The organism is Roseateles saccharophilus (assembly GCF_004342485.1).
Classification (GTDB): Bacteria; Pseudomonadota; Gammaproteobacteria; order Burkholderiales; family Burkholderiaceae_C; genus Pelomonas; species Pelomonas saccharophila.
On the sequence record NZ_SMBU01000009.1, the window covers coordinates 147,779 to 188,779 of the forward strand.

General features: G+C 69.9%; 40 protein-coding genes and 1 pseudogene (1 of these 41 running past the window's edge). 18 read left to right on the top strand and 23 right to left on the bottom strand.

The annotated features are described in order from the left end of the window. The 4 genes from motA to EV671_RS10220 all read left to right on the top strand — a co-directional run. Window positions 1–125, top strand: partial view of a flagellar motor stator protein MotA gene (gene motA / locus EV671_RS10205; RefSeq protein ID WP_132571202.1) — the 3' end only. 733 nt of this gene lie to the left of the window's left edge; the window shows 125 of its 858 coding nt (coding positions 734–858); the start codon falls outside the window, past its left edge; it ends in the stop codon at window positions 123–125. Between the two features lie 138 nt (window positions 126–263). Next, window positions 264–1,265 carry a flagellar motor protein MotB gene (motB, locus tag EV671_RS10210; RefSeq protein ID WP_132571203.1) on the top strand — a complete coding sequence of 334 codons (1,002 nt, stop codon included), beginning with the start codon at window positions 264–266 and terminating at the stop codon, window positions 1,263–1,265. A 52-nt stretch (window positions 1,266–1,317) separates the two neighbouring features. Beyond that, the gene (cheY, locus tag EV671_RS10215; protein ID WP_132571204.1) at window positions 1,318–1,710 is read left to right on the top strand and encodes a chemotaxis response regulator CheY; all 393 of its coding nucleotides are present in this window, start codon (window positions 1,318–1,320) and stop codon (window positions 1,708–1,710) included. Window positions 1,711–1,734: 24 nt separating this feature from the next. Next, on the top strand, window positions 1,735–2,370 hold the full coding sequence (locus tag EV671_RS10220) for a protein phosphatase CheZ (RefSeq protein WP_415840481.1): 636 nt from the start codon (window positions 1,735–1,737) through the stop codon (window positions 2,368–2,370). 51 nt (window positions 2,371–2,421) lie between these two features. Here the strand turns inward: EV671_RS10220 and EV671_RS10225 are convergent, their stop codons facing one another. Then, window positions 2,422–3,189 carry a substrate-binding periplasmic protein gene (locus tag EV671_RS10225; protein ID WP_132571205.1) on the bottom strand — a complete coding sequence of 256 codons (768 nt, stop codon included), beginning with the start codon at window positions 3,187–3,189 and terminating at the stop codon, window positions 2,422–2,424. A gap of 176 nt (window positions 3,190–3,365) precedes the next feature. Between EV671_RS10225 and EV671_RS10230 the strand changes: the two genes are divergently transcribed. The 6 genes from EV671_RS10230 to EV671_RS10255 all read left to right on the top strand — a co-directional run bounded on the left by EV671_RS10230 (window position 3,366) and on the right by EV671_RS10255 (window position 11,264). After that, the gene (locus EV671_RS10230; protein ID WP_132571206.1) at window positions 3,366–4,541 is read left to right on the top strand and encodes an EscU/YscU/HrcU family type III secretion system export apparatus switch protein; all 1,176 of its coding nucleotides are present in this window, start codon (window positions 3,366–3,368) and stop codon (window positions 4,539–4,541) included. Continuing rightward, window positions 4,538–6,628, top strand: coding sequence for a flagellar biosynthesis protein FlhA (gene flhA / locus EV671_RS10235; protein ID WP_132571207.1), 2,091 nt, complete (start codon window positions 4,538–4,540; stop codon window positions 6,626–6,628). Before EV671_RS10230 ends, flhA begins: the two co-directional genes overlap by 4 nt. Further along, entirely contained in the window at window positions 6,625–8,262 is a 1,638-nt protein-coding gene (flhF, locus tag EV671_RS10240; protein WP_132571208.1) for a flagellar biosynthesis GTPase FlhF, read from the top strand. The genes flhA and flhF overlap by 4 nt, the downstream gene beginning before the upstream one ends. Window positions 8,263–8,271: 9 nt before the next feature. After that, window positions 8,272–9,051: a MinD/ParA family ATP-binding protein gene (locus tag EV671_RS10245; RefSeq protein ID WP_132571209.1), complete on the top strand. Its 780-nt coding sequence runs from the start codon at window positions 8,272–8,274 to the stop codon at window positions 9,049–9,051. Between the two features lie 96 nt (window positions 9,052–9,147). After that, entirely contained in the window at window positions 9,148–9,861 is a 714-nt protein-coding gene (locus tag EV671_RS10250) for an RNA polymerase sigma factor FliA (protein WP_132571210.1), read from the top strand. 53 nt (window positions 9,862–9,914) lie between these two features. Further along, entirely contained in the window at window positions 9,915–11,264 is a 1,350-nt protein-coding gene (locus tag EV671_RS10255) for a methyl-accepting chemotaxis protein (protein ID WP_132571211.1), read from the top strand. A gap of 16 nt (window positions 11,265–11,280) precedes the next feature. Here EV671_RS10255 and EV671_RS10260 read toward each other — a convergent pair whose 3' ends face one another. The 3 genes from EV671_RS10260 to EV671_RS26705 are packed head-to-tail and all read right to left on the bottom strand — an operon-like array spanning window position 11,281 to window position 15,730. Further along, the gene (locus EV671_RS10260) at window positions 11,281–13,113 is read right to left on the bottom strand and encodes a GGDEF domain-containing protein (RefSeq protein WP_132571212.1); all 1,833 of its coding nucleotides are present in this window, start codon (window positions 13,111–13,113) and stop codon (window positions 11,281–11,283) included. Continuing rightward, window positions 13,113–15,335 carry a putative bifunctional diguanylate cyclase/phosphodiesterase gene (locus EV671_RS10265; RefSeq protein WP_132571213.1) on the bottom strand — a complete coding sequence of 741 codons (2,223 nt, stop codon included), beginning with the start codon at window positions 15,333–15,335 and terminating at the stop codon, window positions 13,113–13,115. Before EV671_RS10265 ends, EV671_RS10260 begins: the two co-directional genes overlap by 1 nt. An 11-nt stretch (window positions 15,336–15,346) precedes the next feature. Beyond that, on the bottom strand, window positions 15,347–15,730 hold the full coding sequence (locus tag EV671_RS26705; protein WP_165917522.1) for an Hpt domain-containing protein: 384 nt from the start codon (window positions 15,728–15,730) through the stop codon (window positions 15,347–15,349). A gap of 126 nt (window positions 15,731–15,856) precedes the next feature. Between EV671_RS26705 and EV671_RS10270 the strand changes: the two genes are divergently transcribed. Continuing rightward, window positions 15,857–17,191, top strand: coding sequence for a sensor histidine kinase (locus tag EV671_RS10270; protein ID WP_165917523.1), 1,335 nt, complete (start codon window positions 15,857–15,859; stop codon window positions 17,189–17,191). A gap of 217 nt (window positions 17,192–17,408) precedes the next feature. Here the strand turns inward: EV671_RS10270 and EV671_RS10275 are convergent, their stop codons facing one another. From EV671_RS10275 to EV671_RS10305, 7 genes are all read right to left on the bottom strand, one after another. Continuing rightward, window positions 17,409–17,996 carry a response regulator gene (locus tag EV671_RS10275; protein WP_132571215.1) on the bottom strand — a complete coding sequence of 196 codons (588 nt, stop codon included), beginning with the start codon at window positions 17,994–17,996 and terminating at the stop codon, window positions 17,409–17,411. 12 nt (window positions 17,997–18,008) lie between these two features. Continuing rightward, complete coding sequence (locus EV671_RS10280) at window positions 18,009–20,462, bottom strand: PAS domain-containing sensor histidine kinase (RefSeq protein ID WP_132571216.1); 2,454 nt, start codon at window positions 20,460–20,462, stop codon at window positions 18,009–18,011. Between the two features lie 64 nt (window positions 20,463–20,526). Then, window positions 20,527–21,711, bottom strand: a complete 1,185-nt coding sequence (locus tag EV671_RS10285; RefSeq protein WP_132571217.1) for an EAL and HDOD domain-containing protein — start codon at window positions 21,709–21,711, stop codon at window positions 20,527–20,529. A 109-nt stretch (window positions 21,712–21,820) separates the two neighbouring features. Further along, entirely contained in the window at window positions 21,821–23,044 is a 1,224-nt protein-coding gene (gene flgL, locus EV671_RS10290) for a flagellar hook-associated protein FlgL (protein WP_132571218.1), read from the bottom strand. A 19-nt stretch (window positions 23,045–23,063) separates the two neighbouring features. Continuing rightward, window positions 23,064–25,049 (bottom strand): flagellar hook-associated protein FlgK, encoded by a 1,986-nt coding sequence (gene flgK, locus EV671_RS10295; protein WP_132571219.1) that lies wholly within the window; start codon window positions 25,047–25,049, stop codon window positions 23,064–23,066. A 17-nt stretch (window positions 25,050–25,066) separates the two neighbouring features. Beyond that, on the bottom strand, window positions 25,067–25,939 hold the full coding sequence (flgJ, locus tag EV671_RS10300) for a flagellar assembly peptidoglycan hydrolase FlgJ (RefSeq protein WP_207911130.1): 873 nt from the start codon (window positions 25,937–25,939) through the stop codon (window positions 25,067–25,069). Beyond that, a complete protein-coding gene (locus EV671_RS10305) occupies window positions 25,939–27,039 on the bottom strand; it encodes a flagellar basal body P-ring protein FlgI (RefSeq protein ID WP_243655673.1) in 1,101 nt (366 codons plus the stop codon). Before EV671_RS10305 ends, flgJ begins: the two co-directional genes overlap by 1 nt. 217 nt (window positions 27,040–27,256) lie before the next feature. Between EV671_RS10305 and EV671_RS10310 the strand changes: the two genes are divergently transcribed. The 3 genes from EV671_RS10310 to EV671_RS10320 all read left to right on the top strand — a co-directional run bounded on the left by EV671_RS10310 (window position 27,257) and on the right by EV671_RS10320 (window position 29,958). Continuing rightward, window positions 27,257–27,658: a hypothetical protein gene (locus EV671_RS10310; protein WP_132571221.1), complete on the top strand. Its 402-nt coding sequence runs from the start codon at window positions 27,257–27,259 to the stop codon at window positions 27,656–27,658. A gap of 294 nt (window positions 27,659–27,952) precedes the next feature. Continuing rightward, on the top strand, window positions 27,953–29,032 hold the full coding sequence (locus tag EV671_RS10315; protein ID WP_165917524.1) for a glycosyltransferase: 1,080 nt from the start codon (window positions 27,953–27,955) through the stop codon (window positions 29,030–29,032). Between the two features lie 5 nt (window positions 29,033–29,037). Next, window positions 29,038–29,958, top strand: a complete 921-nt coding sequence (locus EV671_RS10320; protein ID WP_132571223.1) for a glucosamine inositolphosphorylceramide transferase family protein — start codon at window positions 29,038–29,040, stop codon at window positions 29,956–29,958. 6 nt (window positions 29,959–29,964) lie between these two features. On the opposite strand, the gene EV671_RS10325 is transcribed toward EV671_RS10320, so the two are convergent. Beyond that, window positions 29,965–30,339 (bottom strand): carboxymuconolactone decarboxylase family protein, encoded by a 375-nt coding sequence (locus tag EV671_RS10325; protein WP_207911131.1) that lies wholly within the window; start codon window positions 30,337–30,339, stop codon window positions 29,965–29,967. A gap of 152 nt (window positions 30,340–30,491) precedes the next feature. On the opposite strand from EV671_RS10325, the gene EV671_RS10330 reads away from it, so the two are divergent. After that, the gene (locus tag EV671_RS10330) at window positions 30,492–31,760 is read left to right on the top strand and encodes an amidohydrolase (RefSeq protein WP_132571224.1); all 1,269 of its coding nucleotides are present in this window, start codon (window positions 30,492–30,494) and stop codon (window positions 31,758–31,760) included. Here the strand turns inward: EV671_RS10330 and EV671_RS10335 are convergent. From EV671_RS10335 to flgB, 9 genes and pseudogenes are all read right to left on the bottom strand, one after another. Next, on the bottom strand, window positions 31,736–32,485 hold the full coding sequence (locus tag EV671_RS10335) for a type 2 periplasmic-binding domain-containing protein (protein ID WP_132571225.1): 750 nt from the start codon (window positions 32,483–32,485) through the stop codon (window positions 31,736–31,738). The genes EV671_RS10330 and EV671_RS10335 overlap by 25 nt on opposite strands. A gap of 54 nt (window positions 32,486–32,539) precedes the next feature. Next, window positions 32,540–33,208: a flagellar basal body L-ring protein FlgH gene (locus EV671_RS10340; RefSeq protein ID WP_132571226.1), complete on the bottom strand. Its 669-nt coding sequence runs from the start codon at window positions 33,206–33,208 to the stop codon at window positions 32,540–32,542. A 120-nt stretch (window positions 33,209–33,328) separates the two neighbouring features. After that, complete coding sequence (gene flgG / locus EV671_RS10345) at window positions 33,329–34,111, bottom strand: flagellar basal-body rod protein FlgG (protein ID WP_132571227.1); 783 nt, start codon at window positions 34,109–34,111, stop codon at window positions 33,329–33,331. A gap of 12 nt (window positions 34,112–34,123) precedes the next feature. Beyond that, on the bottom strand, window positions 34,124–34,855 hold the full coding sequence (flgF, locus tag EV671_RS10350; RefSeq protein ID WP_132571228.1) for a flagellar basal-body rod protein FlgF: 732 nt from the start codon (window positions 34,853–34,855) through the stop codon (window positions 34,124–34,126). A 22-nt stretch (window positions 34,856–34,877) separates the two neighbouring features. After that, window positions 34,878–36,194: a flagellar hook protein FlgE gene (gene flgE / locus EV671_RS10355; RefSeq protein ID WP_132571229.1), complete on the bottom strand. Its 1,317-nt coding sequence runs from the start codon at window positions 36,192–36,194 to the stop codon at window positions 34,878–34,880. A gap of 21 nt (window positions 36,195–36,215) precedes the next feature. Continuing rightward, window positions 36,216–36,620, bottom strand: coding sequence for a flagellar hook assembly protein FlgD (locus EV671_RS27350; RefSeq protein WP_243655675.1), 405 nt, complete (start codon window positions 36,618–36,620; stop codon window positions 36,216–36,218). 36 nt (window positions 36,621–36,656) lie between these two features. Beyond that, window positions 36,657–36,890, bottom strand: a pseudogene (locus EV671_RS27355) (flagellar hook capping FlgD N-terminal domain-containing protein); the annotation flags it as partial. Between the two features lie 23 nt (window positions 36,891–36,913). Continuing rightward, window positions 36,914–37,327: a flagellar basal body rod protein FlgC gene (gene flgC, locus EV671_RS10365; RefSeq protein WP_132571230.1), complete on the bottom strand. Its 414-nt coding sequence runs from the start codon at window positions 37,325–37,327 to the stop codon at window positions 36,914–36,916. A gap of 3 nt (window positions 37,328–37,330) precedes the next feature. Then, window positions 37,331–37,744 (bottom strand): flagellar basal body rod protein FlgB, encoded by a 414-nt coding sequence (gene flgB / locus EV671_RS10370; RefSeq protein WP_132571231.1) that lies wholly within the window; start codon window positions 37,742–37,744, stop codon window positions 37,331–37,333. Window positions 37,745–37,888: 144 nt separating this feature from the next. Between flgB and flgA the strand changes: the two genes are divergently transcribed. From flgA to EV671_RS10385, 3 genes are all read left to right on the top strand, one after another. Next, on the top strand, window positions 37,889–38,599 hold the full coding sequence (flgA, locus tag EV671_RS10375) for a flagellar basal body P-ring formation chaperone FlgA (RefSeq protein ID WP_132571232.1): 711 nt from the start codon (window positions 37,889–37,891) through the stop codon (window positions 38,597–38,599). 139 nt (window positions 38,600–38,738) lie between these two features. Continuing rightward, window positions 38,739–39,077: a flagellar biosynthesis anti-sigma factor FlgM gene (gene flgM, locus EV671_RS10380; RefSeq protein WP_132571233.1), complete on the top strand. Its 339-nt coding sequence runs from the start codon at window positions 38,739–38,741 to the stop codon at window positions 39,075–39,077. A gap of 5 nt (window positions 39,078–39,082) precedes the next feature. Next, the gene (locus EV671_RS10385) at window positions 39,083–39,475 is read left to right on the top strand and encodes a hypothetical protein (protein WP_132571234.1); all 393 of its coding nucleotides are present in this window, start codon (window positions 39,083–39,085) and stop codon (window positions 39,473–39,475) included. Between the two features lie 285 nt (window positions 39,476–39,760). Here the strand turns inward: EV671_RS10385 and EV671_RS10390 are convergent, their stop codons facing one another. Next, window positions 39,761–40,192: a DUF1841 family protein gene (locus tag EV671_RS10390; RefSeq protein WP_132571235.1), complete on the bottom strand. Its 432-nt coding sequence runs from the start codon at window positions 40,190–40,192 to the stop codon at window positions 39,761–39,763. A 426-nt stretch (window positions 40,193–40,618) separates the two neighbouring features. Continuing rightward, window positions 40,619–40,888: a VOC family protein gene (locus EV671_RS10395; protein WP_132571236.1), complete on the bottom strand. Its 270-nt coding sequence runs from the start codon at window positions 40,886–40,888 to the stop codon at window positions 40,619–40,621. Window positions 40,889–41,001: the final 113 nt, after the last annotated feature.

Here is a 41,001-nt window from a genome sequence, read left to right on the forward strand (position 1 = left end):
CCACGCTGTTGGCCAGCATGCAGGGCTATGCGCCGCAAGTGGCCATCGAGTTCGGCCGCAAGGTGCTGTTTTCCGGTGACCGGCCGTCGTTCACCGAGCTCGAAGGTCATGTGAAGAAGAAATGATGCTGCGCGTCTTGACCAGCCAGCCGACGTCGGTCGGCGGCGCCCTTCAAGCGGCCGCCGTCGAACTGGCTTTGCCAGGCGACTGGCGGCGCCCCCCTGGGGGGGGAGGCGCCACAGGCGCATCGGGGGGGGGGCTAAATGGCCGGTGACGCAAAAAAGCTCCAGCCCATCATCATCAAGAAGGTGAAGAAGGGCGGCCACGCGGCGCATGGCGGCGCGTGGAAGATCGCCTATGCCGACTTCGTCACGGCGATGATGGCTTTCTTCCTGCTGATGTGGCTGCTGGGCTCCACGACCGAGGGCGACAAGAAGGGCATTGCCGACTTCTTCCAGTCGCCGCTGAAGGTGTCGATGCTGGGCGGCTCGGGTTCGGGCGACTCGTCCAGCGTCGTCAAGGGGGGCGGCAAGGACCTCACGCGGGAGACCGGCCAGGTCAAGGAGGGCGACAGCAATGCCAAGAAAGCCAGCTACACGCTGCGGGCGCTGAAGGAAGAGCAGCGCAAGGCCGAGAAGTCGCGGCTGGAGCAGCTCAAGGCCAAGGTCGAGAAGGTGTTGGCCGAGAACCCCAAGCTCGCCGCCCTGGGCGGGCAGATCCGCCTGGACATGACCAAGGAGGGCCTGCGCATCCAGATCGTCGACGAAGGCAACCGGCCGATGTTCGACAGCGGCAGCGCCGTCGTGAAGCCCTATATGCGCGAGTTGCTGCGCGAGCTCGGCAGCGTGCTGACCGAGGTGCCCAACCGCCTGACGGTGGAGGGCCACACCGACGCCCAGCCCTTCTCGGGCGGCGACAAGGGCTACAGCAACTGGGAGCTGTCGGCCGACCGGGCCAATGCCTCGCGGCGCGAGCTGGTGGCGGGCGGCCTGTCCGAAGCCCGCATGCTGCGCGTGCAGGGCCTGGCCGCCAGCAAGCTGCTCGACGCCAAGGACCCCAACAGCCCCCTGAACCGGCGCATCAGCATCATCGTGATGAACCGCGATGCCGAGGACGCCGTGCTGAAGAACCTGCCGGACGATGACGACGCTGCCGCATCGCCGCCGGGAGAGGGCGCGAGCACGCAAGTGCCGAGCACCGGGGGCACGCAAGTGCCGCTCAGCGGGAAAATGCCGCAAACTGAATCGCCCGCCTCAGCCCGCTAGAACTAGACTGCGGGCTGACCCCTGTGAAATCCCGCCCCGAGAGAGGATAGCCATGAGCGCTGAGATGAAATTCCTGGTTGTCGACGACTTCTCCACCATGCGCCGCATCGTCCGCGGCCTGCTGAAGGAGATCGGCTACAACAACTGCGAAGAGGCCGAGGACGGTGTCGAGGCGCTGAACATGCTCAAGGGCTCCAAGTTCGATTTCGTCGTCAGCGACATCAACATGCCCAACATGACGGGTTTCGAGTTGCTGAAGGCCATCAAGGAAGACCCCAATCTCAAGCACCTGCCGGTGCTGATGGTCACGGCCGAGGCCCGCAAGGAAGACATCGTGCTGGCGGCGCAGTCGGGGGCGGCAGGCTATATCGTCAAGCCCTTCACGAAGGCGACTTTGGAAGAGAAGGTCCAGAAGATCATGCAGAAGCTGGCCGCCGCGGCCTGACAACAAACAAAAGAGGGGACTGCCATGTCGATGGAACAGTTGGAGCAACTGGGCAAGGCCCAGGAGCCTTTGCTCGTCTCACCCGAGGTCTTCCAGCAGCTTGGCACCATCACCCGCACCCTGCACGACACGATGCAGCGCCTGGGTGTCATGCCCAAGCTGCAGGTGGCCACCGACGGCCTGCCCGACGCGCGCAGCCGCCTGAACTACATTGCCACCAAGACGGCCGCCGCCGCCGAGAAGGTGCTGAACTCCGTCGACCAGGCCAAGGCCGAGCACGCCGGCATCAGCAAGGCCACGCAGGATCTGGCCGCCGCCATCGTGGCCGACCCGGTGCGCGCCGTGGCCAGCGGTGCGGTGATGAATTTCGTCAAGGATGTCGAGGCCCGCACCCAGAGCATCGACGCCCACCTGACCGACATCATGCTGGCCCAGGACTTCCACGACCTGACCGGACAGGTGGTCGCCAAGGTCGTCACGCTGGCCAATGACCTGGAAGACAGCCTCGTCAAGCTGCTGGTGCAGGTCGTGCCGCCCGACCAGCGCGAGAAGGTCGACCCCAACATCCTGCAGGGGCCGGTCGTGAACCCCGAGGGCCGCACCGACGTGGTGGCCGACCAGGGCGAGGTCGACGACCTGCTCGCCAGCCTGGGCTTCTGAACCCAGCCCCGCCTCCCGAGCGGCCGGCCCTTGTGCCGGCCGTTTACGTTTTCAGTCGGTCAGGGCCTCGAGCTGCGACTCCCGGATGGCTCGGTTGATCCGGTCCATGGTCTGCGGGCCGACCTGCTGCGAGCAGCCCAGATAGCGCAGTTCGCCGCGGGGCGCGTCGGCGAAGGCGATGCGCACCAGCGGCAGCGGCGTGAACTCCGGGTCGCGGCGCAGCCAGCCCAGGTCTTCCTCGTCGATCAGCATGTAGTCCATGCGGTGGGCGCCCACCATGCGCGCCAGCTGCATCACCGTCAGCTGGGCGCGGATCGGCGGCCGGGCCGCCGTCGCGAGGTATTGGTCCAGCTGCAGGCCGTAGGACGCACCCTCCAGCAGGCCCGGTTGCAGCGAGGTGTCGGCGAACAGCTGGGCGACGCGCGGGATCGCGCGGATCTGCGCGACCGCATCCGCATGGGCCAGCACGACATGGGGCCGGTCGCGGTGGATGGGCAGCGAGAAGCGCGCATAGGCCTCGCGCTCCGGGTTCTTGTACAGGCCGGGCGAGCACAGGGCGCTCTGGTTGGCCTGCAGGTTCATCAGCGTGCGCCGTATCGGCACTTCGGCGTAGCGCGCCTGGATGCCGGCGCGCTTGAGCAGCTTGATCGTGCGCTCCAGCAGGAAACCGGCCGGTCTGCCGCCCTCGGTGTAGGTGTAGGGCGGTTTGTCGCGGTATTCGATGGTCAGCGTGACCGGCTGCTGGGCACCGGCCCCGCTGGCTAACAGAGCGGTCAGCAGACCCAGGCGGCGGGCGAGGGTGGGCAGCTTGCGGAGCATGCGCCAAGATTAACGGCGGCGGTAGCCGGGCCCGGCGCAGTTGCGGCCCGCAAGCGTGCATAGCTCGCGGTCCGGCCGGATTTGCGAGCCCGGATAAGCCGGGATTCCCGCCCGCTTTTCTCGCTCAAGTTCGGCAGACGGCCTCGAACAATTCGGGCCAGAGCTGCAGAACCGCCATGGCCGACCAAGACGCACAAGACCGCAACCTGCCAGCCTCGGCCAAGAAGATCGCCCGATCTCGTGCCGAGGGCCAGGTGCCGCGCTCGCGCGACCTGCCGCACTTCGCGATGATGGTCGCCGGGGGCGCGGTGCTGGCCGTGGGTGGGCCGCAGATCGTCGAGCGGCTGCGCCTGATGATCGCCACCGGCCTGCATTTCGACGCCAGCCTGCTCGCCCGGCCCGGCTTCCTCGGCGAGCGCCTCGTCGACATGACGCTGGCCTTTGCCGCCGTGATGGGCCCGGTCGCCGCGCTGCTGATGCTCACGGCCATCGCCAGCAACCTGGCCAGCGGTGGCTGGAACTGGACGATGAAGCCGCTGGCACCCAAGTTCTCGCACATGAACCCGATCCAGGGCCTGGGCCGGCTGTTCACCGGCCAGGGCTTCGGCAGCGCCCTCAAGGCCGTGCTGCTGGCCCTGGTGCTGGGGGCCGTCGGCGCGCTGGTGCTGAAGGACCGCCTGGCGGCCTATGTCGGCATCATGTCCGTGCCCCTGCCTTCGGCCCTGGCCTATGCCGGCCAGCAGCTGATGGGCGGCTTGGTGCTGCTGGCCGTGGCGCTGGCCGTGTTCGCCGCCATCGACCTGCCGCTGCAGCGCCAGCTGTGGAAGCGCCGCCTGCGCATGAGCCGCGAGGAGGCCAAGCAGGAACTGAAGGAGGTCGAAGGCAACCTCGAGATCAAGGCCAAGGTGCGCGCCAAGATGCGCGAGATGGCCAAGCGCCGCATGCTGGCCGCCGTGCCCCAGGCCGACCTGGTCGTCATGAACCCGACTCACTACGCGGTCGCGCTGAGGTATGCGGAGGGCAGGATGGCGGCGCCCAAGGTCGTCGCCAAGGGCGCCGACCTGCTGGCCCTGAAGATCCGTGACCTGGCCAAGGAGAGCAAGGTGCCGGTGCTGCAGCAGCCCGTGCTGGCGCGTGCCCTCTATGCCCACGCCAAGGTCGACCAGGAGATCCCCGCTGCGCTGTTCGGCGCCGTGGCCCAGGTGCTGGCCTATGTCTACCAGCTGCGCGCCGCGATGAAGTCGCGCAACCTGAACAAGCCGGACATGCCCAAGCCGCATGTGCCGCCCGAGCTCGATCCGCACAACAAGCCGGGCTGGCAGCCCGAGCCTGACGAGGACTTTGCCGAATGACCCCGCTGATCCAGCGACTGCAAGGCCTACTCGGCCCGCGCGCCGCCATCATCGCCGCCCTGGGCGCGCCCATCGCGGTGCTGCTGGTGCTGTCGATGATGGTGCTGCCGCTGCCGCCCTTCGTGCTGGACCTGCTGTTCACCTTCAACATCGCGATGGCCGTGATGGTGATGATGGTGGCGGCCCACATGATCCGGCCGCTGGATTTCGCGGCCTTCCCGACCGTGCTGCTGCTCACCACGCTGATGCGGCTGTCGCTGAACGTCGCGTCCACCCGCGTGGTGCTGCTGCAGGGCCACACCGGCACCGGCGCGGCCGGCAAGGTCATCGAGAGCTTCGGCCACTTCCTGATCGGCGGCAATTTCGCGGTCGGCCTGATCGTGTTCGCCATCCTGGTGGTCATCAACTTCATCGTCGTCACCAAGGGCGCCGAACGCATCGCCGAGGTCGGCGCGCGCTTCACGCTGGATGCGATGCCCGGCAAGCAGATGGCGGTGGACGCCGACCTGAACGCCGGCCTCATCAACGAGGCCGAGGCCAAGCGCCGCCGCGCCGAGCTGAGCGACGAGGCCGACTTCTTCGGCTCCATGGACGGTGCCAGCAAATTCGTGCGCGGCGACGCCGTGGCCGGCATGCTGATCCTGGCCATCAACATCGTCGGCGGCTTCATCATCGGCGTGGCCCAGCACGGCCTGACGGCCGGCCAGGCGGCCGACAGCTACATCCTGCTGGCCGTCGGCGACGCGCTGGTGGCCCAGGTGCCGGCGCTGCTGATCTCGGTGGCCGCGGCCATGGTGGTGTCGCGCGTGGGCACGGACAAGGACATCGGCAGCCAGATCGGCAAGCAGGTGTTCGGCTCGGCCAAGAGCATCGCGATCACGGCCGCCGTCATCGGCGCGCTGGGCCTGATCCCGGGCATGCCCCATGTCGTCTTCCTGCTGATCGCCGGCGGCATGGGCTATCTGGCCTACTGGCTGCGCAGCAAGGAGCAGGCCCAGGAGGCCGCCAAGGCCGTCAAGCCCATCATGCCGCCCGCCGAGGGCGCTGGCGAGGCGAGCTGGGAGGACCTGGTGCCGGTGGACACGCTGGGCCTGGAGGTCGGCTACCGCCTGATCACGCTGGTGGACAAGACCCGCGAGGGCGACCTGCTCAGCCGCATCAAGGGCGTGCGCCGCAAGTTCGCGCAGGAGGTCGGCTTCCTGCCGCCGCCGGTGCACATCCGCGACAACCTGGAGCTGCGCCCCAGCCAGTACCGCATCTCGCTGCGCGGCGCGGTCGTCGGCGAGGCCGAGGCCTTCCCCGGCATGTGGCTGGCCATCAACCCGGGCCATGCGACGCAGAAGCTCATCGGCACCGCGACGACCGACCCCGCCTTCGGCCTGCCGGCCGTGTGGATCGAGGAGCGCCAGCGGGAGATGGCCCAAATGAGCGGGTTTACGGTCGTTGATTGCTCGACCGTCGTGGCCACCCACCTTTCACACTTGATGCAAGTGCATGCGGCCAAGCTGCTCGGCCGCGTGGAGACGCAGTCGCTGGTGGAACACCTCACCAGGCAGGCGCCGCAACTGATTGAAGACGTGATTCCCAAGATGATCAGCATCGCCACCCTGCAACGCGTGCTCCAGCTGCTGCTGGAGGAGGGCGTGCACATCCGCGACATGCGCTCCATCGTCGAATCCATCGCCGAGAACGCCGCCACCGTCACCGACCCGGCCGAACTGGCGCGCCGCATCCGCACCCATATCGCGCCGGCCATCGTGCAGCAGATCTACGGTTCCACGAAGGAGCTGGACGTCATCGCGCTCGAGCCCGAACTGGAGCGCCTCGTCACCCAGGCCCTCAATTCGCCGCACGGCGCGGCCCTGGACCCCGGCGTGGCCGACACGCTGGCCCGCAGCGCCGCCGAGACCGCCCAGAAGCAGGAAGACCGCGGCGTGCCGGCCGCACTGCTGGTGCCCGACCTGATCCGCGCGCCCATGGCCCGCCTGCTCAAGCGCGCCGCGCCCCGTCTCAAGGTGCTCGGCCACAGCGAGATTCCCGAGACCCACACCATCCGCATCGGCTCCATCATCGGAGGCACAGCATGAATGTCCGAAAGTTCAACGCGCCCACGTCCCGCGAGGCGCTCGCCCTGGTCAAGCAGGCCTTCGGCGCGGACGCGGTCGTGCTGTCCAACAAGTCGGTGCCCGGTGGCGTCGAGGTGCTGGCCATGGCGCCGGAGGGCATGGGTCAGATCGAGCAGATGGCCGCCAGTGCGCCGCGCACCGTGGCCCGTCCGCCGCTGCCGGCCCAGCAGCCGCCGCAGCGCGCCAGCTTCGCCGAGCGCTCGCAGCGCCAGGAGCCCAGCTTCGGCGCGCCCGACGTGCAGGGCGACGTGCAGCAGCTGGCGATGAGCACGCTGAACTTCCAGGACTATGTGCGCGAGCGCGTGCTGCGCCGCCGCGAGGCCGAGATCGCCGGCCGGCCCGACCCCGTGGCGCGGTCCGCTGCCCGGCCGGCGCCCGTGCCGCAGCAGCCGCCCGCGGTGTCGCTGGATGCCGTGCGCGTCCAGCGCGAACGCCGGGCCAGCGAGGCCATGGCCGCGCTGGCGCCCAAGCGCGCGCCGGCCCCACCCCGCCCCGCGCCGCCGGTGCTGCGCGACGAGATCCGCCTGCCGTCCGCCATGCCCGGCCAGCAGCGCGCCGTGCCCCAGTTGGGCGACATCGCCACCAGCGAACCCCTGCCGCTGCCCGGCCAGCCCAATGCCACTCAGCGCAGCCAGATGGACATGGCCGCCGAGCTGCGCCAGATGCGCGGCCTGATCGAGGAGCGCTTCTCCTCGCTGGCCTTCATGGAGAAGCTGCAGCGCCAGCCCGTGCAGGCGCGGCTGACGCAGAAGCTGCTCGAACTCGGCTTCAGCCCGGCCCTGGTGCGCAAGCTGGCCGAGAGCTGCCCGTCCGACTTCAAGACCGGCGCCGCTACCGACCCGGCCGACGAGACCGCCTGGGCCGCCCATGTGCTGTCGCGCAACCTGCAGACCGACGAGGCCGCGCCGGCCATCGAGGACCGCGGTGGCGTTTTCGCGCTGATCGGCTCCACCGGCGTCGGCAAGACCACGACGACCGCCAAGCTGGCCGCGCATTTCGCCACCAAGTACGGCGCCAGCCAGCTCGGCCTGATCACGCTGGACGCCTACCGCGTCGGCGCCCACGAGCAGCTGCGCGCCTACGGCCGCATCCTCGGCGTGCCGGTTCACACGGCGCACGACCGTGCCTCGCTGGACGACCTGCTGGAGCTGCTGTCCAGCAAGAAGCTGGTGCTGATCGACACCGCCGGCATGGCCCAGCGCGACAGCCGCACCCAGGAATTGCTGGAGATGCTGGCCCACCCTAGCATCAAGAAGCTGCTGGTCATCAACGCGGCCCAGCAGGGCGAGACCATCGAGGACGTCGTCGGTGCCTGGAAGGGCGCGGCCTGCGAGGGCGTCGTGCTCAGCAAGATCGACGAGGCCGTCAAGCTCGCGCCGGCCCTGGACACGCTGATCCGCCACAAGCTCAAGGTGCTGGGCGTGGCCAACGGCCAGCGCGTGCCGGAAGACTGGCACCGCCTGCCCAGCGTGGCCCTGGTGCAGCGCGCGCTGAAGGGCGCGGCCTCGGGCGCCTGGCGCATGGACAACACCGACGTCAACCTGATCTTCGCCGGCGGCCCGCTGAGCGACGCCGGCATGAGGGCGATCCACTAGATGGCCGCCATGCCCCAGGATCAAGCCCATGGCCTGCGCCGCCTCTTCGCGGCCTCCAAGACCCGCTTCGTGCCGGTCGTCAGCAACCCGCGCGTGATGGGTGCCGGCGTGTTGCTCGAGGGCCTGTGCGCGGCCTTCGCCGAACTGGGCCTGCACACGCTGGTCGTCGATGCCGGCGAGCACTCGCCCCAGCCCTCGGAGCTGGCGCAGGTGGACCTGTCCAACTGCATCGAGCGCCTGTCGCCCCGGCTCTCCTACCTGGCCGCTCGCGGCCTGCCGCTGCGCCACATCAATGCCAACGGCTCGGCGGCCTCCTTCCTGGAGGCCGTGTCCGACGCTGCCCCGGATTCCGACGTCATCCTGCTGCATGCGCCGGCGGCCGAACTGGCCCGCGTCGTCGCGCTGCGCGAGGTGCGCCCGCTGCTGCTGGCGGACGCCGAGCCGGCGAGCGTCACCGAAGCCTATGCCGGCATGAAATGGCTCACACAACGCGCCGGGCTGATGGTCTACAGTCTGCTGATGGCCTGCCACCCCCAACTGCGCGTGGCCACCCGCATCGCGCAACAGCTCCATTCCTGCGCCGACGGCTTCCTCGGCGCGGTGCTGCGCGACTGGGCCTGCCTGGACCCCAGGGCCTCGCAGCACGCACCGCTCACGCCCGAGCTGCGCCACCTGGCCCGCGAGCTGCTGCTTGCGGCGCCCCCCGGAGCGGCCATCGATGCCGCTTCGAACGCGGCCCCGCTGCGCCCGGCGCGCGCGGTGTCATCCCCTCTTATCGCAGCGCATTGACCTCCGCCGGGAGTCCACACATGCCCCCACGCTCACTTCGTTCACTGCCCCCGCGGGGGTGCTTCAGCCCCTTCGGGCGGCCGTGCTGAGCTGACCATGTACACGCCCAAAGGCCGCCTCGACAACAGTACGCTGATCAAGCAGTACAGCCCGCTGGTGCGACGCCTGGCGCACCAGATGATCGCCAAGCTGCCGGCCAACGTGGAGGTGGACGACCTGATCCAGGTCGGCCTGATCGGCCTGACCGACGCGCTGTCGCGCTTCGACGCCGAGCAGGGCGTGCAGTTCGAGACCTTCGCCACCCAGCGCATCCGCGGCGCCATGCTCGACGAGCTGCGTGGCGGCGACTGGATGAGCCGCGGCACGCGCCGCCAGCAGCGCGAGATCGAGGTGGCGGTGCACAAGGTCGAGCAGCGCCTGGGCCGTGCGCCCAACGAGACCGAGATCGCCACCGAGATGGGCCTGCCGCTGGCCGAGTACCAGGAGCTGCTGGGCAAGGTGCGCGGCACCCAGCTCGTCTACCTGGAGGACATGAGCGGCGACGACGGCGACGAGAACTACCTCGACCGTCACGTGGCGGACGAGGGCGCCAACCCGGTGGAGCTGCTGCAGGACCACCGCATGCGTGAGGCGCTGGTGGCCGCCATCAAGAACCTGCCCGAGCGCGAACAGTTCGTGATGAGCATGTATTACGAGCACGACATGAACCTCAAGGAGATCGCAGCCGTGCTCAAGGTCACGGAGTCGCGGGTCTGCCAGCTGCACAGTCAGTCCATCGCAAGGTTGAGGGTGAAACTGCGGGACTGGTGAATACCGAGGCCGCTGCCTGACATGGCCCCGGCCGGCAAGCAGGGGAACAACGCATGTTCAGGTGGTCCAGGAGTGGGGCTTCGGCCTCCACGGTCGTTCGTGATGAGGAAGCCGCGTGCCGCGATGACGGCGCGGGGCTGAAGGTCGTCAGGCGGCTGGCCCAGTCCATCTCCCATGTGGGCAAGGACGCCGCCGAAGTGCGGGGTGCGCTGGAAGACACGCAGCGCATCGTCCAGGTTCAGGGCCAGGCCATGCAGGCGCTCGGCCGGCAGCTCCAGCAGATCGGCCAGGCCCAGGCCGCCATCGCCGCCGCCACGGCCCAGAGCGCCGCCGCCGTGCAGCGCGCACGCGGCGCGCTCGGCGTCGTCGGTGGCGAGGTCGTCGGCATGTCGACGACGCTGGCCCAGGTGTCGGGTGCGGCCGCCGAGATCACGAAGATCTCGCTGCAGACGCGGCTGGTGGCCTTCAACGCTGCCGTCGAGGCCAAGCATGCGGGCGATGCCGGGCGCGGCTTCGCGGTCGTCGCCGAGGCGGTGAAGGCGCTGGCCGGCCAGGTCGAGGCCTCGTCCAAGGCCATCGTCAGCGCCATCGCCAGCCTGCAGGAACGCATCGACCGCTTCAGCGCCGAGCTGACCGAGAACCCCGCCCGGCCCAGCCAGATCCACGCCGCCTTCCACGAGGTCGAGCAGGACGTGCAGCGCATCGCGGCCTCCGCTGCAGAGAGCGGCCAGCAGATGAACCTGCTCAACGCGCGGGCGCAGGAGTTGGAGCGCGAGGTGCTGGAAGCCACCCACGGCCTCAAGGTGGCCTTCGACGGCAGCGACCGCTTCCTGCGCATGTCGGAGGACCTTGTCGAGCAGATCGCCGAGAGCGGCGTCGAGGTCGACGACATGCCCTTCATCCGCGCCGCCCAGGACGCAGCCGCCGAGATCGCGGTGCTGCTGGAGGGGGCGCTGCGCGACGGCCAGATCAGCGAGGCCGAACTCTTCGACGAGAACTACCGCCCCATCGAAGGCACGTCGCCGCCGCAGCAGACCACGCGCTTCTGCGCGCTGACGGACCGCCTCTTCCCCGGCGTGCAGGAGAAGGCGCTGACCCTCAGCGACAAGATCGTCTTCTGCATCGCGGCCGACCGCAACGGCTACATCGCCACGCACAATCGCAAGTACTGCCAGCCGCAGCGCCGGGGCGACACCGTCTGGAACACGGCCAACAGCCGCTACCGCCGCATCTTCAACGATCGCACCGGCCTGGCCTCGGCGCGCAACACCCGGCCTTTCCTGCTGCAGACCTACCGCCGCGACATGGGCGGCGGCCGCTTCGTCGTGCTGAAGGAGGCCACCGCGCCCATCGAGGTCGCCGGCAGGCATTGGGGCGGCGTGCGCCTGGCCTTCAACTTCTAGCCAAGTGTCTTCGCGCCTATTCGGCGATGCAGGCCCGGTTCTTGCCGGTGTGCTTGGCCTCGTAGAGGGCCACATCGGCGCGGTCCAGCGCCGCTTCCAGCGTCTCGCCGGGGCGGTACAGCGTGACGCCGGCCGAGAAGGTCACGAAGACGTCCTTGCCCTCGTGGCTGAAGAGGGCGGCCGACAGCGAGCGCTGCAGGCGCACCAGCACGGCCTGGGCCTCGTCCAGCGGCGTGTCGGGCAGCATCAGCACGAACTCCTCGCCGCCATAGCGCGCCACCATGTCGCCCGGGCGCAGCGAGGCCTGGGTGCGCTCGGCCAGCGACTTCAGCGCGATGTCGCCGGCGTGGTGGCCCAGGCTGTCGTTGAGCTTCTTGAAGTTGTCGATGTCCAGCAGCGCCAATGCGACGCGGGTCGACTCGCGCTCGGCCTTGGCCTGCTCGATGCCGAAGGCCTGGATCAGGCCGCGGCGGTTGGCGACCTGGGTCAGCTGGTCGGTGTGGACCTCGTTGGACAGGCGGCGCAGTTCGCCCTCCAGCTCGTCGACGCGTTGCGTCAGCGCGGCGGCGCGGTCGTGCTCCAGCGTGAGGCGGGCCTGGGTCTGGGCGACCAGGCCCTGCACGCTGCGGCTCTCCTCGACCATCTCGCGCACGGTGCCGGCCAGGCTTTCCAGCGAGTCGGCCTGCTCGATGGCGTCGGCGTAGCGGCCGACATTGTTCTGGAAGCGGTCGGTGTGCTGGCCCAGCTCGCCCAGCTCGGCCAGCATGCGCTGGATCAGGCCCTTGAGCGCGTCGCGCGCCCGGGAGCGTTCCTCGCGCAGTGAGCGCTGGCGCTCGCGTGTGCCGGCCAGCAGCTCGGAGACGGTGCGCACGCCTCGGCCCGACAGGCCCTGGGCCAATGTCTGGTTCATGGCCTCGGCCTGGCCCTGGGCCCAGGAGTCGTCCTCGGCCAGGTCGACGAGGCTGGAGCTCAGCTCGCGGCACAGGCCGCCGAGCTCGTCGAAGAGGTGGCGGCGATGGTCCAGCAGGTGGCGGGCGCGCAGGCACAGCGTGGCCATCTGGGCGGCGCGCTCGGGCGTGGCGCCGCCCGCCTTCAGCTCGGCCTGGGCGGCCTCGAGCTCGCGCATCAGCGCGTCGGCCGGCGTGGCCTCGGTCTGCGGCGAGCGCAGCGCGTGGCGCACGGTGGCGTTCAGTTCGCCGCCGATCTCGGGCCAGTGCGTCGGCGCCATGGCCGGCACCGGGGCGGGCTCGCGCAGGCCGGTGCGGCTGCTGTCGGCGAAGTTGGAATCGGCGAAGCCGGTGTCGCTGAAGAACTGGCTGGGCGTGCCGCCGTCCTCGCCGGCCTCGACCTCGCTGCCCTCGCTGTCCTTGTCCCAGCTCTGGATCAGCTGGCCCAGGCGCTTGACGAGCTTGTGGCCGTCGGTGCGGGTCAGCTCCAGCACGCGGGCGATGCCGTCCTTCTTGCGCGCCAGCGTCCATTGCCGGCCACCGCGCTCCAGGCCGCGCACCAGGCGCTCGATGGCCTGGGCCAGGGCCTCGGCCTGGGCACCGGGGCCGGCGACGTCGAGCAGCTTCTCGACCTCGCGCAGCAGTTCGTCGTAGCGCTGCTCGCGCAGCGCGGTCTGCAGCTCCTGGCGCGTCGTTCCCGAGGGCAGGGCCAGGCTGATCAGCCGGGACAGCAGCTGCTGCACACGCTCCGGCACGCCGGCATGGGCGGCGGGCTGGCTCTCGGTGCCGGCCTCGATCGCATAGGCGCGGGCGTAGTTCTCGGGTGTGGGCTCCAGCCGGGCCTGGGCCAGGCGCTGCAGTGCAGCCTTGGCGAGTTGGGCCGGCGGGAGCTGGGAGCGCATCAGCGGTGTCCTAGCGAGGCCAGGTCGTTGCTGCCGTCGGCCTGCGTGATCCACGGTGCCTTGCGCGGCAGCACGGTCTGGGCGATCCAGCGCTCCAGTTCGTCGGCCGGCAGCGGCTTGCTGAACAGGAAGCCCTGCATCAGCGAGCAGCCCAGGCGGTGCAGCACCTCCATCTGGCGCAGCGTCTCGACGCCCTCGGCGATGACGCGCAGGCCCAGGGCCCGCGCCAGCGCGATGATGGCGGTGACGACGGCTGAGCTCTGCGGCGTGATGCCGAGGTCGCGCACGAAGGTGCGGTCCACCTTGACCTCGGAGATCGGCAGCGTGGTCAGGTAGGCCAGCGACGAATAGCCGGTGCCGAAGTCGTCGATGGAGATCTCGACGCCGACCTCGTTCAGACGGTGCAGGGACGGGATGACGTTCTGCAGGTCCTTCATCAGGTTGTTCTCGGTGATCTCGAGCTGGATGGAGCGGTGCGGCACGCCGTAGGCGCTGACGCACTGGTGGATGTGCTCGACGAGATCGGTGCGCTCGAACAGCCGGCTGGGCAGGTTGACCGCGATGGAATCGGAGAAGCCGAACTGCAGCGACCACAGCTTGGCCTGGCGGGCAGCCTCCTTCAGCGCCCACTCGGAGAGCGGCACGATGAGGCCGGTTTCTTCCGCCAGCGGGATGAAGTCGGCCGGCGGCACCAGCACATTGCCGCGCTGCCAGCGCATCAGCGCCTCGGCGCCCACCATGCGGGCGGCGCGCACATCGATCTTGGGCTGGTAGTGCAGCACGATCTCGTTGCGCTCCAGTGCCTTGTGCAGTGCGCTCTCCAGCTCCAGCTTCTGCTTGCCGTGGCCGGCCAGCTGCGGCGAGTAGACGGCCGAGGCGTTGCGGCCCTGGCTCTTGACCGCGTACATGGCCACGTCGGAATTGCGCAGCAGGTCGGCCATGGTCTGGCCGTCGCGCGGATAGAGCGCGATGCCGACGCTGGCGGTTACGAAGCATTCCTGGCCGCCGACGAAGATCGGCTCGCGCAGCGAGTCCAGCACGCGCTGGGCCACGCGCTCGGCGTCGCGCTCGTCGGTCACCTCGGGCAGCAGGGCGACGAACTCGTCGCCGCCCAGGCGGCCCACGGCTTCCAGGCCGCGGTGGCTGCGATTGGACAGGCCCTCCAGCACGCCTTCCATGATCTGGTCGGAATGGCGCACGCAGCCACGCAGGCGCCGGCCGACCTCGACCAGCAGCTCGTCCCCGGCCGCGTGGCCGAGGGTGTCGTTGATGACCTTGAAGCGGTCCAGGTCGATCAGCAGCAGGCCGACCTCGTGGCCGCCGCGGCGCGCGCTCTCGATGGCGCGCTCGACGCGCCAGATCAGCTGGCGGCGGTTGGGCAGGCCGGTGAGGGCATCGAAATGGGCCAGCTGGCGGATGCGGTCCTCGGCCTGGCGGCGGTCGGTCACGTCCTGCAGGATGCCGGTGTAGCCGTTGACGCCGCCCTGCTCGTTGAACTCGGGCTCGGCCTCGATGTGCACGACGCGCTGGCGGCCGTCGGGCAGGGTCAGCGGCAGGTCGGTGACGAGGACGGAGGTGTGGGCGATGACGTCGCGCAGCAGGCGCAGGAAGACGTGGCGGTCGTCGTGCGGCACCATGCGCATCACGCCGACGAAGTCGAGCCGGTCCTGCGGGCCGCGGCCGAACACGCGCAGGCCCTCGGCCGAGATCATGAAGCTGGCCGCGACGCCGCGCCGCCATTCGAAGCTGCCCATGCGCGCCAGGTCCTGGGCACGGGCCAGCTTGGCCTTGCTGCGTTCCAGCTCCAGCCGCGTGCGCGAGCTGCGCAGCAGGTAGCGCAGCCGGCCTTCCAGCAGGCTCCACTGCGGCGACTTGACGAAGAAGTCCGTCGCACCGGCCTGGTAGGCGCGGTTGATCGAGGCTTCGTCGTCGAGGCCGGTCAGCATCAGCACCGGCAGGGATTCGAAGCCCGGCGTGGCGCGCAGCAGCGAGCAGGTCTCGAAGCCGTCGAGCTCGGGCATCAGCGCGTCCAGCACGACGACGTCGGGCGTGCGCGTGGACAGCTGGGCGAGGGCGTCGCTGCCGCTGTTGGTTTCGATGACGTCGAAGCCGCGCTCGCGCAGCGCGGCGGCGGTCAGCAGCAGGTTGACCTCGTCGTCGTCCACCAGCAGCACGCGCGGCTGGTGCGTCAGGTCGTCGAGGGCTTGACCGGGTGGCAGCATTGGGCTGGGCGTCACAGCAGCGCGGCGAGTGCCACGCGTACCTGTTGGATGTCTTGGAGCATAGCGTCGAGTTGCGTGGCCAGGCCCTCCATGCGGCCCTCGCGCACCCGCGCTTCGATGTCCGCGCAACGGGCCGACAGGGCCATCGCGCCGAGGCTGGCCGAGGAGGACTTCAGCGTGTGGCTGACATGGCGCACGACGGCGAGGTCCGGCTCGGCGCTTTCGCGGGCGCGGGCAAGGTCGGGCAGCAGGCGTTCGAGCGAGCTGGAAAAGGCATTGACGACCCGTTCCAGCAGCTTGTTGCCCCCGGTCGGGTCGAGCTCGCGCAGGCGACGGATCGCCTCGGGGTCGAGCAGGGCAGGGTGCGGGGAGGCTGTCATGTTGAGGTTGTGCATGAGCACTCCGCAAATGTATCTCGGCCGGCCGGGGGGGATGGCGCGACGGAATGCACGGAATCGACCCTTGCAAGCCCTTGGTTCATATGCACATTCGGCCCGGAAGCGCTGCCTACAATGCCCCGCATGAACAGCCTCAGCGACGACAGCGCGCTCACGCCGCGCCGCCAGGAGCGGCGCCTGCCGATGCGGCTGGTGGTGCTGGGCTTGGGCGGCGCGGCCCTGCTGATGCTGATGCTGGGCGTCCTGGTCGTGCTGGCGCTGATGCGGGCCTGGGGCGGCGAGATCGGCCTCGTGCACGCCGCCCTGGTGCTGACGGCCTTCTTCACCGGCGTCATGGTGCTCACCGCGGCGGCGCTGGGCTGGCATGCCGGCGTGCGCCTGACGCGCCAGCGCCTGGCCGAGCCGCTGCGCGAGGCGCGCCAGCAGGTGCTGATGCAGGCCCAGCTGCAACGCGACTGGCAATGGGCCACCGACGCCGAGCACCGCCTGGTGCGCTGGCAGGCACCGCAGGGCGCGCCAGCGTCCAGCTGGGTGGGTACCGCGCCCGGCTCGCAGAAGCTGTGGGAGCGTTTCGAGGCGGCCGAGCCGGCCGCCCAGCTGCGCCAGCGCCTGGACGCCCGCCAGCCCTTCGCCGAGCTGCCGCTCGGTGCCGCTTCGGGCGATGCTCGCTGGCGCCTGCAGGGCCTGCCCTGCATCGATTCGCAGGGCCATTTCGCCGGCTACCTGGGTACGGCCCGGATCGAGAACGCGGCCGCCGCTACGCCGCCGCAGGCCGCCGTAGCGGCCGACCCGGCCGCCGAGCACGAGTCCTTCAGCTACACGGTCTCCCACGACCTGCGCGCACCGCTGCGCGTCGTCGAGGGTTTCGCGCGCATCCTGAAGGAGGACTATGGCGCGCGGCTGGACCGGGTCGGCAACGACCATCTGGACCGCGTCCTGAGCGCCAGCGCGCGCATGAACAGCATGATCGACGCGCTGCTGTCGCTGAGCCAGCTGAGCACTCGGCCGCTGGCCCGCCAGCCGGTCAACCTGTCCCAGCTTGCCGGCTTCGTGATGGAGGAACTGCGGCGTTCCGCGCCGCAGCGCGAGCTGGTGCTGGACATCGAGCCCGACCTCGTCGTGCAGGGCGATCCGACGCTGCTGCGCATGGTGCTGGAGAACCTGCTGGGCAATGCCTGGAAGTACAGCGCCAAGACGGACCGCACCGAGATCCGTTTCGGCAGCGCCCAGCAGGACGGGCGGCGCGTCTTCGTCGTGTCGGACAACGGCGCGGGTTTCGACATGCGTTTCGCCGAACGCCTGTTCGGCGTCTTCCAGCGCCTGCACAGCGCCAGCGACTTCCAAGGCACGGGCGTGGGCCTGGCCCTGGTGCGCCGCATCGTGCGCCGCCATGGCGGCGACATCTGGGCCGAGTCGGCCGTGGGCGAGGGCTCGCGCTTCTACTTCACCCTGGCCTGAGGCCCCTCGTCCAGTCGCGCCCTGCTGAACGCGGGCGCGTCTGGCCGGTCTTGCAGACCGCGCTGCGGACAGTGCCGCAGCTCTTCGCCAGGCACGTCGAGCCCACTGGGCTCAACGTGTCCGGGCTCAGCCCCTGAGGGGACGGCGATGCTCGCGGGGAAGGCCCCGCTCGGCGCTCGGCCCGCAGGCAGGCACGACGGCCGCCCAGATCAGTGATTCAGCGCGTGCCCGGACGAGCCAGCAGTTCGACGGCATCGACGATGCGGCGGGCCTGCTCCGGCAGGCTGTGGGCTTCGGCGGCGGCTAGGCTGGTCAGCCGCGCCAGGGCCTCGTCGCACGGCAGCGAGTAGCGGTGCATCAGCACGCCGACGGCCAGGGATGTCGGGTCCAGCATCGCGGGCAGCCCGGACGGCGCTGCCGCAGGGGGGGCGGCCGGCGCCGTCGAGCGCGCGAACGCGGCCTCGACGGCGGGCACGATCTGCGAGATGTCCAGAGGCTTGACGAGGTAGGCGACGGCGCCCAGCTCCTTGACCTTGGCGACCGTGGCCTCGTCGGCGAAGGCGGACAGGAACATGAAGGGCGTCTGCAGGTATTCGCGCAGATAGGCGGCCACGTCGAAGCCGGTCAGGCCTTCCATGCGGATGTCGAGCAGGGCCAATTCGGGCCGGTGCTCGCGCGCGAGCAGGATGGCATCGTCGCCGTTGTCGGCATCGATGACCTCGAAGCCGGCCTGCGTGAGCCCGTAGCTCAGCGTCGCCAACACCAGACGGTCGTCATCGACGACCAGGATCTTGCCCTTGCTCACCGCGCCCCTCGTTCAAGAACTTGGCTTTGTGGCCGGATTGTGAACCACGCTGGGCGGGATCAACTCCAGCCGGCAAACCACGTCCTCGCCCTGCTGTTCCAGGCTGAGGATGGCGCTGCGCCGCGGCAGCAGCGCGCGCACCAGGCCCAGGCCCGACACGCCGCTCCTCACGTTCTGCAGCAGGAAACCCTCGGGCAGGCGGCCGGGGTTGACGATCTCGACCATCACGCCGGCGCTGTCGCAGATCAGCTGGCAGCGCACCTGGGCGCCATTGCCGTGGCGCAGCGCGTTGCCGAGCAGCTCGTTCAGGCTGAGCGCGATCGGGATGGCCTCGGCCTCGGGCAGGCACCAGTCGTCCAGCAGCGCGCCGCCCTCTGCGGCGGTCGTGATGACGCGGCCCTGCATGCGCTGCACCGAGCCGACGATGGCGTCGAACACGCGCTTGAGCATCAGCGGGCCCGCGGCACCCACCTGCAGGCCGTAGACCTGGGCGATGGCCTGCACCTGGCCGACGGCCTCCTTCAGCACCGGCGCCACCTCGGGGCGGCGCGCGGCGATCTGCTGCAGCAGACCGGCCACGCCCTGCAGGTTGTTCTTGATGCGGTGGTGCACCTCGCGCACCAGCAGCTCGCGCTGCGAGATGGCGGCCCGCAGCCGCGCCTGCTCGGCGGCGCGCTGCTCGGTCACGTCGCTGGCCACCATCAGCAGCAGCTCGGGCCCCGTGGCGTCGCTGTCGCCGCCGACGCCGGCCAGATGCAGCAGCCGTGCATCCCAGATGCGCGTGCCCTGCCCGGCGGGCACGTGGTACTCGCGCTGTACGACGGCCTGCGAGTCCAGCGCCTCGCGCATGTCGGCCACGACCTGGGCGCCCAGCTCGGCGCCGAACAGCTGGGCCGGCGTGCCGCCCAGCATGGCGGCCTCGGGCCGGCCGGCCAGCGTCGCGGCGGCGTGGTTGAGCTTGACGATGCGCAGGCTGTGGGCCTCGTGCAGCGTGATGGCCAGCGGTGCGCCTTCGATGACGCGGGCCAGCGAGGCCTGGGCCAGGCGGCTCTGGGCCTCGGCCTGGCGGCGGCGGTCGATGTCCAGCAGCGCATAGGTCAGCTGCATCGTGCCATCCTCGCGCGGCGTCTGCACGGCGTTGCCGATGACCCAGAACTCGCGCCCGTCACGGCCACGCAGCCGGCACTCGAACACGTCGGCGCCGGGCTCGGCGTGGAAGGCGTGGTGGTCGTCGTCCGGGGCCAGCACGCCCATCGGCCGGCCCTGCACATCCTCCAGCTCGCAGCCGAACATGCGCCGCGCCGAGCGGTTCATCCACTCGATGCCGTCGGGGCCGACGCTGACGATGCCGACCAGCACCGAGTCCAGCACCGCGCGCTCGCTCTCGGCGCGCAGTAGCAGCGCGCTCTCGGCCTGGGCCTGGGCCGTCACATCTAGCGTGACGACCGAGGTCGAGCGCCGGCCGCCGGCCAGCAGGCCCGGGGCGACGCGGGTCAGCAGCCAGCGCCGGCCGAGCTCCGGGTGGCGCACGGCATAGCGCACCTCGATGGCATCGCCCTTCTTCAGCGCGCGTTGCAGGCGCTCGAATTCGGGCAGGGAGGCGGGCTCGACGATGTCGCGGTTGATGCCCTGCAGCGAGCCGGCGGAGGGCTTGGCGCCGGCCTTGAAGGGCGAACCCTTGCGGTGGGCCTTGACCCAGCCGGCCTCGGGTTGGAAGGTGGCCAGGCCGACGGCGGCGGTGTCCATCAGCGCGTCGAGCTGCTGGTGAGCGAGGTCGCGCTCGTGCAGGGTGCTCTGGTCCTCCAGCACGGCCAGCAGCATGACGCGGCCGGGCTGGCGCCACAGGCGCAGCCGCGCCTGCAGCCAGCGCTGGCGGCCCTGGGGATCGGCGAATTCGGCCTCGGTGACGAGGGGGCCGTCCTGTGCATGCTGGGCCGTCAGCGCCGGCAGCGGCGCGCCACGGCTCCAGCCCAGCAGGGCCTGCAGCAGCTCGGGCAGGTCGTTGAAGTGGCGCGGCGAGCCGGCACACAGCGCGTCGAAGGCGGCATTGCGGCGCAGCAGCGCGCCGCTGGCCGCGTCGGCCAGCAGCAGCGGCAGCGGCGACAGGGCCAGCCACTCGGCGAGCGGCGGCTCGCCGGGGGCGGCCGCGCTCAGGCGCGCATGCAGCAGCCAGTTGGGGCGCTCGCGCAGCAGGTGCAGCGTAGCGCGCTGGCCATCGGCGAGCTTGAGCGGCGGGGCGGGTGGCGGGGCGCGGCCGGTGTCTATGGCTGCGGTGGCCTCGCGCAGCCAGGTCTCCAGCCGCGTGCCGGCCGCGTGGCGCAGCAGCCGCCAGCCCTCGGCGGCATCGGGCCCCAGCCATTCGCGGGCGGCGGGGTTGGCGCGCAGCGCGGACAGGTCGGCCCGCAGCGTCAGCACCGGGTCGCCGACGAGGTCGATCAGCGCAGCGGAGGCGGGCGGGCCGGCCATCGCGCTCAGCCGGGCGGGAGGCCCGTCCGGGCCGGGCCGTCGATGGCGGGCGAAGGCGCCTCGCTCATTCGAGCTGGGCCGCCTTGTGCAGGGCTCGCATCAGGCAGGCATTGATCTCGCCGGCGCCCAGCATCAGCGCCTCGGCTCGCTCGCGGTAGTCGAAGACCGACTCGGCCTCGATGGCCCGCACCAGGTCCAGATAGGGCTGGTAGGGGCCGCTGCCTTCCACCAGCGCCTGGCGCACGCGCTCGGGCACGGGGATGCTCTGCAGCAGCTTCTCGAAGGGTGCCTTCAGCATGTGGTCCAGCAGCGAGAACAGGCCGCAGATGAACATCTCGTCGCGCTGCTCGCGCTCGCTCATGCCTTGTGCGAACTCCTCCATCAGCAGGCCGCGGCGCAGCGCGCCGTACATGATGGGGCGCATGCTGTGGTCGTTGCTGGCGGTGGTGAGCAGCAGGGCCAGCCAGCGCTTCATGCGGGCATAGCCCAGCAGCATGATGGCGTGGCGGAAGCTCGACACCTCGACCGGCAGGCCGAAGGCGGCGGAGTTCAGGTAGCGCAGCAGCTTGAAAGCGAGGCTGGGGTCGCGCTTGAGCGTCTGCTCCAGGCGCTCGACGTCCTCGCCCTGGTCGAGGCGCGACATCAGCTCGACGATGACCTGCAGGTCGGCCGCCATCTCGGTCTTGCCCGTGCCCGGGGAGGCCTCGTAGGGGCCGTCCATGGGCCAGCCGATGACGGCACTGGCACCGGCGCCGAAGCTGGCGGCGATGGCCTCGACGCCGCGCACGCCGGCATGCAGCACGGGCACGCCCGCGGGAGCGGCCTGGCCGGGTTCGAGCACGACCTGCCTGAACAAGGCGGCGACCTCGGCCGGCAGCGGCGACTGGGGCAGGCCCTTGAGCACGCCTCTGTGGCCGGCGGCCTTCAGCGCGGCCAGCGGCGCGGCATTGGCGGCGTCGGCGGCGATGAAGGCGGGCATCTCGATCTGGGTGGGCTCGGCCGGTGGCTCGTTGATTAGCGCGCCGAGCAGGGCCTCGCCCTGGGGGTTGAGCAGCTCACCGCCACGGGGCCAGACCGCCGCGAGGGCGCCCAGCAGCTCGGCCTGGTCGACCTTGGCGTCGGCGCGCAGCGGGATCAGCGTGAGCCGGGTGCCGGCGACGGCTCGCTGGCGGTCGATGATCGGTGCATAGCCGAGGGCGACGCCGGGCAGGATGGCGTGATCGAGGGCGGCGGGGGTGTTGTCGGACATGGCTCGGCGCGGGAAGGCGGCAGGAGGCCGTCAGTCTGCCATGAGCGCCCGGCCGCCGCCGTGGCAAAGCGTGACAGGTGCACGGCGACCGTCCGCCGGCGCACCGGCGTCAGCCGTTGATGTACTGGAACAGCGACATGCGCTGCACCATGGCGTAGGACTTGAGGGCGGCGTCGTAGCCGGTCTGCTGGTTCTGGAAGTCGGAGATGGCCTGCACCATGTCGACATCCTCGGCGGCGCTCTTCTCCTGGGTGGCGTAGAGCTTCAGGCCGGACAGGCGGCTTTCGCTGCCGTCGAGGTTGTTGAGCTGCTCGCCGATCTGGCTGCGCACGCTCTGCATATTGCCCATCACCGCATCCAGGTCGCGCAGCCGGTTGGAGTTGCTCTGGGCGATCTGGGTGCCGGTGCGCAGCGGGGTCTTGAGCTCGGCGATGGATTTGTCCAGCACATCGAAGACCTTGAGCGAGTTGGTGGCCGGCGCGATGGTGAAGTTGTCGCCATTGACCGGCGCGCCGCTGATCGTGACGGCCAGGCCGTCGAAGCCGATGCTGGTGCCCGGCTTGAGGGTGCCGGTGGCAGCCGTGCCGTCACTGGGCGGGGGGCTGATGGTGTAGGTCTGGGCCGCTGGCGCGGTGCCGGTGATGCCGATGCTGTAGTTCAGCCCGGTCAGCTTGGACGGGGCGGTGATGCTGCCGGGGTCGATCCAGCCCTGCGCCGCGGCGCCGGGCGGGGTGCTGGTGGGGTTGGTGCCGGCGTCGGTCACGAAGAAGCCGTTACCGCTGCGCGCCTGTTCCCAGGCCGCGCGGCCGTCGACGCTCATCTGGTAGCTGTCGAGGTTGCCGGTCTGGATCGTCCCGGGCGTGCCGACATAGCTCGCGCCGCCGGCCTGGTCGAGGAAGGGCGGGTTGCTGGAGCCCTGGCCCGAGAAGATGTAGCCGCCGGAGCCGTCGGGCCGGTTGGCGATGGACAGCAGCTGGTCGCGGATGCCCTGCAGCTTGTCGGCCAGGCCCTTGCGCTCGGCGTCGGAATAGCTGGCGTTGCCGGCAGCCACCATGGTCTCGCGGGCCTGCTGCAGCAGGTCGTTCGCATCGCCGAGGGCGGATTCGCTCAGCGTCATGCTGTTGCGGCTGGCCTCGAGCGCGCGCTGGTTGGCGTCCACGCGGTCCATCGCGACCTGGGCCCGCTCGGCACGGGCCGCGGCGGTCGGGTCGTCGCTGGCAACCTGGACCCGCTTGCCCGACGTCAGCTGTTGCTGCTGGTTCTGCAGCGTGTTTTGGCGCCGCTGCAGGTTGGCGATCGACGTGTCGTAGAGGTTGGCGGTGGAGAGTCTCATGGGCTGACCCTAGGCTTCATCACTGGGAGACGGTTTGCAGTAGCTGGTTGAACAAGGTCTGGGCGGTCTGCAGTACCTTGGCCGAGGCCTGGTAGGCCTGCTGGTACTGGATCAGCCGCGAGGCCTCTTCATCGAGGTTGACGCCGGCCTGCGACGAGCGATTGCTCTCGGCGTCGGAGGCGACGTTGGTGGACACGCCGGACAGGTAGTTGGCGCCCTGGACGCGTGCACCGATGTCGCTGAGATCGTTGGCATACGCATCGTTGAGCGTCGCCCCGACCGTGACGCTGCCGCTGGGCAGCAACTGCTTGCCGACGAAAGGATCGGTCTGGATGTCGAGGAAGGCCTTGGCGTTGCCGTTGTTCGAGCCCGGGTACTGCGTGGCAGCGATGGACAGCGTGTCGCCGGCGCGGGGCACGCCGTTGAGGCGCAGCTCGAAGCCGAGGTTGATAGGCGGTACGGCGCCCGGTTGGTTGCCGATGGGTTGGCCGGATTTCCAGACGCCGGCGAGCGGTGCGCCGACGGCCGGCGTCAGCGTGTAGTTGACGCTGCCGTCCGGGTTGGCGGCGCCGAAGGCGACCGAGATGGGCAGGTTGGCGGCGCTGAAGCTGCTGTTGACGGCGTAGATGCTGTCGAGAGTGGCGGTGCCGGTGTTGTTGACCGATGTGACGGCCGTCACCGGCGACGCGGCGGCGATGCCGTTCGGGTTGTCCAGCACGCGCCGCATATTGACCGCGGCCGCGCCGACGGGCTCGATCACATAGCTGTCCCCGGCCGCCGGAGGCGATGGGCTGAAGTTGATCGTGAAGCCGTCGACGGTGGCGCCGGCGGCGACGGTGCGCACCTGGCCGTCACTGAGGCGTGTGAGCTGGTAGGTGCCGGGCGCCGCGCCGGCAGACAGCTTGTAGGCGCTGGCCTGCAGTTGGCTGGCATCGACGATGGTGGCCTGCACGCCGTTCGTGAAGCTGCTGTCGGGGTTGCGCTGGTTGTTCGTCGACGGCAGCACGCGCGGCGCGGCGACGTTGAAGATCGGCGCCCCCTGGCCCGGCGGCGTGGACAGATCCAGGCCCAGGGCGTTCTGTGCATTGACGCGCGTGCCAAGGGCCGCGGCGAGCTGGCCGACCATATTGCGCGCGTCCTGCAGGTCATGGTTCTGGAACTGCAGCAACGCGCTCAGGCTGCCGCCGGTCAGCACGCTCTCGTCCAGCGGTCGCGTGCTGCCGCCCTCGTTGAGGGCCAGCACGGAGCGTTGCGGGTCGTAGCTGTCCGGCGCGATCTGCAGCGACGAGGCCGTATTGCCGAGCACGAGGCGCTGCCCGCCACCGATGAAGACACCCATCGTGCCGTCGTCGGCCGGCAAGGTCGTCACGGCGACATGTTCAGAGAGCTGCGAGATCAGCTGGTCGCGCTGATCGAGCAGGTCATTGGGCGAATGGCCGCTGCCCTGCACCTTGGCGATCTTGTCGTTGACGCTGGCGATCTGCTGGGCAAGCTGGTTCACGAGGGTGACGCCGGCCTGCAGGTCGCTGGTGACGCCGGCCTGCATGTCGGCGAGCTGCGATCCGACACTGGAGAAACGCGTGGCCAACTGCTGGGCCTGGCCAAGCACGACCTGGCGAGCCGAAAGGTCGCTGGGCCGGTTGGCCACGTCCATCATGCTGTTGAGGAACTGGCTGACGGCACTGCCGAGGCCGTCGGTGCCGGTGGGGAAGATCTTTTCCAGCCGTGTCAGCTGCTCGGCCTGCGTCGTGTCGCCCGAGGCGGTGGACTTGGTGTTGATGGCTTCCTTGGTCAGAAAGTCGTTGTGGGAGCGCTCGACGGTCTGCACGTCCACGCCGCGGCCGAAGAAGCCGGCGCCGGTGTACTGGCCTGGTGCGGTCGTCAGCACGACGGACTGGCGCGAGTAGCCGGGCGTGTTCGCGTTGGCGATGTTCTGGCCGACCGTCTGCAATGCCGCCTGGTTGGCGAACATCGCGCGGGCGGCGATGGAGAGTAGGCCGGCCATGGTTCTTCAGTCGTCCGTCAGGCCAACGCACGCTGGACGCGCATCGTGGTGTTGATGGTCTTGGCGATCTTGTCGGCATAGGCCGGATCGGTGGCGTAGCCGGCCTGCTGCAGGCCGCGGGCGAAGCCGGCCGCGTTGCCATTCTGGGCCTGGGCGACGACCTTGGCGTAGCGCTCGTTGCTGCTGATCAGCCTGGCGTAATCCTTGAACGCCTCGTCGTAGCTGCCGTAGGCGCGGAACTTGGCGGTGACCTTGTGGGCCTGGCCGTTGATGACCTCGGTGGTCTGCACGTCGACGGTCTTGCCCGTCCAGCCCGGCGTGGCCTTGATGCCGAACAGGTTGTGGCTCTTCGTGCCGTCGGCGCCGGTGATCTCGCGCCTGCCCCAGCCGCTCTCATGGGCGGCCTGGGCGACCATGAAGCTGGCCGGGATGCCGGTGGCCGCCGAGGCCGCGCGGGCCGAGGCGTCGTGCTTCTGGATGAAGCCCTGCACATGGCTGGGGATGCCCTTGGTGGCCAGGGCCGGCAGGGCCTGGGCCAGCGTGGTCTGGCTGGCCTTCTTCACGCTTTCTGGCGACAGGTCCTGCACGCCCATCTGGCGCTGCAGCTGGCGCGTGATCGCATCCGACAAGCCTCCCGGCAGGCCGCTGAGCTTGCCGGCGAACTGCGTATCCAGCATCTCGGTGCCGAGCTGCGTCGCGTTGTTGTCCAGCATGCCGCTGGACAGCGTGGACGCGCGCATGCTCTTCATCACTTCCTGCATGAAGAGCGTCTCGAACTGCCTGGCCGTCTCGCGCACCGCACCCTTGGGGTCGCGCGAGGCCTGGGCCTTGAGCTGGTCGAGGCTCCCCAGGCTCTGGCCCGAGATGGACTGGAAGGACGGCGAGGACATCAGATCACCTCGAGCTCGGCATTCAAGGCGCCCGCGCTCTTCATGGCCTGCAGGATGGCGAGCAGATCCTGGGGCGTGGCGCCGAGCGAGCTCAGCGCCTTCACGACGTCCGACAGCCGTGCGCCGGCGGGCAGCTGGATGAGGCTGCCGGGCTCCTGGCGGATGGAGATGTCGGCCTTCTCGGCCACCGTGGTCTGGCCGCTCGACAGCGCATTGGGCTGGCTGATGATCGGCGTGGAGCTGATCGTCACCGACAGGCTGCCGTGGGCCACGGCGCAGGCCGCCAGCGTGACCGCCTGGTTCATGACGACGGAGCCGGTGCGGGCATTGATGACGACGCGGGCGGCCGGCGTGGCCATGTCGACGGCGAGGTTCTCGACGTCGGCCAGGAATGCGACGCGGTCGTCCGGCGTGGTTGGGGCGCGCACGCGCACGACGCGGCCGTCCAGCGCCTGGGCCGTGCCGGGGCCCTTGGCCTTGTTGATGGCCTGGGCCACGGCGCGGGCGGTGGCGAAATCGCTGCTGTTGAGATCGAACTGCAGGGTGTCGCCCTGGGCGATGGGCGTGGGCACCGAGCGCTCGACCAGGGCGCCCGCCGGGATGCGGCCGGCGCTGAGGTGGTTGATCTGCACCTTGGAGCCGCCCGCCGACGCGCCGGCGCCGCCGACCACCATATTGCCCTGGGCAATGGCGTAGATCTGGCCGTCGGCGCCGCGCAGCGGCGTCGCGATCAGCGTGCCGCCGCGCAGGCTCTTGGCATTGCCGATGGAGGAGACGTTGATGTCCAGCTCCTGGCCGGGCTGGGCGAAGGGCGGCAGCTGGGCCGTCACCATGACGGCGGCGATGTTGCGCGGCTGCATGGTCACGCCCTGGGGCAGCAGCACGCCGAACTGCTGCAGCATGGCCGTCAGGCTCTGGCCGGTGAAGGGCGCCTGCGTGGTCTGGTCGCCCGTGCCGTCCAGGCCGACGACGAGGCCATAGCCGGTCAGCGGGTTGGAGCGCACACCGGCGACCGCCGCGACTTCCTTGATGCGGATGGCCTGGGCGATGGGCGCCAGCACGATGGCCAGGCTGAGGAGGAGGGCTTGCAGCGTCTTCACTCGGCCGATTCTGCGGATGCTTGAGCCCGCGAAGCCGATGAAAAGGCCGCGGACCGCCCCGCTTTTCCAAGCCCTGGCGACGCGGGCCGCGGCAGTGCGTGATTTTTCACGCTGTAAGGCCGGGCCATGCCGTGCGACCACTGGGCACCTGTGAGGCATGAGGCGCCCAGGCAGCACAGCCAACCCCTTCCCCTCTTCAACTTCCCGGAGACCCGCGATGAAACAACGCCTTTCCCTGCTGCCCCTGGTGCTGGCCACCACGCTGGCCGCCTTTTCCTTCCCTGGCCACGCCCAGGGCCTGACGCGCGAACAGGTCAAGATGGACCGCGACGCCTTCCTCGCGCTGATGCGCTGGGACGAACTGACCGGCATGTGGGTGCTGAAGTCCGGCATGGAGCCCCCCAAGGGCGTCATGTCGCGCGCCGAGGTGATCGCCATGCGCGACCAGTTCCTGCGCATGAACGTCTATGACGACACCGTCGGCAGCTGGGTGGCGCTCAAGGCACCGCGCGACATGAGCACGCTGACCCGCGAACAGGTCAACATGGAGACGCTGCGCTTCCTGATGATGTACCGCTACGACGAGTCGCGGAACGACTGGGTCAGCAAGATGCGCTGAGCCGTCGGGCGGCCGACTTCGCAACGCGAGAAAGACCGGCCCGCGCTCGCGCCCCCTCGGTCGAGGGGGCGCCCCGGCAAGCTAGCGCTCAGGTTGTTTTGCGTGTGACGTGAGACCCTGTCAACCCCCATCCAGCAAGGGTCCATGGTCTGGCAGCGGCCAGGCGTGCGCCCGGGATGCGGGTCAGGGCATTGCAAGGCTTGCCTTGACCTCCCAAGCCGGGGGTATGCCGACAGGTTCCTGAATGTATATGTCGGTAAAGTTTTTATAACTTACCGACCAGCCCCACCTGCCATGCGCGCGCCCTCCAAGACCCTGACGCTGGTCCATGTCGTCTTCTCTTCACGTCTGGCGGGTGGCGAACTGCATTGCGTCGACTTGGCCAATGCCCAGGCCGCACTCGGCCACCGGGTGCATGTCATCGGCGTCGCCGGCTCGGCCGTCGAGGGCGCGCTGGCCCCCTCGGTGCGCTTCCACGGCCTGAAGCTGCCGCTGCTGCGCGGCCTGCGCGTCGCCGCGCTGGCCCGGCGCCTGGGCGCCGACGTCTGCCACGGCCACCTCGGCCCGGCCTGCAAGGCCGTCGCCCATGCAGGCAGCGCCGCCCGTATCGGCACGCTGCATGTCGGCTACAAGGCCCACCACCACGCGCACCTGGACGGTCTGGTCTGCGTGAACCGCGCCCAGCACGACAGCCTGCCCGAGAACCGCGAGGGCCTGGCCCGGCTGATCTACAACTGGGCGCCCGAGCGGGCCGCCGCGCCGGCCGCGGCCGGTCTGCGCGCCGAACTGGGCCTGGCGCCCGGCCAATTGCTGGTGGGCAGCGTCGGCCGCCTGCAGCAGGCCAAGGGCATGGACCTGCTGGTCGCCGGCTTCAAGGCCCATGCGCCGGCCGATGCCGTGCTGGCCATCCTCGGCGAGGGCCCGGACCGCGCGCTGCTGGAGCAGCTGGCCGCCGGCGACCCGCGCATCCGCCTGCTGGGCTTTCGCCGCGACGTGGACCGGGCGCTGCAGGCTTTCGACCTCTTCGTGTCCGCCTCCCGCGAGGAGGCCTTCCCGCTCGCCATCCTCGAAGCCATGCGTGCCGGCCGCCCCGTGCTGGCCACGGCCACGCAGGGCCCGGTCGAGATGCTGGCCGGCCAGCCGGCCCGCCTCGTGCCGGTGGGCGATGCCGACGGCCTGGGCCGGGCGCTGGCCGAGGAAGTGGCGCGCCTGCGCCCGCTGCCGCGCGAGCAGCGCAGCGTGCGCTATGCGACCGCGGCCTACGACCGTGGCCATGCGGTGGACAGGACCCTGGCCTTCTACCGCGACGTGATGCTGTACCGCGCCCCGCAGGCCCAGCACTACGAGGACGAAGACGAAGCTTTCGCCAGCTGAAGCCGATGCTGAAGAGGCCGCGGACCGACTTCTGGCAGGTCGGCATCGTTCCCGTTCGCGTCGAGGATCTGGATGCCCGCAGCCTCGCCGCCGCGCGTGATCGCATCACCTGGCTGCCCGACCCCGGGCGCTGGCGCTATCTGGCCGACCCCTTCGGCCTGGTGCGTGGCGATGCGCTGCATGTCTTCGTTGAGGCCTACGACTACCGCGTCAAGCGCGCGACCATCGAGCGCCACGAGCTGGGCCTGACCGATCTGGCCTGGCGTGGCTGCACGACGGTGCTGGACCAGCCCTTCCACCTCTCCTACCCCCAGGTCTTCGAACACGAGGGCGAGACCTGGATGGTGCCGGAGAGCTACCAGGCCGGCGAGATCGCCCTCTACCGTGCCGGCGACGACACGCTGGACAACTGGGAGCGCGAATGCGCGCTGCTCGGCGGCCTGCCCGGCGCGGACGCGACGCTGGCCGAGCATGGCGGGCGCTGGTGGATGTTCTACACGCTGGTCGGCCCGAACGCGCGCGACCAGCGCGAGCTGCATATGGCCCATGCGCCGGCGCTGGCCGGCCCCTGGACGCCACTGCCCGCCAACCCGGTGCGCGTCAGCCGCGACGGCGCGCGGCCGGCCGGCCGGCCCTTCCTGTCCCACGACGGCGTGCTGACGCTGCCGGTGCAGGACAGCAGCACGGGCTATGGCGGCGCCACGCGGCTGCTGCGCTTCCCGGCGCTGACGCCGGAGCGCGTCGTCATCGAGGCCGGCGCGGAGCGCCTGACCGGCGACCTCGCCAGCGCCAGCCACAAGGCGGGCCTGCACACGCTGTCGGGCTGCGGCGGCTTCACGCTTATCGACGTGAAGCGCATCGACCGCTCGCGCGTGCGGCAATGGCTGGATTTCAAGCGCCGGCTGCGGCGGCTCGTCGGCGCCTGAGCGTCCTCATTTCGGAAAGCGCTCCAGCTTCCTGCCGTCGGCCGGCAGGCCGTACTGGGCCATGTTGAGCTGCATGGCCAGCAGCGTGCAGTAGCCGGCGATGGCGGTCAGGTCGACGACGCCGGGCTTGCGGAAACGCTTCTCAGCGCCAGCGAAATTGGCGTCGGACACGCGGCGCCCGTCGGCGATGGCCTCGACCGTGGCGGGCTTGATGCCGACCTTGAGCGCGATCGGCGCATGCACATGCCACTCGTCGCCTTGCGTCCATTCGCGCGCGATGACGAGGACGGTCAGCTCGGACAGCGTCGTGCCGATGGCCGGCTTGAAGCGCAGGTAGTCGCCCATCGAGCGGGCCAGCGTCATGACCTGCGGGCTGTACATCAGTGGCTCGAAGAGACCGAAGACCGGCGTCTTGCGCGCCGCCTCGAACTCGGCCGCGGCCTGCTTCTGCTCGGTTCGCCGCGCGCCGGAGGCCGGCGGAAGCCCGCTTGCGGCGCATACTCGATCCCCCGTCGACCCCAGCCCTGCCCGACATGACCGCTGCCGACCCGCTGCCCGACCGCATCGCCGCCCGCGTGGCCGAACTCGAAGCCCAGGTCATCGCCTGGCGGCGCGGCCTGCACCAGCATCCCGAGCTCGGCAACCGCGAGTTCCGCACCGCGGCCCTGGTGGCCGAGCACCTGCGTGCGCTGGGATTCGACGAGGTGAAGACCGGCGTCGCCCACACCGGCGTGGTCGGCCTGCTGAAGGGCGGCCGGCCGGGTGGCGTGGTGGCGCTGCGGGCCGACATGGACGGCCTGCCCGTCAGCGAGGAGGTGGACCTGCCCTTCGCCTCGAAAGCGCGCGCGGTCTGGAACGGCGAGGAGGTCGGCGTCATGCACGCTTGCGGACATGACTGCCATGTCGCCATCCTGATGGGCGTGGCCAGCGTGCTGGCCGGCCTGCGTGCCGACATCTCTGGCAGCGTCAAGTTCATCTTCCAGCCCGCCGAGGAGATGCCGCCCGAGGGCGAGGAGGGCGGTGCCGAGCTGATGATCAAGGAGGGCGCGCTGCAGAACCCGACGCCCGGCGCCATCTTCGGCCTGCATGTCACATCGCGGCTGCCGGCCGGCGTCATCGGCTACCGGCCCGGGCCGACCATGGCCAGCAGCGACAAGCTCAGGATCACCGTGCACGGCAGGCAGACCCACGGCGCGGCGCCCTGGCTGGGCGTGGACCCCATCGTCACGTCGGCGCAGATCGTGCTCGGCCTGCAGACCATCGTCAGCCGCAACCTCGACTTGAACCGCGAGCCGGCCGTCGTGACCATAGGCGCCATCAAGGGCGGCGTGCGCGAGAACATCATCCCGGACTCGGTCGAGATGCGCGGCACGATACGCAGCTTCGACGAGGGCATGCGCGACGCCATCCACGAGCGCGTGACCGAACTGGCCGAGGGCATCTCGGGCGCCGCGCGGGCGAGCTGCCGGGTTTGCATCACGAAGAACTACCCCGTCACCGTCAACGACCCGGTGCTGACCGAGCAGATGGTGCCGACGCTGACCCGCGTGGCCAGCACCGGGCCGCGGCCCATGGGCATCGAGGTCGTGCCCAAGGTCACCGGCGCCGAGGACTTCTCCTTCTTTCAGCGCCTGATCCCGGGCCTGTTCTTCTTCGTCGGTGTCACGCCGCCGGACGTCGACCCGGCTCAGGCCGACTCCAACCACTCGCCGCGCTTCTTCGCCGACGAGCGCGGGCTGGAGGTGGGGGTGCGGGCGCTGGCCAATCTGGCCGTGGACTACCTGGCGTCGCTCCAGGGCTGAGCGGCCCCGGCCCAGGCTTCGTTACGCAGCCGCGCGGACTCGCCGCTGTCCTCCATCTGCTGCAGCACGCCGGCCAGGTGCGGCAACAGGCCGCGCTGGCGGGCATGCAGAAGTGCGAACAGCGGGGCGACGTGCAGGGGTGCGGGCAAGGCGACGAGGCCGTCGAGCTGGGCCGCGTCGATGCCGGGTTCACCGGCCGCGGCCGTGATGAGGGCGACGTCGACGATGCCGGCGCGCAGCAGCCGAAGAAGATCATGGCGGCTGGTGGCCTCGACGCGCCGGGGCAGCTGGACCAGCAAGCCCTCCAGCAGCACGACGCCGCGCGGGTAGCCGACGCGCCAGGGCGCGAGGCCCGCGAGGTCGTGGGCGATGCTGGTGCCGCGGCGCACATAGCCGCGCACCTCGACGCTGGCGAGCGGGACGGGCACGACCAGCAGGTCGGGATGGCCATCGGCCACCGCGCGGATGCGCAGCGCCTCGCCGTCAAGTTGGCCCTGCGCGGTCATGCGCAGCGAGCGGCGCAGCGGCAGGGGCTCGAAACGGACGCATATCCCGAGCCGTTCGAAAGCCTGGCTCAGCAGGGCTCGTGCGCCCGGCGCCAGGCCGCTCTGGTCATTGGCGTCGGTGGCGAAGCGCAGCGCGGCGACAGGCTCCGCGGCCGTGGCACAGGGCAGGCTGCATGCCAGCAGCGCCAGCATCAGCTGCCGCCGTGAAGAACCCCGCATCTTCGACCTCCAGGCCTGGCTGGATGGCTCCCTGGTCTGGGTCGATGTTAGGCGTCAACTGGGCGCGATGTTCAGGAAGAAGCGCGACAACCACCCGATCGCGTGGGCATCGGAGGTGGCGCCGCGGCCGCGCTGCTCGATGCGCACATTGGCCACCGACGTGGACGGCACTGCATTGCCCTGGGCGATCATGCGCGGGTCGACCTGGCCTGAGAAGCGCAGTACGTCGACGTTGTGGTTCACGCCGATCTGCTTCTCGCCGCTGATCATCAGGTGGCCGTTGGGCAGCACGGCGGTCACGACGGCGGTGATCGCGCCGGTGAACTCGTTGGTGTTCTGGTTGCTGCCCTTGCCCTTGTTGTCGTTGGCCGAAGTGGCGCCGGCGCTGGCCTTGCCGAAGGAGTTGGCCGCGACGAAGGGCAGGGCGGTCACGCCGGCCGACAGGCTGCCGGTCTTGCTCAGCTCGCTGGTGCTGGTCTGCGTGGCCGAGACCTTCTCGATGATGTTGATCGTCAGCGTGTCGCCCACCAGCCGCGCGCGATGGTCCTCGAACAGCGGGCGATAGGCCGCGGCCTGGTAGATGGAGCCATTGGTGGGCGCCATCGGCGCGACCGGCGGCAGGTTGACGACCGGCGTGTGCTCCAACTCGACCTGGGGCTCGGGGTAGGGCGTCGCGCAGCCGGCAAGCAGGGCGATGAGGGCGACAGCAGCAAGGATTTTCATGACAACTTCTCCATGGATCAGGCCGCGTAGCCGGCCGCTCCTCCAGCAGCAGCCATGGAACCGGCTTTGCCGGCCATCGGCTGCGCCCCCTGGGGGAGCGCGCGAGCGCTACGGGGGGAGCTAAATCTGGGCGAGCTTCTGCAGCATCTGGTCGGACGTTTGGACCGCCTTGGAGTTCAGCTCGTAGGCCCGCTGGGTCTGGATCATCTGCACCAGCTCCTCGACGACGTTGACGTTGGAGGTCTCGACGAAGCCCTGCTGCAGTGCGCCCATGCCGTTGTTGTTGGGTGCACCGGTGTTGGGCGTGCCGCTGGCGGAGGTTTCTGCGAACAGGTTCTGGCCCTTGGGGTCGAGGCCGGCCGGGTTCACGAAATTGGCGAGCTGGATCTGGCCCACCGTCTGCGCGGTGGCCTGGCCGGGCAGGGTGACGCTGACGGTGCCGTCGTTGCCGATGGTCAGGCTCTGCGCGTTGTTCGGGATCGTGATGCCGGGCAGCACCGTGTAGCCGTTGCTCGTGACCATCTGGCCGTTGGCATTGAGCTGGAAGCTGCCGTCGCGGGTGTAGGCGTTGGTGCCGTCGGGCATCTGGATCTGGAAGAAGCCGTCGCCCTTGATGGCCAGGTCCAGGTTGTTGCTGGTCTGCTGCAGGTTGCCCTGGGTGTAGATGCGCGCGGTGGCGACGGGGCGCACGCCCAGGCCCACCTGCAGGCCGGTGGGCAGCGTGGTCTGCTCGGTGCTGTTGGCGCCGGCCTGGCGCAGGTTCTGGTAGATCAAGTCCTCGAAGACGGCGTGCGAGCGCTTGTAGCCATTTGTGGCGACGTTAGCGAGGTTGTGGGAGATGTTGTCCAGCTGGGTCTGCTGGGCTTCCATGCCGGTCTTGGCGATCCAGAGCGAGCGCATCATGGTGGTGTGTCCTCAAGTGCTGCCGAGCAGCTTGGCCGATTGCTGGCCTTGCGTCTGGGCAATCTGCAGCAGCTTCATCTGCTGCTCGAACTGGCGGCCGGCGGCGATCATGGCGACCATGGTCTCGACCGGGCTGACGTTGGAGCCTTCCAGCGCGCCGTCCTGCAGTCGCGCGGCCGGGTCGGCGGGCAGATCGCCCTCGGCGGCACGGAACAGGCCGTCGTCGCCACGTTTGAGCTGGGTGCTGGCCTCGGGCGTGACGAGCTTGAGCCGGCCCACCGTCGTCGGTTTCTGGTTGGGCTGCTTGGCGCTGATGGTGCCGTCGCTGCCGATGTCCACCGTGCTGTTCTGCGGGATGTTGATGGGGCCGCCGTCGCCCAGCACCGGCATGCCGTTGCGCATGACGAGGATGCCTTCGGCGTTCACGTCCAGCGAGCCGGCGCGGGTGTAGGCCTCGGTGCCGTCGTTGGCCTGCACGGCAAGCCAGGCCTTGCCCTGCATGGCCACGTCGAGGTTGCGGCCGGTCGCGGTCAGCGGGCCGGCCTCGTCGTTGTAGCCGATGGTGGTCTCGAGCGAGTAGGCCCGCGTGGAGGCGCCGTCGCCGCGCACCGGCACCGCGCGGAAGGCCTGCAATTCAGCCCTGAAGCCATTCGTCGTGACGTTGGCGAGGTTGTGCGAGAGCACGTCCTGCCGCTGCATGGCCGCCTTGGCGCCGGCCATCGAGAGGTAGATCATGCGGTCCACGTTGTGCCCTCGCCGTCAGCGTTCAGCGGAGGTTCACGATCGTCTGCAGGACCTGATCCTGCGTCTTGATCGTCTGCGCATTGGCCTGGTAGGCGCGCTGGGCCGTGACCATGTTGACCAGCTCGGCCGTCAGGTCGACGTTGCTCTCCTCGAGTGCGCCGGACTGCAGCGATCCCATGTTGCCGTCGCCCGGCACGCCGACGACCGCATCGCCCGAGGCGACGGTGCGGACCCAGACGTTGCCGCCCATGGCCTGCAGGCCCTGGGGGTTGCGGAAGGAGGCGAGTTCGAGCTGGCCGGCCGGCTTGCTCTGGCCGTTGGAGTAGCGGGCCTGGATGACGCCGTTGTTGGCGACCTGGATGCCGGTCAGCTGACCTGGCGCGTAACCGTCCTGGGTCAGGTTGGTCACCGCGAAGCTGCTGCCGTTTTCGGTAGCGCCGGTTACGTTCAGCTGGATGCCGGGGATGGCCAGCGTCGGGTTGCCGCGCGCGCTCGTGCCGGCCGGCACGCTCATCGCGATGGGGGCGGTGGGCGATGTCGGCGAGCCGCCGGTGCTCGGGAAGGTGATCGTGGTGTAGGGCGTCGTCGGGTTGCCGTTGGCGTCCAGCGCGATCGCGCCGCCGGCGGCGTTGGTGGTGAACGGCGAGCCGTTGGCGGTCGCGTAGACGTTCCAGACATCGTTGCCATTGGCAGCGGTCGCGGCGCGCTGGAAATAGAAGGTCACGGCCACGTCCTGGCCCTTGGCGTCGTAGACGGTCATCGACGTCGCGTTGTTGTAGGTCGTGCTGTCCTTCAGGTCGATGCCGGTGCCGGTGCCGCCTCCGGGGGCCGTGGTCTTGGACCGGGAGTCGAGGTTGAACTCCATTTTGACGGTGGTCGTCACGGCGGGCGGGATGCCGCTGGTGGGCAGCAGCAACGGCTGGGCCGTGCCGGGCTGGATGACGCCGGCGCCGTTGGCCGGGTAGCCCATCAGCTTCAGGCCGTCGTTGTTGACGATGTAGCCGTCGCGGCTGACCTTGAACTGGCCGTTGCGGCTGTAGCGTGCCGGGTTGATGCCGTCGCTGACCTGGAAGAAGCCGCCGCCGTTGATGGCGAGGTCCATCGGGTTCTCGGTCGTCGTGATGTTGCCCTGCGTGAACTGCTGGGCCACGGCCTTCAGCGTCGTGCCGATGCCGACCTGGTTCTGGCCCGCGCCGTTCATGGCCGTGGCGTAGACGTCGGCGAACTCGGCGCGCGCGTCCTTGGCGCCGTAGGTGCCCGAGTTGGCGATGTTGTTGCCGATGACGTCGAGGTTCTTGGACGCGGCGTTGAGCCCGGAGAGGCCTTGCTGGAAGCTCATGGGGGAGTCCTTGCTGTCAAATCAGTTGACGGCCTGCACGGCCGTGTAGTCGACGGAGCCCAGGCGGGCGAGGTCGAGCCTGAGGCTGCCGTTCTCGCTGTAGACCGCCGTGACCTTGTCGTTGGCGTAGGTGGTCGACGTGACGGGGGCGGTGCCGTTGGTTGCCGTGATGCGGTACTTGACCTCGCTGCCCTCCGACACCATCGTGCCGGCGTTCCAGCTGAAGGTCTGGCGGCCCGAACCCTGGGCGCCGAGCTGCTGGGTGTCGATGACGTTGCCGGCCGGCCCGAGGATCTCCAGCTTGACCGCGCTGGCCGCTCCGCCGAGGTCGTAGCTGCCTTCCGCGACGCCGTTCGTCACCTGCAGGCTGTTGCTGGGCACGCTGACCTCGCGGCCCACCAGCGAGACGGACTGCAGGGCCTGCATCTGGCCGAGCTGGGTGCCCAGGCTGTTGATGCTGGTGTTCAGCGTGGACAGGCTCGTCACCTGCTGGATCTGCGCCATCTGGCTCGTCACCTGGGCGTTGTCCATCGGGTTGAGCGGATCCTAGTTGTTCATCTGCGCGACGAGCAGCTTCAGGAAGCGGTCCTGGGTATCGGCCGCGTTGGTCGACGACGTGGAGCCGCTGCTCGTGCTGGACGTGGTCGAGGTCGTCGAGGTTGCCGAGTTGCTGCCGTTGAGTACGGAGAAGTCCATGGCGTGCTTTCAGCGGACGACCATCACTGGCCGAGTTGGAGGGTCTTGAGCAGCAGGCTCTTGGCCGTGCTCATGACTTCGATGTTGTTCTGGTATGAGCGCGAGGCCGAGATCATGTTGACCATCTCCTCCACCGGGTTCACGTTGGAATAGGTCACATAGCCGTCGGCATCGGCCTGCGGGTGCTTGGGGTCGTGCACGCGGCGGCCGGGGGGCTGGTCTTCGGTGATGTTGGTCACGCGCACGCCGGCGTTGCCGCTGTCGTCGCCCGCGCCCATCAGCGCGGTCTGGAATACCACCTGGCGCGCCTTGTAGGCCTGGCCGTCTGGGCCTGCCACGGTGTCGGCGTTGGCGAGGTTGCTGGCCACCACGTTCAGGCGCTGGCTCTGCGCGCTGACCGCGCTGCCGGCGACGTTGAAGATCTGGAACATCGACATGGCTTACCCCTGGTTGGGCGACTTCATCGCGTCCAGCGCGTTGCGCACCGAGGCGTTGATGAAGCGCAGCGTGGCCTCGTACTTCACCGAGTTGTCGGCGAAGCTGGCGCGCTCGCGGTCCATGTCCACGCCGTTGCTGTCCAGGCTGGTCTGCGACTGCAGCGCGAACTCCTTGCCGCTCTCGCCGCGCGCACCCGCCAGCGGCGCGATATGGCCGCTCTGTGTCGTGGCCAGCGCGCCGGGTGTACCGACCTCGCCCGTGGCCTCGCGCAGCGCCTGGGCGAAATTGATCTCACGGGCCTGGTAGCCCGGCGTGTCGGCGTTGGCGATGTTGCTGGCGAGCAGGCGCTGGCGCTCCGCCCGCAGCGTCAGCGCCTGGGTCTGGAAGTTCAGCGTGTCGGTGAGTCGGTTCAGCATGTCGGGCCCCTTGGAGTTGCACAGCCGGGGCGGCTCTTGCGCAAATTGTCTGGAGAGGCCCCGAAAACATGAGCGGGATTAGCGGGGCCAAAGCAGCTCAATTCCGACCAAGGGCGGCCGGCGGCCGTCCCTAGAGTGGCGGCCATGCTGCGTCGAACCGCATTCCTGCTGTGTCTGCTGCTGGCCGGGCGGGCCGTCTGGGCGCAGAGCGTGCCGCAGACGCCGCTGGACCCGGCGCTGATCGAGCGCGTGCGCCAACTGGCCGAGACCGCCGCCCGCGCCACCGCGCCGCCCGGCACCCGTGTCGCCGTCGAGATCGGCGCGCTGGACGCCCGCCTGCGCCTGGCCCCCTGCCGGCAGGTCCAGCCCTATCTGCCGCCCGGCATGGCTGCCTGGGGCCGCAGCCGCATCGGCCTGCGCTGCACCGACGGCGCGGTGCGCTGGAACGTCACGCTGCCGGTGCGCGTGGCCGTGTTCGGCCGAGCCGTCGTCGCCAGCGGCCCGCTGCCGGCCGGCGTGAATTTGTCTCAAGAACAGCTGGCCCTGGCCGATATCGACATCGCGGCCGAACCCGGCGCCGTCTTCACCGACCCCGCCCAGCTCGTGGGCCGGGTGCTGGCGCGGCCGCTGGGCGCGGCGGACGCCGTGCGCGTGCCGGCGCTCAAGGCCCGCCAGTGGTTCGCCGCCGGCGAGACCGTGCAGGTGCGCCTGGCCGGCGAGGGTTTTGCCGTCGCCTCCGAGGCCCAGGCGCTCGGCGCCGGCATCGAGGGGCAGGAGGTCAGGGTGCGTTTCGGGAGCGGGCGCGTCGCCAGCGGCCGGGCGGTGGGCGAGCGCCGGGTGGAACTGTTGCTGTGAGCAAATTGCCACGGATCGCCGGAGCTGGCCGGAAAAACCCGCCAATTCCCGCTCAAGAACTCCTGCCAGCGGCCGATACAGGAGGAAACTCCCCTGCATTGCCCGCCAGCGGGGCCCGCCCCGTACCCTGGAGAAGCTCATGAAGATCGGTCACAGCCACGACGCCAGCGCCAGCCCGCCCAAGGCCGAGCGCAGCGCCACGCGTAAAACCGAGGCGGCGGCCACGGCCGCCACCGAGACCGCCCAGCAGACGGCCAAGGCCGGCGCGCCCGCGCCCAGCGCTCAGGTCGCCATCTCCAGCGCTGCCAAGCTGGCCGCCAGCGGCGGTTCGGACGACGGCAGCTTCGACGCCGCCAAGGTCCAGCGCATCTCCCAGGCCATCAGTGAGGGCAAGTTCACGGTGAACGCGAACGCGATTGCCGACAAGCTGGTCGCAAATGCGCAAGAATTGCTGAGCGCGCGCGCCAACAAACACTGAAGCCCATGACCGCCATCGTCTCGCCCACCCCGCTCGGCGCCGAGCTCGAAGCTCCGCTGTTGGCCGTCGAGGCCGCGCTGAAGCAGCTGGGCGACGCCCTGGCCCGCCGCGACGCTGCCGCCATCGAGCAGCACGCGGCCGAACTGCATCAGCACCTGGCCCGCGCCGTGCAGAGCTTCAGCGAAGCCGCCCGCTCCGGCAGCGTGCCCGCCGCGCTGCGCAACCGCCTCGTGCGCGCCGGCGGCCTGCTCGCCGCCCAGCGCGAGACGCTGGCTCGCGGCAACGCCTCGCTCGACCGCGCGCTCGACGTGCTGATCCCGAGCGAGCCCACCGGCCTCTACGGTGCCGGCGGCAAGGCCGAGCGCCGCAGCTTCGGCGGCGGCAGCTTCACCGCCTGAACCTGACATGCCCCAAACGGAAGCCACCCTCGGGTGGCTTTTTGCTGTCCGGGCGGATGCGACGGGCCGAGCGCCGGGCCGCCCCAAGCCGGCCCGCATTGACGATGTGTCCGCGGCTCGATGCCGCGAACATCGTCGTCCCCACGGGGGCTGAGCCCGGACACGTTGAGCCCAGTGGGCTCGACGTGCCTGGCGAAGAGCTGCGGCATTGTCCGCAGCGCGGTCTGCAAGACCGACTAGGCTCGCTCGCGTTCAGCGGAGCGAGGCTGGGCGATGGGCGGCGTTTCAGCGCGTGGCTGCCTGGCGCACCTTGTCGAGGTAGGCGTGCCCGTCCGGTGGCAGGCCGCTGCGCTGCGAGGCCCAGATCATCTCGCCCAGCGCCTCCATCGCCACATGATGGGCCTCATGGCGCGAGTTGCGCCGGGCGGCCAGCAGGTCGATGGCCTGGCGGATGCCCGAGGGCTGGTCGATGGCGTGCTGTTCGGTGATCGTCAGGTGCATGGACAGGTGCAGGAAGGGGTTGGTGCGGCCTTCCTCGACCGTGTAGACCTTCGCAAGCGCCCCGGCCTCGTCCGCCAGGTCCGCGTGGTATTCCGGGTGCTCGGCGATCCAGTCCGCGGCCAGGGCCTCCATCGGGATCAGCGGCGCGCCGTCGCGCCATTTGCGGTAGGTGGCGCAGAAGAAGCGCCGGACTTCGAGCTGGGAGGGGGCGAACATGGCGGGATTGTCGCCAGTTGCGCTGCTTCGGGCCGGGTCGGGGCAATACAGGCGCATGCCGCTGGGGGTGGGTGCGGCCAGTGTGCAGCGGCTGCCGTCGTCCGCGTCATGAAGGCGGGCTCACGCTCTGGGACCTGAAGCCGTCATCGGTTCACCGGTGGACGTGCCATCAGCGATGACCGCTGTCGAAGGTGAAGCAGCCACCCAGACAGTCGGGCCGCTGCAGGCCCCGTCGCACCTCAGTGAACGTTGCTGCTGATGGCGTCGAACTGGTACTTTCGACCCGTTGCGGAAGGCGATCTCAGGCGGTTGGACTGCCCGAAAGCTGCCACTCAAAGTCAGAAAGTCTCGTCGACCACCCACTCACCCGCGCTCCAAGATTGGCCAGATGTTGCGCAGGTCCAAGGGCGCCAGGAGATGGGGCGGCTACGGCGCAACGGTACGTTGTTCGAGTGTCCCTTCAGCAAGCATGCGCTGCCGGGTCCGCGCATGCCAATCGGAGCGCAGCATGTGCCCCGGCGTCGATTCGACCATCGCCAAAGTGAGCTCGTAGATTGCATCGTCCGACAACGACATATCGAGAGGGATCGACATCGGCGGTACGTACCACGGTGTCTGGGCGAAGAGCTCGATGCGATTGCCCTCCGGATCCAGGAAGTACACCGACCACGCCCCGCCGTGATTCGTGGGGTTCATGCCGGCGACCTGCTCGTCGCCCCGATGGCCACCCCAAACTGCTCCACTCGTGGCCACCCAAACTGCTCCGGGCAGGACGCAGGGATTATGTGGGGTCCGAGGTGATGAGCAGG

Coding starts and splice junctions, on each gene's coding strand:
- motB (WP_132571203.1), top strand. CDS start 264: ATGGCCGGTGACGCAAAAAAGCTCCAGCCCATCATCATCAAGAAGGTG.
- cheY (WP_132571204.1), top strand. CDS start 1,318: ATGAGCGCTGAGATGAAATTCCTGGTTGTCGACGACTTCTCCACCATG.
- EV671_RS10220 (WP_415840481.1), top strand. CDS start 1,735: ATGTCGATGGAACAGTTGGAGCAACTGGGCAAGGCCCAGGAGCCTTTG.
- EV671_RS10225 (WP_132571205.1), bottom strand. CDS start 3,189: ATGCTCCGCAAGCTGCCCACCCTCGCCCGCCGCCTGGGTCTGCTGACC.
- EV671_RS10230 (WP_132571206.1), top strand. CDS start 3,366: ATGGCCGACCAAGACGCACAAGACCGCAACCTGCCAGCCTCGGCCAAG.
- flhA (WP_132571207.1), top strand. CDS start 4,538: ATGACCCCGCTGATCCAGCGACTGCAAGGCCTACTCGGCCCGCGCGCC.
- flhF (WP_132571208.1), top strand. CDS start 6,625: ATGAATGTCCGAAAGTTCAACGCGCCCACGTCCCGCGAGGCGCTCGCC.
- EV671_RS10245 (WP_132571209.1), top strand. CDS start 8,272: ATGCCCCAGGATCAAGCCCATGGCCTGCGCCGCCTCTTCGCGGCCTCC.
- EV671_RS10250 (WP_132571210.1), top strand. CDS start 9,148: ATGTACACGCCCAAAGGCCGCCTCGACAACAGTACGCTGATCAAGCAG.
- EV671_RS10255 (WP_132571211.1), top strand. CDS start 9,915: ATGTTCAGGTGGTCCAGGAGTGGGGCTTCGGCCTCCACGGTCGTTCGT.
- EV671_RS10260 (WP_132571212.1), bottom strand. CDS start 13,113: ATGCGCTCCCAGCTCCCGCCGGCCCAACTCGCCAAGGCTGCACTGCAG.
- EV671_RS10265 (WP_132571213.1), bottom strand. CDS start 15,335: ATGCTGCCACCCGGTCAAGCCCTCGACGACCTGACGCACCAGCCGCGC.
- EV671_RS26705 (WP_165917522.1), bottom strand. CDS start 15,730: ATGCACAACCTCAACATGACAGCCTCCCCGCACCCTGCCCTGCTCGAC.
- EV671_RS10270 (WP_165917523.1), top strand. CDS start 15,857: ATGAACAGCCTCAGCGACGACAGCGCGCTCACGCCGCGCCGCCAGGAG.
- EV671_RS10280 (WP_132571216.1), bottom strand. CDS start 20,462: ATGGCCGGCCCGCCCGCCTCCGCTGCGCTGATCGACCTCGTCGGCGAC.
- EV671_RS10285 (WP_132571217.1), bottom strand. CDS start 21,711: ATGTCCGACAACACCCCCGCCGCCCTCGATCACGCCATCCTGCCCGGC.
- flgL (WP_132571218.1), bottom strand. CDS start 23,044: ATGAGACTCTCCACCGCCAACCTCTACGACACGTCGATCGCCAACCTG.
- flgK (WP_132571219.1), bottom strand. CDS start 25,049: ATGGCCGGCCTACTCTCCATCGCCGCCCGCGCGATGTTCGCCAACCAG.
- flgJ (WP_207911130.1), bottom strand. CDS start 25,939: ATGTCCTCGCCGTCCTTCCAGTCCATCTCGGGCCAGAGCCTGGGGAGC.
- EV671_RS10310 (WP_132571221.1), top strand. CDS start 27,257: ATGAAACAACGCCTTTCCCTGCTGCCCCTGGTGCTGGCCACCACGCTG.
- EV671_RS10315 (WP_165917524.1), top strand. CDS start 27,953: ATGCGCGCGCCCTCCAAGACCCTGACGCTGGTCCATGTCGTCTTCTCT.
- EV671_RS10320 (WP_132571223.1), top strand. CDS start 29,038: ATGCTGAAGAGGCCGCGGACCGACTTCTGGCAGGTCGGCATCGTTCCC.
- EV671_RS10325 (WP_207911131.1), bottom strand. CDS start 30,339: ATGTACAGCCCGCAGGTCATGACGCTGGCCCGCTCGATGGGCGACTAC.
- EV671_RS10330 (WP_132571224.1), top strand. CDS start 30,492: ATGACCGCTGCCGACCCGCTGCCCGACCGCATCGCCGCCCGCGTGGCC.
- EV671_RS10335 (WP_132571225.1), bottom strand. CDS start 32,485: ATGCGGGGTTCTTCACGGCGGCAGCTGATGCTGGCGCTGCTGGCATGC.
- EV671_RS10340 (WP_132571226.1), bottom strand. CDS start 33,208: ATGAAAATCCTTGCTGCTGTCGCCCTCATCGCCCTGCTTGCCGGCTGC.
- flgG (WP_132571227.1), bottom strand. CDS start 34,111: ATGATGCGCTCGCTCTGGATCGCCAAGACCGGCATGGAAGCCCAGCAG.
- flgE (WP_132571229.1), bottom strand. CDS start 36,194: ATGAGCTTCCAGCAAGGCCTCTCCGGGCTCAACGCCGCGTCCAAGAAC.
- EV671_RS27350 (WP_243655675.1), bottom strand. CDS start 36,620: ATGCAGGCCCTGCAGTCCGTCTCGCTGGTGGGCCGCGAGGTCAGCGTG.
- flgC (WP_132571230.1), bottom strand. CDS start 37,327: ATGTCGATGTTCCAGATCTTCAACGTCGCCGGCAGCGCGGTCAGCGCG.
- flgB (WP_132571231.1), bottom strand. CDS start 37,744: ATGCTGAACCGACTCACCGACACGCTGAACTTCCAGACCCAGGCGCTG.
- flgA (WP_132571232.1), top strand. CDS start 37,889: ATGCTGCGTCGAACCGCATTCCTGCTGTGTCTGCTGCTGGCCGGGCGG.
- flgM (WP_132571233.1), top strand. CDS start 38,739: ATGAAGATCGGTCACAGCCACGACGCCAGCGCCAGCCCGCCCAAGGCC.
- EV671_RS10385 (WP_132571234.1), top strand. CDS start 39,083: ATGACCGCCATCGTCTCGCCCACCCCGCTCGGCGCCGAGCTCGAAGCT.
- EV671_RS10390 (WP_132571235.1), bottom strand. CDS start 40,192: ATGTTCGCCCCCTCCCAGCTCGAAGTCCGGCGCTTCTTCTGCGCCACC.
- EV671_RS10395 (WP_132571236.1), bottom strand. CDS start 40,888: ATGAACCCCACGAATCACGGCGGGGCGTGGTCGGTGTACTTCCTGGAT.